The sequence below is a fragment of the Collinsella aerofaciens genome (assembly GCF_028206795.1).
GTDB classification, from domain to species: Bacteria; Actinomycetota; Coriobacteriia; order Coriobacteriales; family Coriobacteriaceae; genus Collinsella; species Collinsella aerofaciens_AX.
This window is the reverse complement of sequence record NZ_JAQLFJ010000010.1, coordinates 1-57,671: the sequence shown is the minus strand read 5'-3', so window position 1 is coordinate 57,671 and position 57,671 is coordinate 1. Positions and strand designations below refer to the sequence as shown.

The 57,671-nt window shown below is 59.5% G+C and carries 44 protein-coding genes, 5 tRNA genes and 1 pseudogene; 34 read left to right on the top strand and 16 right to left on the bottom strand.

Annotated elements, in window-relative coordinates; translation table 11 throughout:
- The first annotated feature begins 187 nt into the window (after positions 1 to 187).
- From PMX70_RS07725 to PMX70_RS07715, 3 genes are all read left to right on the top strand, one after another.
- Positions 188 to 1,756 carry a threonine/serine exporter family protein gene (locus PMX70_RS07725; RefSeq protein ID WP_271743265.1) on the top strand — a complete coding sequence of 523 codons (1,569 nt, stop codon included), beginning with the start codon at positions 188 to 190 and terminating at the stop codon, positions 1,754 to 1,756.
- Between the two features lie 299 nt (positions 1,757 to 2,055).
- Complete coding sequence (locus PMX70_RS07720; protein WP_271743264.1) at positions 2,056 to 4,698, top strand: ATP-dependent Clp protease ATP-binding subunit; 2,643 nt, start codon at positions 2,056 to 2,058, stop codon at positions 4,696 to 4,698.
- A gap of 325 nt (positions 4,699 to 5,023) precedes the next feature.
- Positions 5,024 to 6,481: an aminoacyl-histidine dipeptidase gene (locus tag PMX70_RS07715; RefSeq protein WP_271743263.1), complete on the top strand. Its 1,458-nt coding sequence runs from the start codon at positions 5,024 to 5,026 to the stop codon at positions 6,479 to 6,481.
- Positions 6,482 to 6,605: 124 nt separating this feature from the next.
- Here the strand turns inward: PMX70_RS07715 and PMX70_RS07710 are convergent, their stop codons facing one another.
- From PMX70_RS07710 to PMX70_RS07700, 3 genes are all read right to left on the bottom strand, one after another.
- Positions 6,606 to 7,910: a type II toxin-antitoxin system HipA family toxin gene (locus PMX70_RS07710; RefSeq protein ID WP_117639517.1), complete on the bottom strand. Its 1,305-nt coding sequence runs from the start codon at positions 7,908 to 7,910 to the stop codon at positions 6,606 to 6,608.
- Positions 7,911 to 8,342 (bottom strand): helix-turn-helix domain-containing protein, encoded by a 432-nt coding sequence (locus PMX70_RS07705; protein ID WP_158549257.1) that lies wholly within the window; start codon positions 8,340 to 8,342, stop codon positions 7,911 to 7,913. It abuts the gene before it with no gap.
- Between the two features lie 127 nt (positions 8,343 to 8,469).
- Positions 8,470 to 9,048, bottom strand: a complete 579-nt coding sequence (locus PMX70_RS07700) for a manganese efflux pump MntP (RefSeq protein WP_117756900.1) — start codon at positions 9,046 to 9,048, stop codon at positions 8,470 to 8,472.
- Between the two features lie 374 nt (positions 9,049 to 9,422).
- Between PMX70_RS07700 and disA the strand changes: the two genes are divergently transcribed.
- The 7 genes from disA to PMX70_RS07665 all read left to right on the top strand — a co-directional run bounded on the left by disA (position 9,423) and on the right by PMX70_RS07665 (position 15,191).
- Positions 9,423 to 10,463, top strand: a complete 1,041-nt coding sequence (disA, locus tag PMX70_RS07695; protein ID WP_369831362.1) for a DNA integrity scanning diadenylate cyclase DisA — start codon at positions 9,423 to 9,425, stop codon at positions 10,461 to 10,463.
- Positions 10,463 to 11,191, top strand: a complete 729-nt coding sequence (gene ispD / locus PMX70_RS07690; RefSeq protein ID WP_117655051.1) for a 2-C-methyl-D-erythritol 4-phosphate cytidylyltransferase — start codon at positions 10,463 to 10,465, stop codon at positions 11,189 to 11,191. Before disA ends, ispD begins: the two co-directional genes overlap by 1 nt.
- Positions 11,181 to 11,675, top strand: coding sequence for a 2-C-methyl-D-erythritol 2,4-cyclodiphosphate synthase (gene ispF / locus PMX70_RS07685; protein ID WP_006234975.1), 495 nt, complete (start codon positions 11,181 to 11,183; stop codon positions 11,673 to 11,675). The genes ispD and ispF overlap by 11 nt, the downstream gene beginning before the upstream one ends.
- Positions 11,676 to 11,678: 3 nt before the next feature.
- Entirely contained in the window at positions 11,679 to 13,145 is a 1,467-nt protein-coding gene (gene cysS, locus PMX70_RS07680; protein WP_117773481.1) for a cysteine--tRNA ligase, read from the top strand.
- Positions 13,146 to 13,288: 143 nt separating this feature from the next.
- Positions 13,289 to 14,209: a 23S rRNA (guanosine(2251)-2'-O)-methyltransferase RlmB gene (gene rlmB, locus PMX70_RS07675; RefSeq protein ID WP_124785977.1), complete on the top strand. Its 921-nt coding sequence runs from the start codon at positions 13,289 to 13,291 to the stop codon at positions 14,207 to 14,209.
- A gap of 3 nt (positions 14,210 to 14,212) precedes the next feature.
- Positions 14,213 to 14,890, top strand: a complete 678-nt coding sequence (locus tag PMX70_RS07670; RefSeq protein ID WP_055309418.1) for an NYN domain-containing protein — start codon at positions 14,213 to 14,215, stop codon at positions 14,888 to 14,890.
- Positions 14,891 to 15,116: 226 nt separating this feature from the next.
- Positions 15,117 to 15,191, top strand: a tRNA-Thr gene (locus tag PMX70_RS07665).
- 533 nt (positions 15,192 to 15,724) lie between these two features.
- Here the strand turns inward: PMX70_RS07665 and PMX70_RS07660 are convergent.
- Entirely contained in the window at positions 15,725 to 17,125 is a 1,401-nt protein-coding gene (locus PMX70_RS07660; RefSeq protein WP_117646058.1) for a PTS transporter subunit EIIC, read from the bottom strand.
- Between the two features lie 9 nt (positions 17,126 to 17,134).
- Positions 17,135 to 18,553 (bottom strand): glycoside hydrolase family 1 protein, encoded by a 1,419-nt coding sequence (locus PMX70_RS07655; protein ID WP_117646059.1) that lies wholly within the window; start codon positions 18,551 to 18,553, stop codon positions 17,135 to 17,137.
- Between the two features lie 151 nt (positions 18,554 to 18,704).
- Here PMX70_RS07655 and PMX70_RS07650 point away from each other — a divergent pair, with 151 nt between their 5' ends.
- The 11 genes from PMX70_RS07650 (at position 18,705) to rplA (ending at position 24,348) form a co-directional block, all read left to right on the top strand.
- Complete coding sequence (locus tag PMX70_RS07650) at positions 18,705 to 19,538, top strand: MurR/RpiR family transcriptional regulator (protein ID WP_158550121.1); 834 nt, start codon at positions 18,705 to 18,707, stop codon at positions 19,536 to 19,538.
- Between the two features lie 430 nt (positions 19,539 to 19,968).
- Positions 19,969 to 20,050 (top strand) — tRNA-Tyr (locus PMX70_RS07645).
- Between the two features lie 10 nt (positions 20,051 to 20,060).
- A tRNA-Thr gene (locus PMX70_RS07640) sits at positions 20,061 to 20,136 on the top strand.
- Positions 20,137 to 20,139: 3 nt separating this feature from the next.
- Positions 20,140 to 20,216 (top strand) — tRNA-Met (locus PMX70_RS07635).
- A gap of 96 nt (positions 20,217 to 20,312) precedes the next feature.
- Entirely contained in the window at positions 20,313 to 21,503 is a 1,191-nt protein-coding gene (tuf, locus tag PMX70_RS07630) for an elongation factor Tu (protein WP_117563790.1), read from the top strand.
- 277 nt (positions 21,504 to 21,780) lie between these two features.
- Complete coding sequence (gene rpmG / locus PMX70_RS07625) at positions 21,781 to 21,930, top strand: 50S ribosomal protein L33 (protein ID WP_117655047.1); 150 nt, start codon at positions 21,781 to 21,783, stop codon at positions 21,928 to 21,930.
- 13 nt (positions 21,931 to 21,943) lie between these two features.
- A tRNA-Trp gene (locus PMX70_RS07620) sits at positions 21,944 to 22,019 on the top strand.
- 76 nt (positions 22,020 to 22,095) lie between these two features.
- Complete coding sequence (gene secE, locus PMX70_RS07615) at positions 22,096 to 22,434, top strand: preprotein translocase subunit SecE (RefSeq protein ID WP_271743262.1); 339 nt, start codon at positions 22,096 to 22,098, stop codon at positions 22,432 to 22,434.
- Between the two features lie 3 nt (positions 22,435 to 22,437).
- Entirely contained in the window at positions 22,438 to 22,974 is a 537-nt protein-coding gene (gene nusG, locus PMX70_RS07610) for a transcription termination/antitermination protein NusG (protein ID WP_006234984.1), read from the top strand.
- A 120-nt stretch (positions 22,975 to 23,094) separates the two neighbouring features.
- Positions 23,095 to 23,523, top strand: coding sequence for a 50S ribosomal protein L11 (gene rplK, locus PMX70_RS07605; RefSeq protein ID WP_022093893.1), 429 nt, complete (start codon positions 23,095 to 23,097; stop codon positions 23,521 to 23,523).
- Positions 23,524 to 23,640: 117 nt separating this feature from the next.
- Positions 23,641 to 24,348 carry a 50S ribosomal protein L1 gene (rplA, locus tag PMX70_RS07600; RefSeq protein WP_022093892.1) on the top strand — a complete coding sequence of 236 codons (708 nt, stop codon included), beginning with the start codon at positions 23,641 to 23,643 and terminating at the stop codon, positions 24,346 to 24,348.
- Positions 24,349 to 24,473: 125 nt separating this feature from the next.
- Here rplA and PMX70_RS07595 read toward each other — a convergent pair whose 3' ends face one another.
- From PMX70_RS07595 to PMX70_RS07550, 10 genes are all read right to left on the bottom strand, one after another.
- Positions 24,474 to 25,184 (bottom strand): metallophosphoesterase family protein, encoded by a 711-nt coding sequence (locus PMX70_RS07595; RefSeq protein ID WP_271743261.1) that lies wholly within the window; start codon positions 25,182 to 25,184, stop codon positions 24,474 to 24,476.
- The gene (locus PMX70_RS07590; RefSeq protein WP_271743260.1) at positions 25,181 to 27,097 is read right to left on the bottom strand and encodes a BMP family ABC transporter substrate-binding protein; all 1,917 of its coding nucleotides are present in this window, start codon (positions 27,095 to 27,097) and stop codon (positions 25,181 to 25,183) included. The genes PMX70_RS07595 and PMX70_RS07590 overlap by 4 nt, the downstream gene beginning before the upstream one ends.
- 93 nt (positions 27,098 to 27,190) lie before the next feature.
- A complete protein-coding gene (locus PMX70_RS07585) occupies positions 27,191 to 27,958 on the bottom strand; it encodes a mechanosensitive ion channel family protein (protein ID WP_271743259.1) in 768 nt (255 codons plus the stop codon).
- A 128-nt stretch (positions 27,959 to 28,086) separates the two neighbouring features.
- Entirely contained in the window at positions 28,087 to 30,102 is a 2,016-nt protein-coding gene (locus PMX70_RS07580) for a bifunctional metallophosphatase/5'-nucleotidase (protein ID WP_271743257.1), read from the bottom strand.
- Between the two features lie 156 nt (positions 30,103 to 30,258).
- The gene (locus tag PMX70_RS07575) at positions 30,259 to 31,053 is read right to left on the bottom strand and encodes an ABC transporter ATP-binding protein (RefSeq protein WP_271743256.1); all 795 of its coding nucleotides are present in this window, start codon (positions 31,051 to 31,053) and stop codon (positions 30,259 to 30,261) included.
- Positions 31,046 to 31,969 (bottom strand): ABC transporter permease, encoded by a 924-nt coding sequence (locus tag PMX70_RS07570; protein ID WP_006234992.1) that lies wholly within the window; start codon positions 31,967 to 31,969, stop codon positions 31,046 to 31,048. The genes PMX70_RS07575 and PMX70_RS07570 overlap by 8 nt, the downstream gene beginning before the upstream one ends.
- 189 nt (positions 31,970 to 32,158) lie before the next feature.
- Complete coding sequence (locus PMX70_RS07565; RefSeq protein WP_117583095.1) at positions 32,159 to 33,139, bottom strand: ABC transporter substrate-binding protein; 981 nt, start codon at positions 33,137 to 33,139, stop codon at positions 32,159 to 32,161.
- A gap of 160 nt (positions 33,140 to 33,299) precedes the next feature.
- Positions 33,300 to 34,085, bottom strand: coding sequence for a hypothetical protein (locus PMX70_RS07560; protein ID WP_117799699.1), 786 nt, complete (start codon positions 34,083 to 34,085; stop codon positions 33,300 to 33,302).
- Positions 34,086 to 34,334: 249 nt separating this feature from the next.
- The gene (gene asnS, locus PMX70_RS07555; RefSeq protein ID WP_118377407.1) at positions 34,335 to 35,738 is read right to left on the bottom strand and encodes an asparagine--tRNA ligase; all 1,404 of its coding nucleotides are present in this window, start codon (positions 35,736 to 35,738) and stop codon (positions 34,335 to 34,337) included.
- A 181-nt stretch (positions 35,739 to 35,919) separates the two neighbouring features.
- Entirely contained in the window at positions 35,920 to 36,483 is a 564-nt protein-coding gene (locus PMX70_RS07550; protein WP_271743253.1) for a PTS sugar transporter subunit IIA, read from the bottom strand.
- A gap of 246 nt (positions 36,484 to 36,729) precedes the next feature.
- On the opposite strand from PMX70_RS07550, the gene PMX70_RS07545 reads away from it, so the two are divergent.
- The 7 genes and pseudogenes from PMX70_RS07545 to PMX70_RS07515 all read left to right on the top strand — a co-directional run bounded on the left by PMX70_RS07545 (position 36,730) and on the right by PMX70_RS07515 (position 44,344).
- Complete coding sequence (locus PMX70_RS07545) at positions 36,730 to 37,629, top strand: alpha/beta hydrolase (protein ID WP_124785980.1); 900 nt, start codon at positions 36,730 to 36,732, stop codon at positions 37,627 to 37,629.
- Between the two features lie 47 nt (positions 37,630 to 37,676).
- On the top strand, positions 37,677 to 37,997 hold the full coding sequence (locus PMX70_RS07540) for a hypothetical protein (RefSeq protein WP_117786142.1): 321 nt from the start codon (positions 37,677 to 37,679) through the stop codon (positions 37,995 to 37,997).
- Between the two features lie 121 nt (positions 37,998 to 38,118).
- Complete coding sequence (gene feoB / locus PMX70_RS07535) at positions 38,119 to 40,479, top strand: ferrous iron transport protein B (protein ID WP_271743252.1); 2,361 nt, start codon at positions 38,119 to 38,121, stop codon at positions 40,477 to 40,479.
- A gap of 121 nt (positions 40,480 to 40,600) precedes the next feature.
- Complete coding sequence (locus PMX70_RS07530) at positions 40,601 to 41,797, top strand: MFS transporter (protein ID WP_271743251.1); 1,197 nt, start codon at positions 40,601 to 40,603, stop codon at positions 41,795 to 41,797.
- A gap of 153 nt (positions 41,798 to 41,950) precedes the next feature.
- Entirely contained in the window at positions 41,951 to 43,327 is a 1,377-nt protein-coding gene (locus PMX70_RS07525; RefSeq protein ID WP_271743250.1) for an alpha-amylase family glycosyl hydrolase, read from the top strand.
- A 3-nt stretch (positions 43,328 to 43,330) separates the two neighbouring features.
- A pseudogene (locus PMX70_RS07520) lies at positions 43,331 to 43,534 on the top strand (uracil-DNA glycosylase family protein); the annotation flags it as partial.
- 120 nt (positions 43,535 to 43,654) lie between these two features.
- A complete protein-coding gene (locus tag PMX70_RS07515; RefSeq protein WP_271743249.1) occupies positions 43,655 to 44,344 on the top strand; it encodes a CPBP family intramembrane glutamic endopeptidase in 690 nt (229 codons plus the stop codon).
- A gap of 257 nt (positions 44,345 to 44,601) precedes the next feature.
- Here PMX70_RS07515 and PMX70_RS07510 read toward each other — a convergent pair whose 3' ends face one another.
- A complete protein-coding gene (locus PMX70_RS07510) occupies positions 44,602 to 45,261 on the bottom strand; it encodes a hypothetical protein (protein WP_271743248.1) in 660 nt (219 codons plus the stop codon).
- 93 nt (positions 45,262 to 45,354) lie between these two features.
- Between PMX70_RS07510 and PMX70_RS07505 the strand changes: the two genes are divergently transcribed.
- The 6 genes from PMX70_RS07505 to PMX70_RS07480 all read left to right on the top strand — a co-directional run bounded on the left by PMX70_RS07505 (position 45,355) and on the right by PMX70_RS07480 (position 57,483).
- Positions 45,355 to 46,491: a pyridoxal phosphate-dependent aminotransferase gene (locus PMX70_RS07505; protein ID WP_271743247.1), complete on the top strand. Its 1,137-nt coding sequence runs from the start codon at positions 45,355 to 45,357 to the stop codon at positions 46,489 to 46,491.
- Between the two features lie 506 nt (positions 46,492 to 46,997).
- Positions 46,998 to 47,519, top strand: coding sequence for a 50S ribosomal protein L10 (gene rplJ, locus PMX70_RS07500; RefSeq protein WP_006235004.1), 522 nt, complete (start codon positions 46,998 to 47,000; stop codon positions 47,517 to 47,519).
- Positions 47,520 to 47,621: 102 nt separating this feature from the next.
- Positions 47,622 to 47,999, top strand: a complete 378-nt coding sequence (rplL, locus tag PMX70_RS07495; protein WP_006235005.1) for a 50S ribosomal protein L7/L12 — start codon at positions 47,622 to 47,624, stop codon at positions 47,997 to 47,999.
- A gap of 314 nt (positions 48,000 to 48,313) precedes the next feature.
- A complete protein-coding gene (locus PMX70_RS07490; RefSeq protein WP_271743246.1) occupies positions 48,314 to 49,222 on the top strand; it encodes a UTP--glucose-1-phosphate uridylyltransferase in 909 nt (302 codons plus the stop codon).
- Between the two features lie 287 nt (positions 49,223 to 49,509).
- Positions 49,510 to 53,001 carry a DNA-directed RNA polymerase subunit beta gene (gene rpoB / locus PMX70_RS07485; RefSeq protein WP_199409405.1) on the top strand — a complete coding sequence of 1,164 codons (3,492 nt, stop codon included), beginning with the start codon at positions 49,510 to 49,512 and terminating at the stop codon, positions 52,999 to 53,001.
- Between the two features lie 6 nt (positions 53,002 to 53,007).
- Positions 53,008 to 57,483, top strand: a complete 4,476-nt coding sequence (locus PMX70_RS07480; protein ID WP_271743244.1) for a DNA-directed RNA polymerase subunit beta' — start codon at positions 53,008 to 53,010, stop codon at positions 57,481 to 57,483.
- Positions 57,484 to 57,671: the final 188 nt, after the last annotated feature.

Sequence of the window (57,671 nt, the reverse complement as noted above, 5' to 3'; positions counted from 1 at the left end):
GCGGCCCGCTCGCTGACGTTGCCAATACATCGGCGTTGCCTTGGCCGTCAATAGTCATTGGGGACGTTCTTAAACGACTACCCAACGGCTATTGAGCACATGGCTCGCATGGCAGCCGTCTCTTTTATGTTTCCTTTAGCCGTTGCTGCCTAGGATGGGGGTTAGTCGGTAGGAAGGGAGCGTCTATATGGACGACGCGAGCGAGCGCGCAATCGAAGAGGACATGCTCGATCAGTTCAATTACTTTGACGATGAGGATGAGGAGCTAATCGATCGTCGCGAGCCGGCATCGCTTGACTCATTTGATCTGGTCGATGAAGAGACTGATGAGGTTGAGGACGAATCAACGGAGTCCCCACAGTCTTCGCGCCTTGACTCGCTGCTTTCGAGAGCCCCCATGCACCACGGTGTTCGTGCCGGCGCACTCCATATGAAAACTGACTGGCACCAGATCGTGACGGCAGGCGATGAGCTTGCCGTCGATGCGCCGCTCACCGATAAGTCATCCATCATCTGCCGCACCGGTATGCTTATGCTCGCGAGCGGAACGGGTGCCTGGCGTGTACGCGATACCATGAATCGCGTCGCCGCCGTACTCAGTGTCACCGTCCACGTTGACTTAAGTCTTCTGTCGTTTGAGTGCACCTGCATCGAAGATGGCCACTGCTTTAACGAGGTTGTCAGCCTGCCCACAACGGGAGTCAATACCCATCGCATTTGGATGATGGAGAGCTTCCTAAAGGAAATCGAGACGTATGGGCGCCGGTTTACCGTGCACGAATACCACGAGATGCTCAAGACCGTTGAGAGTTCAAAACCCGATTACTCTCCCTGGCAACAGGGCCTTACGGCAGCTTGTGCTTGCGGCGCCTTCGTCTTTTTGCTCGGCGGCGGCCCTATCGAGATGGCCTGCGCATTCGTAGGCGCTGGTGTTGGCAACTTTGCTCGCTCTCATATTCTCAAGCAGGGTCTTGGCCAGTTTAGCGCGCTGACGATTGGCGTTGCGCTCGCTTGCGTTTCGTATCTGCTGGCATTGCTCGGCCTTGGCCAGGTCGTACCGGGGGCAATGTCGCACCAAGAAGGCTATATCGGCGCCATGCTCTTTGTGATTCCCGGCTTTCCCCTCATTACGGCAGGCCTCGACATCGCTAAGCTCGATATGCGAAGCGGCATTGAGCGTCTTTCGTATGCCGTGTCGATTATTGTGATGGCGACCCTTGTGGGCTGGATGGTTGCCGAGTGTGTGGGGCTGGCACCGGATGATTTTGCCCCGCTCGGCCTTTCGCCGCTTGCCCTTACGCTCTTGCGCATGCTGATGAGCTTCGTTGGCGTATTCGGCTTCTCGGTGATGTTCAACAGCCCGGTAAAGATGGCCGCGGCAGCTGGGCTGATCGGCGCCGTGTCCAATACCTTGCGTCTGACCCTTGTCGATGCGCCGGCGCTGTTTCCCTTCCTGGGCCTGAGCTTAGGTATGCCTCCCGAGGCAGCAGCGTTTATCGGTGCGCTGGTATCGGGCCTGCTCGCGAGCTTAGCCGAAATCAAGCTCACCTACCCACGTATCGCCCTCACGGTGCCATCGATTGTCATTATGGTGCCGGGCTTGTATCTGTATCGCTCGATGTATTACATGTGCACCTTCGACACGGTCAATATGCTCGGCTGGTTTGTGCGTGCAGTGCTCATTGTGGCGTTTCTGCCCGTTGGCCTGGGTGTGGCGAGAACCCTCACCGACCCCCGCTGGCGCCACACCAGCTAATTGGTGCAAATGAAACTGATCCGCAAAACATGAACGTGGATAATCTCCCGTTTTTGGCCTGTTTACGGGCTCAAAACGGGAGATTATCCACGCTCGTGGGATGGGTGTCCGAAAATCCACGCTCGTTGGGCCGATGCAGAGGCACCTGGCAATTCCTTTTTTGTAGACGTTGTCGCGCGGCTACGGGCAGGAAAGGTCCCAACGGTTAACATATACTCCATATGGGTAAAGAGACCAAAGCGCTGCCGCGGGCGGCGCTTTGCGTTTGAAAAAAACTAGCTCGTCTAAGAGGAACTAGCATGTTAGACCGTTTTACCGATCGCGCGCGCAAGGTCATGTCCATGGCCAAACAAGAAGCGCTCGATCTTCACTCAAATAAGGTGGGTACCGAGCACCTGCTGCTCGCACTCGCCAAGGAGGACGAGGGCATTGCCGCCGAGGCACTGCGTTCGCTCGATATCTCCTACGACGACATCATGGATACTCTTAAAGAGGTCCAGACCACGGTTCCCGAGCCCAGTGAGGAGACCGAGGCGGCCAAGCTCGCCTTTACGCCGCTCGTCATTAGCGTGATGGAGCGTTCATTCCGCGTGGCGCGTGAAAACAACCAGACCTACGTGTCGACCGAGCACTTGCTGATCGGCATCGTCGAAGAGGGCAACGGCATGGCCATGGACATCCTCATGCGCCTGGGTGTGTCGTCCGCCTCCATCAAAAAGGCTATCGAGAAACTCACCGCCAAGGACCAGGATAAGAAGCGCCCGCTCGCTGGCGCCGGTGCTGGTCGTCCCGGTACGGGCCTGCCGTTCTTTAGCGGCTCGGATGCCTCCCAGCAAAAGGGGAGCGGCGCCGATACACTTAAGCAGTTCGCGACCAACCTTACGCAGAAGGCGCGCGACGGCGAACTCGATCCGGTGATCGGCCGCGAAAAGGAAGTCCAGCGTATGATGGAGATCCTTTCGCGCCGCACCAAGAACAACCCACTCATTCTGGGCGACCCCGGCGTGGGCAAGACGGCCATCGTCGAGGGTCTGGCTCAGCAGATTGCAGCCGGCAACGTGCCCGAGAACCTTATGAACCAGAACATCTGGACGCTCGACTTGCCGGGCCTCGTGGCGGGCGCCAAGTATCGCGGTGAGTTTGAGGAGCGCCTCAAGAACGTAATCCAGGAGGCAACCGAAGCCGACGACGTCATCCTGTTTATCGACGAGATGCACACCATCATCGGTGCCGGTTCTGCCGAGGGCTCCATCGACGCGAGCTCCATGCTCAAGCCTGTGCTCGCGCGCGGTGCCTTCCAGATTATCGGCGCCACCACGGCCGAGGAATTCCGCAAGTACCTCACCAAGGACCCGGCCTTCGAGCGTCGCTTCCAGACCATCGATGTCGAGGAGCCGAGTGTCGAGGACACCGTCAAGATTCTGACTGCGCTCAAGCCACGCTACGAGGAGCACCACCACGTGCGTTACACGCAGGGTGCCATCGAGGCCGCCGCGAACCTCTCCAACCGCTACATCCAGGATCGCTTCCTGCCCGATAAGGCAATCGACCTCATCGACGAGGCCGGTGCCCGCGTTCGCATCGCCGCGAATCGCGCGCCCGAGCCGGTGCGCGAGGCCGAGCATCGTATCGAGGAGCTCAAGGCCGCCGCGCAGGAGGCCACCGAGAGCGACGACATGAACAAGGCCGCCGAGATCACCGAGCAGCAGAAGGCTGCCGAGATTGAACTCGCCGAGGCCAAGGCTGCCTGGACGGCCGAGCTCGACGCCAGCCCGCTCACCATCGATGTCTCCCAGATCGCCGATATCGTGTCCGTGACCTCGGGCGTGCCGGTGTCCTCGCTTACCGAGAGCGAGAGCCGGCGCCTGCTGCAGGCCGAAAGCGTGCTCAAGACACGTATCATCGGTCAGGATGAGGCTGTCGAGGCAGTTGCCAAGGCCGTGCGCCGCAGCCGCTCGCCGCTCAAGGATCCGCGTCGCCCCGGCGGCAGCTTTATCTTCCTGGGTCCCACCGGCACGGGCAAGACCGAGCTCGCCAAGACGCTCGCCGAGTACCTCTTTGGCAGCAAGGACGCACTCATCAGCTTCGACATGTCCGAGTTCGGTAGCGAGTTCGAGGTCTCCAAGCTCATCGGTAGCCCTCCGGGTTACGTCGGTCACGACGAGGGCGGCCAGCTCACCAAGGCCGTTCGTCGCCACCCGTACTCGGTCGTGCTGTTCGACGAGATCGAGAAGGCGCACCCCGATATCTTCAACATCCTGCTGCAGGTGCTGGAGGAGGGTCGTCTGACCGATAGCCAGGGCAAGACGGTCGACTTCCGCAACACCGTGATCATCATGACATCCAACGTGGGCGCCCGCGAGATTGCGCAGGATGCAAGCGTTGGCTTTGGCACCACCGGCGAGCAGGGCCTCACCTCGAGTGAGATCCGCGGCCGCGCCATGGGCGAGCTCAAGCGCCTGTTCCGCCCCGAGCTGCTCAACCGCATCGACGACATCGTGGTGTTCCAGAAGCTTTCGGGCGAGAATCTGACCAAGATCGCGCACCTGCTGGTGGACGACTTGCGTCAACGCCTGATTGCCAACGGCATGAACATCAAGCTCACCGATGCGGCCTACGACAAGATTGTGGCCGAGGGCACCGACCTCACCAATGGCGCGCGTCCGCTGCGCCGCGCCATCCAAAAGCTCATTGAGGACCCGCTGTCCGAGGAGCTGCTGGCCGGCGAGTGGGGCGAGGGCGATACCGTCCTGTGCGACGTGGCCGATGGCAAGTTCGTCTTTAGCCACGGCACGGGCGAGATTCCGGCGCCGCGTCCGGCAGGTACGCTCGGTGGCGATACCGCCCCGGCGGCACCGCACACCGGCAACGCCGCGCCCGTGAGCGGCGGCGTGACCTCGGGCCCCGGCGGCATGATGCAAGCCGGTTCCGGCGCGCTGTAGGGCGTAACAAAACCTTGTGTCCACGAGGGCGTTCCAAAGGAGCGCCCTTTTTCTGTTGGAAAGCCCCCTTCGTTCAAAGTAGGGCTCATTAAACATATCAATGGCGTATGCATAAACGTTGATCAAGCGTTGAGGTTGGTTGAAGGGTCCAACGTCCCTTCGGCGCGGCCCGTCTAACCTGCTTTATCTTAATAAAGTGGCGTCTTCCCGCCGTTAGCCGATGATGCAAGGGCGCTCGGCGTTTTCGACTGGTTTATGCACGCAAAGTCTGGGAATATACAAGGCGCATGTCTTACTGTCTAACCAGTTGCGCCAAGGAGGCACCATGGATTACAAGATCACCGGCTACGAGCCCGCCCAGCTGTTCCATTTCTTTGAGGAGGTCAGCGCGATCCCCCGTGGGTCTGGCAACGAGAAGGGCATCAGCGATTTCCTGGTTGCGTTTGCCAAGGAGCGCGGCCTCGATGTGTACCAGGACGAGGTCTACAACGTCATCATTCGCAAGCCCGCTTCTGCCGGCGCCGAGAATGCCCCGACCGTGATGCTGCAGGGCCACATCGATATGGTGTGCGACAAGTTGGGCTCTGTTGAGCACGACTTTACGACCGACGGTATCGACCTGGTCGTCAAGGACGGCGTCCTCACCGCTAACGGCACTACCCTGGGCGCCGACAACGGTATCGCCGTCGCTCTGATGCTCACTGTTCTCGATGACGATTCGATCGTTCACCCCGCCCTCGAGTGCGTATTCACCACCGACGAGGAGACTGGCCTGGTCGGCGCCGAGACGCTCGACAAGTCCCAGATTAGCGCCCGCACCATGATTAACCTTGACTCCGAGGAAGAGGGCGTTGCCACCGTCAGCTGCGCCGGCGGCGTCGTTGTTACCTACACCTGCCCCATCGTGCGCGAGCACAAGACCGGCAGCACCCTCACGCTCGACATCTCCGGCCTACTGGGTGGTCATTCCGGCAACGATATCAACCTGGAGCGCGGCAACGGCAACCTCATCATGGCCCGCATCATCGACCGCCTGATGGTCGCCGGCGAGCCCGCCATCGTCAGCTTTAACGGCGGCACTAAGGACAACGCCATCAACCGTGAGTGCAAGGCCGAGCTGGTTTACGCCGACCACGCTGCCGCCGAGGCCGCGGCCCAGATCGCAAAGGACATCATCGCCGACGTCACTGCCGAGCTCGAGGTCTTCGACCCCGGCTTTACCTGCACCGTCGAGATTGCCGACGACGCCGAGGTCGAGGCCATGGATCAGAAGTCCGCGCTTGCCCTCATCCGCGCCCTGCGTCTTGCCCCTAATGGCGTGATTCGCCGCAACGTCGCCACCGACGGCTCCGTCGAGGTTTCCTCCAACATCGGCGTGGTCGCCACTTCCGACGACCAGGTCAAGATCATGCTGTCCCCGCGCTCCTCGATCACCTCGCTGCAGAACGAGTTCAAGGACCGCCTGCAGACGCTGGCCGATGTCTTGGGCTTCGACGCCAAGTTCGAGTTCGAGTATCCCGGCTGGAGCTATGCCGAGCATTCGCCGGTCCGCGACGTTTTTGTCGAGAGCTATCGCGAGCTCTTTGGCTCCGAGCTGCGCATCGAGTCCATTCACGCCGGCCTTGAGTGCGGCCTGTTTGCTGAGGCCCTGCACGGCCTGGACGCCATCGCCGTGGGCCCGACGCTCTCCGATGTCCACACCCCGGACGAGAGCATGGAGCTCGCTTCTGCCGAGCGCTTCTACGAGCTGCTCATCGACGTCCTCAAGCGCCTTGCCGCGTAAGGGTCGCGCTAGCAGCAGTTCGAGCCACGTGCTAGCGGATTGCAAATGACATTACGAGAGGGGGCATCCGAACTTTTGCGACGGGTGCCCCCTCTTCTTTTAAGAAATGTGGATTGATTGGCGCCTAGCCCATATCCGCCTTGATGAGGTCGAGGGTGCGCTGGCAGTTTTCGCGGACGGGGCCGAGCATGTGCTCGCGCAGGTCCGCCATGCCGGGCAGGTCGGCGTATTCGTCCATGATCTCTTCCATGCAAATGGGCACCTCGTAGGCGAGGTCCATCATGGTCGCAAAGCAAAACTTCTCGGATAGCCCGGCATCGGTGAGCGCCGCCTCCAGCGCGGGGTCGCCCATACCGTGGTATCGGCGGATAGCGCCTGGACCGATGCGCCCCACTCGATTTTCGCCGCCAACGCTCATGGCAAGGCGCGCCCGGCGGCGCATACGCTCGTACGCCAAGCCCGATGCGACATCGTACATGGGTGCGAGCGCTGCGTTTGTGCCTTTACCTAGGATGAGCGAGTAGTTTTTAGCGTGTGCGTCAGGCGCTCCGATAATGGCGTTATAGAACAACATATAGGTAAAAAGCACAAGATTCATGTGGTGGGGGACTGTGTTAATCAGTCGTTCTTGGATGTCTCGTGTGGTTGGTCCTCCGTCGGCGGTGTATTTCTGGCTTGGCAATACACCGAGCGCCTGGCAAAAGTCCTCCTGATGCAGCCTTTCGATATTTCCGCTGCTATTGACCATTCTGTCGTACCGTTCAACGACGAGCGCGGCTTCGTCTTCAAATGTGCAATAGGAGACGTTGGCAGTTGGAATGCCAACACGCCGAGCCGTTTTCATGCAGACGAATTCGTTTAAGGCCTGATGTTTGAACCCAACGACACCATTTTTGAAGATATGGGTAGTGGGGGATGACCCTAGACATTCGCACCATTGGCCATCATGCCAAGCTAGTGCAAATTTGCCTTGGTTGCCGCCCAGGGACCAGCTTTCGTTGGAGCCCATCCATGTCTCTCTTTCGTCATCGCGAATTGCTTTGAGCTTGTGAGCGATTTGAGAATTGGTAAGCGGGCGGTATGCCGAGACCCTGCCGCGGGCGGCGCCTAATTGATCGGTTCGACAAAACTGAACGGCCCCTGCGCAGTCAAGACCGATATGGCACAAGAGGGCGACGGGGTTGTTGGATGCAACGTCATGCTCGGCGGCAATAGCGCGGCGCTGCTCTTGGCTGTCGGGCAAAAGGCCAAATAGGAACGGGCGGACGATGTTATGGCCATACGTGCGATTGGAAAGCGGCATTGTAAGCGATAGTGGTGCTCCGCGATAGGTTGGGGCGTATACAAAGCTGCAGAGTCCATGCTCGTCTTGCCGGAGAGTGCCTGCGATTTCGCCACAAATGAGGGTCGCAAGCTCCATCTCTGCCATTTATTTCACAACCTTACAGCCAAAGGAGAGGTCTGAAGTGTCGGAAAGGCCTTGCTCGGCTGCGATTTGGGCCAGCAAGGCACCATAGGAAGATGGCGTTCCCTGTCGAGCGGGTCGTCTGCCTACGCTTGGCTTTGGCAGGGCATTCGAGTTCGCGATAGGGAGGTCCGCTTTCGTCGTCGGATGTTCGGAGGGCGATGCGATGGAGTCGTTATCGCTTTGCGCAAAGAGACCTATGCCGAGTGCGTTAAAGACGGACAGCAACTTGTCGAGTCGAATGCCGGTGGCGTCTCCTAGCTCGAGCGATGCGAGCAGGCGCTCCGAAACACTGGCCGTTTTGGCGAGGGCGGCACGGGTGAGACCCTGAGCCTCGCGTGCCTGGCGCACGTAGATGCCAGCTTGGCGTGGTGTGGTGATGGGAAGGGTATCCATGGCGATCTCCAACATGCAGACTTTTGCATATCAGTATGACATGCAAAAGTCTGCACGAAAAGGCCTCATGCAAAACTTTGCATGAGGCCTTGTACTGGCGTTGAGTTTTGAGCGATTGCGTTTGGCGTTACAGCGCCAAAATCCCCAGATGCTCAAGCAAGATCTTAAGCCCGATGAGGATGAGCACGACGCCACCCACGATGGTGGCGGGCTTTTCGTAGCGCGCGCCAAAGGTGTGGCCGATCGCTACGCCGGCGACGGAGAAGATAAAGGTCGTGATGCCGATGAGCGACACGGCGGGCATGATGTCGACTGAGAGCGCCGCAAATGAGATGCCTACGGCTAGGGCGTCGATTGAGGTGGCGATGGCGAGGATCAGGTACTCGCCCAGGTCAATCTTTTCGGCATCCTTGCCGTCGCCTTCATCCTCGTCATCGGTAAAGGCTTCCCACAGCATTTTGCCGCCGATGAAGGCCAAAAGGATAAAGGCGATCCAATGGTCGATGGGTCCGATGATGCCCATGAATTGACTGCCGAGCGCCCATCCGATTACGGGCATGCCGGCCTGAAAGCCGCCAAAGAACAGGCCGAGCACCACGGCGACTTTAAGGTTGATCTTCTTCATGCCAAGGCCCTTGCAGATGGATACGGCAAAGGCATCCATCGAAAGGCCAACGGCGAGCAGTACGAGCTCTGCGAGTCCCATAGTCTGGCTCCCTCTCTGCGGGCGGGCCCGCGTGTACCTCTTGGGGGAGTAACAAAAAAGACCCGTGGCGTACGCGTTGCGCGCACAGCCACGAGTCTCGTTCATTAAGGCAAGCCAGGCCGCATCGGCCAGTGTGTTGACTTGCCGCGCCACCGGAGGCGAACCCGATCACGCGACTACTCCCTCATTTATGCGAATCCCGATGCTACCACATAAGCAGCTCATTTGGATTGGGGCTCTCAGCTGTGTTCGCTCATTCTGTAAGCATCGGATTTTGCGGGCGTCACAGAGGCAAACCGTGAGAAACTTATTGACGTTTATGGAGCGTATACGATGGGAGCGATGCCTTGGATAAGAACGAGCTGCAAAAGCGTATGGAACAGGCCATCCGCCTGACGGCACCTGGCCAGCCGATCCGCACCGCCCTCGACATGATCATCGCTGGTCACCTGGGCGCTCTTATTTGCGTCGGCGACACCGAAAACGTGCTCGCTGCTGGTAACGACGGCTTCCCGCTCAACATTTCGTTTACCTCGAACCGCCTGTTCGAGCTTTCCAAGATGGACGGCGCCATCGTCATCGACGGCGACCTCACCCAGATCCTGCGCGCCAACTTCCACCTCAATCCCGATCCCTCACTCGCCACGAGTGAGACGGGCATGCGTCACCGCACCGCCGCCCGCATGTCGGTGCTCACGGATGCCATCGTGATCTCGGTCTCGGCCCGTCGTGCCGTCGTCAACGTGTACGTTCACGGCAAGAGCTACGAGATCCAGCCCGTCACCACCATCATGAGCTCGGTCAACCAGCTCGTCGCCACGCTCCAGACTACCCGTCAGTCGCTCGACCGCTCCCTGCTGCGTCTGACGGCCCTCGAGCTCGACGACTACGTTACGCTCGCCGACATCACCGGCATTTTCTCGAGTTTCGAGATCATGCAGCAGGCAAAGACTGAGCTTAAGGATTGCATTGTCAAGTTGGGCAACCAGGGCAAGCTCGTGCAGATGCAGCTCGAGCAGCTCGCCGGCTCCAGCATGGATACCGAGTACGACCTGATGATTCGCGACTACGCGAGCGATTCTTCCGAGGCCAATGCCGAAAAGATCCGCGCCAACCTGAGCCGTATGACGCCCAAGGACTTGTCCGACCCGCAGCATGTGGCGGCGGTTCTGGGTTACGACGACCTGGACGAGGACTCCGTCATGACACCGCTGGGCCTGCGCACGCTTTCGCGCGTGTCCGTCGTGCGCGACGGCGTGGCCGAGAAAATCGTCGACGAGTATGGATCGCTGCAGGAGCTCATGGACGACATCAGCGAGGATCCGGAGCGCCTGGGCGACTTTGGCGTTAACAACCCTGCCATTCTTGCGGACTCCCTGTACCGCATGAAGGGCACCAAACAGGGGAACGCATAATGGCGCCCGTATGCGCCGTGGTCGTTGCCGGTGGCAGCGGCCAGCGCTTTGGTAACCCCGGTGGCAAGCAGCTCGTCAATGTAGCGGGTCGTCCGCTTATGAGCTGGTCCATCCGCGCATTTGACCGTAGCAATAAGGTCGGCCACATCGTCGTGGTTTGCCCTGCCGAGCGTCGTGCCGAGATGCGCCGCCTGGCCATCAGCCCGTATTCGTATAGCACGCCCATCAGCTTTGCCGATGCCGGCGAGACCCGCCAGGATTCCACCCGCGCCGGCGTGCACGCGGTGCCGGCGGGCTTTGAATATGTCGCCATCCACGATGGCGCCCGTCCGCTCATTACGACCGAGGCTATCGACCACGCTATCGACGTGCTCGTGAGCGACCGTGCCCTCGACGGTGTCGTGTGCGGTCAGCCCGCGATCGATACGCTCAAGATCGTCGATGGCGACAACATCGTCGAGACGCCGCCGCGCGAGCTCTATTGGGCCGCGCAGACGCCGCAGATCTTTAGCGTCGACGCCATGAAGCGCGCTCACGCCGCGGCGATTGCCGAGGGCTTTATCGGTACCGACGATTCATCGCTGGTCGAGCGCATGGGTGGGCGCGTCCGCTGCGTCCAGAGCCCACGCGACAACCTAAAGGTGACGGTGCCCGAGGACCTTCGTCCCGTAACCGCGATTCTGCTTGGCCGTATGGCCGAGGGAGAGGACCTTCCCCATGTTCAGTAACCTGCGCATTGGCCATGGCTACGACGTCCACCGTCTGGTGGAGGGGCGTCGATGTATCATCGGCGGTGTTGACATTCCCTACGAGCGCGGCCTGCTGGGCCACTCGGATGCCGATGTGCTCGCGCACGCCTTGGCCGACGCCATTCTGGGCGCCTGCCGCGGGGGAGACATCGGCAAGCTATTCCCCGATACCGACCCCGCCTATGAGGGTGCCGATTCGATGGTGCTGCTCGCTCGCGTGATGGACTACGCGCGCGAACTGGGCTTCGAGTTTGTCGATGCCGATTGCACCATTGCCTGTCAGCAACCCAAGATCACCCCGCACCGCGATGCCATGCGCGCCAACCTTGCCCATGCCCTGGGCGTCGACGTCGAAAACGTGGGCGTCGCCGCCACTACGACCGAAAAGCTCGGTTGGGAAGGCCAGGGCGAGGGAATCGGTGCCTGGGCCGTCTGCCTGCTACAGAAAACCGTTAAGGAGTAACGAATGCGTATCTACAACAGCGCTACCCATAAAAAGGAAGAGTTCCAGCCCATCGAGTCCGGCAAGGTCCGCATGTACGTGTGCGGCCCCACGGTCTACGACAACATCCACATCGGCAATGCCCGCACGTTCATCAGCTTTGACGTGATTCGTCGCTGGCTCATCGCGAGCGGCTACGAGGTCACGTTCGCCCAGAACCTCACCGATGTCGATGACAAGATCATCAAGCGCGCCAACGAGCAGGGCCGAACGGCCGCCGAGGTCGCGACGGAGTTCTCCGACAAGTTTATCGGCGTCATGCGCGCCGCCAACGTGCTCGATCCCGATGTGCGCCCCCGCGCCACCAAGGAGATCGGCCCCATGATCGCCATGATCAAGACGCTTATCGAGCAGGGCCACGCTTACGCAGCCGATAACGGCGATGTGTACTTTGCCGTGCGCAGCGATCCCAACTATGGTCAGGTCTCGGGCCGCAACATCGACGACCTTATGGTTGGCGCGCGCATCGAGGAGAACGAGGACAAGAACGATCCGCTCGACTTTGCCCTGTGGAAGGCCGCTAAGCCCGGCGAACCCAGCTGGCCGAGCCCCTGGGGCGAAGGCCGTCCCGGTTGGCACACCGAGTGCGCCGCCATGGTGCATCGCTACCTGGGCACTCCGATCGACATCCACGGCGGCGGCTCCGACCTTGCCTTCCCGCATCACGAGAACGAGTGCGCTCAGGCCACCTGCGCCTGGCACCAGGGCTTCTCCAACACCTGGATGCACACGGGCATGCTGCTGGTCGACGGCGAGAAGATGTCCAAGTCGCTCGGAAACTTCTTTACGCTGGCCGAGGTGCTCGAACAGCACTCTGCCGCGGCCCTGCGCCTGCTGATGCTGCAGACGAGTTATCGCTCGCCGCTTGACTTCTCCTGGGAGCGTCTGGATGGTGCCGAGAACTCGCTCACACGCATTGCCGGTACGGTCGAGAACCTGCGCTGGGCCGCGAACCATGCGACGGCCGATGCCGATGAGGCAGCATCCGAGGCGTTTGCCGCTAAGGCCGCCGAGGCCCGTGCCGCCTTTAAGGAGTGCATGGACGACGACTTTAACACTGCCGGTGCCATGGGTGCTGTCTTTGGCTTTGTGACCGAGTGCAACCAGTACCTGGAGCAGGCGGGCGACGCTGCCGACAAGGCCGCTGCGCTTGCTGCTGCCGATACGCTGGTCGAGCTGCTCGATACGTTTGGCGTCGAGCTCCCCGAGCCCAAGGTCGAGTTGCCGCTGGGCCTGCTGGGCGTTGCCGCCGGCCTGGTCGCCTACACGGGTGACGACGTGGACGAGGCCGCTGCCAAGATTCTCGAGGCCCGTGCCGAGGCCCGTGCCGCCAAGAACTGGGATCTGGCCGACGCCATCCGCGACCAGCTCAAGGACCTGGGCCTGACGATTGAAGATACGGCCGCGGGTACTCGTATTAAGAGTCTCTAGTATTTGTCGACCGTTCGAGGTGCGGCAGATTGCCTTGAAAGAGGAGGGCATAGACCTGGTGGTCATGCCCAACGATTGAAAGGCAAGGTGCCGTGGCTCGGACGGTCGATTCTTGTTCGTTATCTATTTAAGGAGGCCGTTTTATGGCCGACAATCGCAAACGTGCACCGCGTGGAGGCAAGCAGGCTGCTTCTGGCTCGCGTCCGATTCGCCGCAACGACCGCGCTGCCACTCCCAAGGGCCAGCGCGAGCGCTCCCAAGCCCAGGCTGCGCGTTCGCAGCGAGATCGCAACCGCGACAACGTTCAGGTTCCCAAGGGCGAGTTTATCGAAGGTCGTCGTGCTGCCGCCGAGGCACTGCGTACCGGCTTTCCCGTCAAGTGCGCGCTCATCGCCGAGGGCGGGGAGCGCGATGCCGCCTTGTCGCGCCTGGTCGACGACCTCAACGCCGCGGACGTCCGCATTAAGTATGTGCCGCGCACGCAGCTCGATGCGCTGTCGAGCCATGGCGCTCACCAGGGCATTGCGCTCGAGGTGGGCAATTTCCCCTATGCCGATGTCGCCGATATTCTCGATCGCGCGGGTGAAGGACCGGCGCTCGTCGTCGTGCTCGACCATGTGACCGACGATGGCAATTTTGGTGCGATCGTGCGCTCTGCCGAGGTCGTGGGCGCAGCGGGCGTCATCATTGCCAACAAGCGCGCCGCCGGTGTGACCGTGGGCAGCTACAAAACCTCCGCTGGTGCCGTCATGCACCTGCCCATCGCGCAGGTTCCCAATATCGCCCGAGCGCTTGACGACCTCAAGGCCGCCGGCTTTTGGGTGGGCGGTGCTTCCGAGCACGCCGAGGGCAGCTGCTGGGATGCTCCCTTCGAGGGCCGCGTTGCGCTCGTCATGGGCTCCGAGGGCGACGGCATCTCGCGCCTGGTGCTCGAGAAATGCGACTTTTTGACCAAGCTTCCCCAGCGCGGCATGACCGAGAGTCTCAACGTGGCCCAGGCGACCACCGCGCTGTGCTTTGAGTGGCTGCGCCGCAATGCCGGCGAGCTCATGGGGGAGGAGTAGCGCATGTCCAAGAAGAACCGCGCCAAGTCCAAGGCCAAGCGCTTTGGCGAGGGCTCGGCCAAGCCGATTGTTTCGGCCGCGACCTATGGCGTGGGCGGCAATGCGTTTGCGCAGGCCATCGCCGACCCGGTCTCGACGGTGCACTCCAATAAGCCCGAGCTGCTGGTGGTCGACGGCTACAACGTGATTCACTGCACGCCGCGCTACGAAAAGCTCGTCTACGACCATTCCGACGATCCATATTCCAGCGACGTCCACGATATGGCTCGTACTGCGCTTATCAACGATGTCGCGGCGTTTGCCCAGGGCCGTTACGAGGCCGTGATCGTGTTCGACGGCGCGGGCAACATCTCCAACGAGCGCCCCAACCTACCGGCCCGCGGCGTGCGCATCGAGTTCTCGCCGACGGGCGTCTCTGCCGATACCGTGGTGCAGAAGCTCTGCATCGAGGCGCGTGAGGAAGGCCGCGCGTGCTCCGTGGTATCGAGTGACGGCACAATACAGGCCGTCGTCATGGGCAAGGGCGTCACGCGCATCTCGAGCCGTATGCTGGTGGACGAGATCAAACAGATCGACAACGACGTTCACGAGGCCGAGGAAGCCCCGCAGATCAAGATGACCCTGGGCAGTCGCCTGAGCCCCGATGCCCTGGCCAAGCTCAAGGCCCTGCGCGGACGGTAGGGGAGTTGCGGCAGAGAGCCGTTTCCTAGATTGGTCTACCCGCTGATTTGTAATCAGTGGGTTGCGGGTTTGCAGCTGTCAAAACGAATAGGTTTATGTTTTGACGAACAGATAAAACTGTTCGTTCTGACGAACGGTTTTTGAGATGTGGTCGGTCGAAGGGCCTGTTGCGCCCCGTCCTCAATTCCTTTATCCTAAACAGGCTTCGCGCGAAAGCGCCAAGTGTGCCAGTGTGGCGCAACGGTAGCGCAACTGATTTGTAATCAGTGGGTTGCGGGTTCGATTCCTGTCACTGGCTCCATGAGAGTTTCGGGCTCTGTCTCTATATGGGACAGAGCCCGTTTCTATTTAGGTGGTGCGCCATCGGGTTAGCGCCCATCCCGTTTTTGGTTTGTCTCGTCCTCCAGTTTGTCTAAATCTGTAACACCAAGACCGATATTCGGCATCTAACTGTTACAGATTGAGATGAAACTTAGGGTGTTTTAGGAATATCTTGATCTGTAACATGTAGAAGCGGAATAGGCCTCTTGCTGTTACAGATCGAGACAAGGGCGGGCGCGGATCTGGATGTCCTGCTCGAGCGTGGATTTCTGGATACGCGAGCGAAGAAAATCTCCCGACCGGAGAACGAGCGTGGATAATTAACTTGGATAGGGAGCTAAGGTAAACACCGATTGTCTATCGACGGCTTTAGAAACAACGGCCCCGATTTCATTGTGGAATCGGGGCCGTTTGTGCCTCAGGAATCCGAATGGATTAATCGAGCTCCTAAGGAACTTCTTGGGTTCTTGCTAATGGTCTGCCGAGGATGTCCCCAATGCAAACAGCGGGCATCTACTCAATATAGCTGGGGTTCTTCTTGATGATCACGCGTGCAGCGATGAAGGAGACGACGATGGCGATGATGGCGACAACGCATGCCAGCACGAAGTTACCCATGGACCCATCGGGAGCGATAAAGATGAGTGCCGAAAGAAGGCCGGGGCATGCTCCCGCAACATACTCTTTCAGAACAAAGATGCCTGCAGGGAGTCCAGCGCAGAGCGCGCCGATTGCCGTGCCGACAAGCAGGCGGGGACGCTCGATGAGGCAACCGTAGAACGCGGGCTCGGTTACGCCACAGAGTGCGGTGACGGCAACCGTGGTGACCATACCCCTCTTCTCTTTGTTTCCCTTCATGGCAGTTGCCAGGGCGAGGCTCGTGCCGCCAATGCAGAGGTTCGAGATGAATCCAAAGATAATGGGTGCCCAACCGAGCTGCGCCAGGCTCGTAACTTCGATTGCGATGTAAGCCTTATCGAGACCGAGCATGACGAAATAGGGGTTAAGGGCTGCCAGGATCGGAGTAGCGATAAATGCCACGTTGTCCATAAGCCACGTGACGGCATCGCTCAGCGCGTAGCCCATCATGCTGCCGGCGGGGCCAAGGATAATAAGCTCGACGGGCACGACGATGATCATGGTGAGCAGCGGCTTCAAGAACAGTTTGGTAACGTCGGGAATAATCTTCTGAAGGCCGCGGTCGACAAAGTACATGAATACAACGCCCAGTACGATGGGCACTACCGTACTCGAATAGTCGTTCGTCGGGATGGGAATACCAAGAAAGTCGAGACCCTCGGCACCGCTAATGGACGAGCTGATCATGATCGCGCCCAGCAATGCGCCCATGATGGGCTGCATCTTCATGACGGCCGCGAGCTGATAACCAAGATAAACGGGTAAGAAGCTAAACGAAGCGCTAAAGATCGCCAACAGGACCTGGGCGGTTCCGCTATCGGTGCTCAATCCGCAATAATTGACCAGGAGATTCTTGATCGAAAGAATGAGTCCGCCAACGATGAGCGCCGGGACGATGGGCATGAATACCTGTGCAGAGACGTTCCCGAATTTCTCAATCAAGCCCATGGCGGTGTTACCGCTTTTAATGCCTTCTGCAAGGTCTTTGGCGGTTTGGGCATCGTCGGCAACCGTGCCACCGCCGACTTCGATTCCCGCGAAGTCGAGGAAGTCGTTGTAAGCCTCGGTGACGTTGGGGCCGATGATCACCTGAAGCTGGCCACCGCTGACTACTGCCCCGAGCGCCTGATCGGCCGATTTGGCGAGCTGGAGATCGATGATCGAGGTGTCTCGTGCGTCGATGCGAAGGCGCGTCGCACAATGAGTTACCGATGTAATGTTCTCTTTGCCGCCAACAGCCTTTAGGACTGTTTCGGACATTGCCTGATATTTCATCTCTTTCTCCTAACCTTCCTGCTCCTGATACTTCGAGATAAGGTCTCGGTACCAATACCAGCTCTTTTTGGGGGTGCGCTCCAGATTGTTCTCGAAGTCGATATGGACAAGTCCGTATCGTTTTTCGTAGCCGTTGATCCAGCTATACAGATCCATCGTCGACCAGAGGTAGTAGCCCTCAACGCGCGCGCCGTCGCGCTTAGCCCTCATCATGTGCTCGATGAACTGGCCCAGAAGCTCGATGCGGTCATCATCGTGGATCATTCCGTCTGCGTCTGGTTGCTCATAGGCGCCATGTCCGTTTTCCGTAATAAAGATGCGGGGCGCGTCATAGCGCTCGTGGACATCCATGATGGTTGAATACATGCAACCTGGGAGTATTTCGCGGCCCCATTTATTGCGGGGAACATTGCTGTCGCGGGCGCTTTCAAACAAGGGCGCAATGCATTTTCCTTCGACCTTTTTGCTCGAACCGCCCTTATTGTTCGCCGAAACGGCAAGCTCTCCACCGTGCCAGTCGGTTACATACTCTCGGCAATACACGTTGAGTCCAATAAAATCGACTTTACCGTCTCTGAATTCTTCTACGTCATTTGGGGATCGATAGAGCGAGACGCCAAGTTTTTCAAGGATTTCGTCCATTTCTGGCGGCAGTTGACCCTGAAGCGCTGGTGCCAGAATCATGCGATTGGCGAAAAAGTCTGCGTATCGAAATACGTCATCAGGGTGCTCGGTTGCCGGGTCGAGTTCGACAACGCCGCCATCGTGGACGGCGCCGATGATGCCGTCGTAGCCCATTTGACGATATGTTCGGACTGCGAGTGCGCTCGCGCGCATCAGGTTGTACTGAAACTGCATGTACGACTGAACGTCGAGCGATCGATTGGGGGGATAGTTGCCCAACATGTTTACGCAGTAGCTGTAGAAATGCGGCTCGTTAACGGTAGCCCAGATTTTGACGCGGTCTCCAAAGCGCTCAAAGCAAATCTTGGCGTATTTGCAGAACCACTCTGCCATGTCGTTGTTCAGCCATCCGCCTTTGCAAGCAAGCGTGAATGGTAGATCGTAATGGAACAGCGTAACGTTGGGCTCTATGCCATTTTCGAGGCAACAATCAATGACCCGATTATAAAAATCGATACCCTCTTCATTCACTTCGCCGATACCCGTGGGGATGATTCGACTCCATGAAAGAGAGAAGCGATAAGTGTTTTGTCCGCCTTCTTTCATCATGCGGATATCTTCTTCATAGCGATGGTAGAAGTCGCAAGATACATCACCGTCAACATGGTTGATGTTCTTATTGCTTGTGTGGCTAAAGAAATCCCACTCACCAAGGCCTTTGCCGTCTTCGTTCCAGGCACCCTCGCACTGATAAGACGCCGTGGCGGAACCCCAGAGAAACGGCATGTTGTTCACGTTGTCCATGAATCCCCTTTCCATCATTCAACACGGTGGATACGTGTGGCGGAATTACGATTAAGATGACGTCAACTGATTTGAATCATAGGAGAACGACCAAAGCTGTTTGATTCAATAAATGAACCATGATTTCGAGGAGAGCGGAAAGAGGGATCACGTGAATATCAATGACTTCGATGTGCTCAATCGCATTAGCTCAATCATCAACAGCGAGTTTGGGTCAAACGATGCCGCCATCGCTCGATATCTCATCGCTCACATTAGGCGTTCGAGCGAAATCAATGTTGCCGCAATAACCCGCGATGCATTCGTGACCCGTTCCGCTGTTCGTCGTTTCTGCAATCGATTGGGCTACCAGTCTCTTAGCGATTTGAAAGAATCATTTACTCAATCAGTCTTTCCAAGCGACTTAAGCCATCGAGAGGAGGAATTTGGCTACGAGGAGTACAGGGCAGAGCTCGACGTTCGCATGATCGAGATGTTCGCTGAGGTTGAAAGCGGCGTGTCCGATATCGCTATTAAGCACCTTGCCGACGAAATTGATGGCCATAAAAACGTTGAAATCTGGTGCACCAATAATGTGAGCGCCAATCTCGTACGATTTCAGCAGGAAATGTTTTATGCGGGCAAGATAGTTCGCATAGTTGCTGGGGCTAACGTCGCGGAATTGAAAAACATGGGAGACGTTTCGCAGTCATTGATAATTCTCGTATCGGTCTCCGGGCTATTTGCGTCACAGGCACGTGAGTATCTTGATTGCCGTTCGGGCAGGAAGATTCTAATTACTGCGTTTAGCAACGATGACAAATCGAGGTCTTTTGACCGTGTATATCGTCTTGGTAATGCGGGAAACGGAATTGACCGACTCGGCGTTTATTCGAAATATGCCATGACTTATTTCTTCGACTTGCTATCGTCGTGTTACTTGAGTCGCTACCCCTGCACCAAGGGGGAGCCGCTCTATGGGTCTACTTTGGCCTGGCCCGAGTAGTTCGGCTCTATAGTTCTCCCGCCTAGAGAATGAGCGTGGATAATCTGCCACTTTGGCCTCAGAAACACGCCAAAAGTGGGAGATTATCCACGCTCGATGTCAACCGGGAGAAAATCCACGCTCGATTGTGCCGTGGAAGCCCGATTGCAACTTATGTAATAGTGCAAGAGGGTCGTTATCGAAGTTCGTTCCAGCCAGCGTACTCCACTACGACAAAGTGTTCCCTCGGGAAATGTTACCGCTACATGCAAATCCAGCGTCCTTCATATCCAAACTCAACAAAACCGCAGGTCAAAGGTATATAGATACGCCCGGAACCGTGTATCTAGAGGTTTTCGTTGACAGCCCCCAAGGTTGCATCGTATTATCTTTTTCGTTCGCGGGGGCGGCGGTCCAAAAGACCAAAGGACCTGCGGATACTTGAACGATTGGGAGTTTGCCCGAGTGGTTAATGGGGACGGGCTGTAAACCCGTTGGCTCTGCCTACATAGGTTCGAATCCTATAGCTCCCACCCGTCAAGTGCCTGTATAGCTCAGTCGGTAGAGCACTTCGTTGGTAACGAAGAGGTCACCAGTTCAAGTCTGGTTGCAGGCTCCATCCGGCGGTGTAGCTCAGTTGGTTAGAGCACACGGTTCATACCCGTGGCGTCACTGGTTCGAATCCAGTCACCGCTACCATAGGTAACACGGTGGCTTCTCAATAGTATGTTGAGAGGCCACTATGGTATAAAGGCAAAGTCCCGTCCGGGGACGACCTGTTTAGAGGAGGGCTTTATGGCCAAAGAGAAGTTTGAGCGCACTAAGCCGCATGTTAACATCGGCACCATTGGTCACGTCGACCACGGCAAGACCACGCTGACCGCTGCCATCACCAAGGTTCTCTCCGAGACCGAGGGCTGCAAGGCTGACTTCACTGCGTTCGAGAACATCGACAAGGCTCCCGAGGAGCGCGAGCGCGGCATTACGATCTCCGTCTCCCACGTCGAGTACGAGACTGCTGCCCGTCACTACGCTCACGTTGACTGCCCGGGCCACGCTGACTACGTCAAGAACATGATCTCCGGCGCTGCTCAGATGGACGGCGCTATCCTGGTCATCGCTGCTACCGACGGCCCCATGGCTCAGACCCGCGAGCACATCCTGCTCGCCCGTCAGGTCGGCGTTCCTTACATCGTCGTCTTCCTGAACAAGTGCGATATGGTCGACGATGACGAGCTCATCGACCTCGTCGAGATGGAGACCCGTGAGCTCCTCTCCGAGTACGATTTCCCCGGCGACGACATCCCCGTCATCCGTGGTTCCGCTCTGGGCGCTCTCGAGGGCGACGCCAAGTGGATGGACGCTATCCGCGAGCTCATGAACGCCGTCGACGAGTACATCCCGACGCCTGCTCGTAACAACGACCTCCCGTTCCTGATGGCCGTTGAGGACGTTATGACCATCTCCGGCCGTGGTACCGTTGCTACCGGCCGTGTCGAGCGCGGTGAGCTCAAGCTCAACGAGCCCGTCGAGATCGTCGGCATCAAGGATACCCAGAACACCGTCGTTACCGGTATCGAGATGTTCCGTAAGTCCATGGACTTCTGCGAGGCTGGCGACAACGTCGGTCTGCTGCTCCGCGGCATCAAGCGCGAGGACATCGAGCGCGGCCAGGTTCTCTGCAAGCCCGGTTCGGTTACCCCGCACACCAAGTTCACCGGTGAGATCTACGTTCTGACCAAGGAGGAGGGCGGCCGTCATACCCCGTTCTTCGATGGTTATCGTCCTCAGTTCTACTTCCGTACCACCGACGTTACCGGTACGGTCAAGCTCCCCGAGGGCACCGAGATGGCTATGCCTGGTGACCACATCACCATCGAGGGCGACCTCATCCACCCGATCGCCATGGAGGAGGGCCTGCGCTTCGCTATCCGCGAGGGTGGCCACACCGTCGGTTCGGGCATCGTCTCCACGATCATTGAGTAAATTTGCTCTTTGATATAGCTGACTTAGAGAACCCGGCACTTATATGGGTGCTGGGTTCTTTTTACGCGGGACTTTTTGCCTGACGAATACGCTTGGCTTGCTTTTAAGCTGAACGTGACGGATCGATTAGATCTCGATGGCTTCATTGATGTGTTTCAAATATGAATGGATCCACCGAGAACCAATTGACTCGAGGTTTTCGTTGACAGCACTTACGTAGAGCTGATAAAGTATCAACTTGTGCCCGTACGGGGTGGAAATGAAAGGTTCAGGATAAATGCGTACTCTAGTTACTCTTGCGTGCACTGAGTGCAAGCGCCGCAACTATACGACGACCAAGAACAAGTCGAACATGCCTGATCGTATGGAGATCAAGAAGTATTGCCCCTGGTGCCGTCACCACACGCTGCACAAAGAGACTCGCTAGTCTCTAGTCACATACGCCAGTAGTTCAATTGGTAGAGCATCGGTCTCCAAAACCGAGTGTTGAGGGTTCGAGTCCTTCCTGGCGTGCCAGTCATTATTCCGTAAGCTCCCATTTGGGGGCTTACGGTTTACTCATGTATAAGCGCATTGCGCGGAGGTAACCCAAATGGCCAACAAGAAGAACAAGAAGAAGGCACAGCAGCAGGCGCCTGCCAACAACGCTGCCGCCAACTCCAAGGTTGAGGCCAAGAAGGCCGTTGCCAAGAAGAACGAGAAGGCTGCGAAGTCCAAGAAGAACGAGAAGCCTGGTTTCTTCGCCCGCACCAAGAAGTATTTCGCTTCGGTCAAGTCCGAGATGAAGCGTGTCACGTGGCCTGATAAGAAGGAGCTCGTAAACTACTCGGTCGTCGTTTGCGCTTCTCTGGTCGTCGTCGGCGTCGTCATCGCTCTGCTCGATGCTGGCTTTGGCGAGGCTCTTGCTCTGTTCTCTGGATTGAGGGGCTAAACCATGTCTAAGCGTTGGTACGTCGTTCACACTTACTCCGGATACGAGAACCGCGTAAAGTCCGATCTCGAGCATCGTATCGAGACCATGGGCATGCAGGACCGTATCTTTGATATCGAGATTCCTATGGAGCGCGTCACCGAGATCAAAGAGGGTGGCAAGCGCGAGACCAAGGATTCTAAGATCTTTCCGGGTTATGTCCTGGTTCGCATGGAGATGGATGACGATGCGTGGACGTGTGTTCGCAACACGCCCGGCGTCACCGGTTTCCTAGGCGGCAACGGCAAGCCCGCTCCGCTTTCCCGCGACGAGTACAACAAGATGACTCGTCGTCCCGGTAAGGGCGATTCGCCCAAGCGCACCTCGGTTGATATTCAGGTCGGCACGTCCGTCCGCGTCACCGATGGCCCGCTTACCGACTTTGATGGCAAGGTCTCCGAGGTTAACACCGAGGCTGGCAAGCTCAAGGTCACGCTGATGATCTTTGGCCGCGAGACGCCGGTCGAGCTCGACTTTAACCAGGTCGCTGTCATCGCTTAAGTTTTCGTCCGTTCGCGCGAGCGTGCTTCTTCTGTGACTGCTCATCTCAGGAGTGCTTCTAACACGTGCGTGCTTACGATATAGCAAGTACTTCACACTCGTGATTCGAAAGGAATGACCATGGCTGAGAAGAAGGTTGCCAACGTCATTAAGCTCCAGATTCCTGCTGGTGCAGCTAACCCCGCTCCTCCCGTCGGCCCCGCTCTGGGCGCTGCTGGCGTGAACATCATGCAGTTCTGCCAGGCCTTTAACGCCGAGACGCAGGACAAGAAGGGCGACATCATCCCCGTTGAGATCTCTGTCTACGAGGATAAGTCCTTCTCCTTCATCACCAAGACCCCGCCGGCGGCTCACCTCATCAAGAAGGAGCTGAACCTCAAGTCTGGTTCCGCTAAGCCCCAGGCCGACAAGGTTGGTCAGCTCTCCCAGGAGCAGCTCACCAAGATCGCCGAGATCAAGATGCCGGACCTCAATGCCAACGACATTGACGCCGCCAAGAAGATCATCGCCGGTACCGCCCGTTCCATGGGCGTCACCATCGCTGAGTAGCGATTTCTTATGGTAACGACGGGTGCTCCGACCTGGGCGCCCGTTAAATGTGTGCAATAGGGCACACGATACGATGTGGGAGGGCTCACGCCCGTTTAACCACAGGAGGTAATGCACATGGCTAAGCATGGTAAGAGCTATAACGCCGCTGCCGAGAAGATCGATCGCGCCACGCTCTACACCCCCCTTCAGGCTGCCAAGCTCATTAAGGAGCTCGACACCGCCAAGTTCGACGAGACCGTCGAGGCCCACTTCCGTCTGGGCATCGATACTCGTAAGGCTGACCAGAACATCCGTGGTTCCATCTCCCTGCCCCACGGCACCGGCAAGACCGTTCGTGTTGCCGTCTTCGCCGAGGGCGAGAAGGCCCGCGAGGCTGAGGCTGCCGGCGCCGACATCATCGGTTCCGACGAGCTTGTCGCCCAGATTCAGAAGGGCGAGATCAACTTCGACGCCGCTATCGCTACGCCGAACATGATGGCCAAGGTTGGCCGCATCGGTAAGATCCTTGGTCCCCGTGGCCTCATGCCGAACCCCAAGCTCGGCACCGTGACCATGGACGTCGCCAAGATGGTCTCCGAGCTCAAGGCTGGCCGCGTTGAGTACCGCGCCGACCGCTACGGCATCTGCCACGTGCCCCTGGGCAAGAAGTCCTTCTCTGAGCAGCAGCTCGTCGAGAACTACGCTGCCCTGTACACCGAGATCCTGCGCGTCAAGCCCTCTTCTGCTAAGGGCAAGTACGTCAAGTCCATCTCCGTGTCTTCCACCATGGGCCCTGGCGTCAAGGTCGATCCCGCTGTCCAGCGTGACTTCCTGGCTGAGTAACTGCTAGTTACTGCCTGAGCAAAGCAAGCATTGCTAAAGAAACCCGGTTCTGCCTTGTGCAGGACCGGGTTTCTTGTTGTCTCGTGGCAAAACCAACACGAAGGGGACAGGCACCTTTGAGGTGGTTACCAGGGTGTTCTGGCTGTTGAGGACTCGATGGCATCGTGGCGTTTGAGCTCGCGGCGCATGGTTTGCGAATTGAGCCAGGCCGCCTGCCAGCCACGGATGGGGTAGCGCGTCTGGTCGAGCTCAAACTGCGTATAGCCGCAGGCGTTGATGATCGTCGTTCCACACACATGCTGCCGCTCGCGCTGAAAATCGTAACCGTAGCTTTGGTGTATATGCCCATGCACCATGTAGTCGGCCCCCCAGGACTCAAGCGCCGTGTTAAAGCACTCAAACCCTCGATGCGGCAGATCGTCCAGATCACCCATACCGGCCGCGGGTGCATGGGTAAGCAGAATGTCGCACCCGCCGACCATCCTAACCTTACGCGACAGCTTACGCATGCGCTTGGACATCTCGCGTTCGGTGTACATGTTGGCGCCGTCGCGATAACGCATGGACCCGCCAAGGCCCGCAATGCGAATCCCTCGGTATGTGTACACGCTGTCTTCCACGCAGATACATCCACCCGGTGCATGACGTGCGTAGCGGTCATCGTGATTGCCGCGTACGTAGATGAGCGGTTTGTTGATGACTGTGACCAAGAACTCAAGATAGTCCGGGTCCAGATCGCCGGCGGACAAAATCAGGTCGACACCCTCAAAGCGTTCCTTGCGAAAGCACTCCCAAAGGCATCGTTCTTCGGTATCGGCTATGGCAAGGATCTTCATAGGGCGGTAACTCCCGGCTCATCGTCGAGCTGTGGAATGGTGCCCACCACGTTGTCCGCCAGCCAATTCATCTCGACAATCTGCGTGCTCGGCAGCGGAGGGAAGCCTTCGATCTGTACCACGCCGCTCTGGCTGTGGAGCTCGCCGCCAAAGGGGTTGATGGATCCCTCGACAATGCCATTGCGGAGCAACTGCACGAGTTTGCGCGTCTGGTAGGGTAGGCCCGGAGCGTAACGGATGTCGATAACGCCGGAGCTCATGCCGTACCAGTAGTTGACGGCGCGCACTTGGTTGTCATCGCTGGTCTCGTCCCACGTGCCGTGCAGAAGGCTGCGAACGATGAGCTCGTAGTAACGGCCCCAGTTCCATACCGGCATGGCGATGCCGGAAACCTTGCCATCGACCAGGCGGTGGAGTCCGTAGGCCGTAGGGTCTTCGAGCGACTTTGACATGTCAGCGCCGGTCATGACGCTCACGCCTTCGCGGCACATGGCCTCGGCAAGACCGCCGGCGGGCACATCGCCCCAGGTGAGGATAATTTGCGCGCGGGGGTCGAGCAGCGAGGCGCCGATGGCAAAGGCATTGATCTCGCTGAGCGCGCCGGATGCGAAGACCGACGCGTGGTAGCCGATGCGATGGTTGTCCGCCATGCTGGCGGCAAGGGCGCCCAGGAGGAACTTGGCCTCGTACATCTTGCCAAAGTACGAACGGACGCTTTGGTGGGGAAGGCCGATAGAGCAGTTAAGGAACCGAACCTGGGGATACTCAACGGCAGCTCTGAGCGTGTATTCCATCAGGCGGTGCGAGGTCGAGAAGATGACGTTGTCTCCATGTTTGACAGCCGTTTCCACGGCGGCGTAGAACACGTCCGGATCGTGACAGTCCTCGAACGCCTCGGTGCGCACGATACCGTCAAAGTGCTCATCGAGATACTGACGTCCTTGGTCGTGCAGACTGTCCCAGCTCGACGTCGCACAGGGGAACTCATGGATAAAGGCGATACGCAGGGGGTTGGCCGCCGAATAGACAGTCTTGCCCATAAAGAAGTTGAGTACGCCGGAGGTGGACTTGGCGGGCGACTCCTCCTCATCGACGCTCGGCGCTTCGACAAGATCGACCTTGTCCTCGTCATTTTTGCCGGCAATGACCAGCTCGCGCCAAATCTTGCACAGGCGGTTTACGACGATATCCGTTGGCGTATCCAGCAGACGGTCCTGGTTGTACACATTGAGGTACACGAGCATGGCGTCGGCAGGCGTAATGTCCAGGTGGTCGCCGCCTGCGCGAAGGTAGGCGCGCTTAAAGAGCAGGAAGGTATGGCGCAGGTAGTCGACCTTTTTCTGCGGCCATTTTTCGATAAGGTTCTGACCGAGCATCTTGGCGAGCGTTTCGTAGCTTCCCTCACGCGAGAACTCGATCTCGTATAGGGGGCAGACGCGCCAAAACGCGCAGAACTCACCGTACAGGCGGCTTTCGACGGAATCCCATGTGCCGGGGTAGAGACGGGTGACCTTGGCCGAAACCGTCGGGGCGTCTAGGAATTTGAGGACACTGACGCGTTTGTTGCCTTCCTGGACATAGAACCGATGCATGAACTCGGTGACGATGATGGGGTCGCGATAGCCCTCGGTCACCTGGATGTCGTAGAGGTTGGACCACTTGCGGGCGAACTCGGTGCTAAACGGAAGCAGGGGCATAAAGTTACACGAAAAGGCGGACTGACGGCCCTTGGTGACCGTGCCGACGACCATTTCGAGCGGAATATCCCTTAGGCCGACATTCTCACGCTGACCTAAGGGGAGCTGAGCAACCAAGCTATCGAGGTCCGTAAGGTATGGATGCTCGCTTTGGCTGATGGCGCGACGGCGTCCCTGCTCGCCGCGCTTGCGTGCTTGACGATAGGCCTCTTCCATGGTGTCTACTCCCTTAGTCGTTTAAACAACGATATGAACCATGGTACCACGAATGAAAACCACCACAAAGATGCCTGTCCCCTTTGCGGTGGTTTAGGCGATGATGGGGGCGATGGCGCGGATGCAGGCGTCGGCTGCCGTGAAAGTAGTGCTGTCGTCGTTGACGATAAAGATGATCTTTCCTTTGATGCCAAAGTCGCCGATTTCGCTAAAGAGTACGTAGGGCTCCTTGTCAAAGCCCGAGATGGGCGAGACGGCCGTTTTGGTTGCGCTCGTGAGCTCGTCTGCCAGCACGTCAAGGGAGGCCCACTTAGACGTGTCCTTTACGGCAACGGGCACGGCCACGCGCCCAAAGGGCATCAAATGCACGAGCGTGTTCTTGGAGATATTTGAGTTGGGGACGATGATGGTTTGCCCGCAGGCGTCCTCGATGGTCGTATGGCGCCAAGTGATGTCTTGGACCACGCCGGATACGCCGCCGACCTCGATATTGTCGCCGGGTTTGATGATGCCCATAAAGGTCACTTGCATACCGCCGATAAGGTTTGACAGCGTGTCCTGAAAGCCAAGCGAGATAGCGATGCCGCCGACGCCAAGAGCGGCGACGAGCGCGTTTGCGTTAATGCCAAAGCAGTTGTCGAGGATAAAGCTGCCGCCAATCATCCAGATGACGGCGCGCGCGATGTTGATGAAGATGCTCGATGCTGGGAGCGGGTTATCATCGCGGTTAAGCAGGTGGTGCAGGGTCTTGGACGCGATTTTGGCGGCAACGGCGGTGCCGATGGCCAAGATACCGGCCCAGATGATGTTGTGGACCCATCGTTGTGCAAAGAAATGAAGAATTGGCTCAAACAATTCCATGTAGGGAAACCTCCTCATGATCATCCAACCATGATACCCACCAAGAAGCCCGTCCGATCAAATTCGGACGGGCTTCTGTGCTCGATATAAGGTTTACGCGGCGGGGCTGTAAGGCCCGGCGGTGTAGCTTAGCGTCGACGCTTCCAGATAATGCCGAGCATGATGACGATGATGCCGCCGATAAGGCACGCGCCAACTACTGCCAGCGTGCGGTCTCCCGTTGCGGCGAGCTTACCGGTCGTCTTCTTGGTGATGACCTTCGTGGTCGTCTTAGGCGAGGGCTTAGGCGTCGGGGCCGGTGTGGGCGTGGGGTCCACGGCTGCGGAGCCGAAGCTGATGGTGCCCGCGAGCGAGGCCATCTTGCTCTCCCAACTGTTCTGCCCGATCAGCGCCCTCAGCGCCGCCTCGCACGTGCCCCACTCGGTGTACTTGGTGGCGTGTGCAAAGGTGGGAAAGTCGGTTGTGTTGGTAATGATGTAGTTGTTGGTGGCGACGGTATAGGTCTTGGCGGGGTCGAGCGTACTGCCGTCCTTGGTGAGTGTGGCACTCACAATGCGCTTGCCTTCGGGCTGCGTCCAATCAATCGTCACGTTGATGCCGCCAAAGGAGAGAACGCTGCCAGAGTCATCGCGCCACTTGTACTTGTCTTGCGCCTCCTGCTCGGTATGGCCGGCTGCCACGTAGGCTTGCTGAAGCTCGTAGCTGTGATTACACTCGTCGCTGATTTGCAGCGAGTGCTCGAGTGCCGCGAGGAAGTCCGCGCCGGTCATGGTCCAGGTTTCCACGGTGTTGCCGTAGGGCGAGATGGCGATGACGTTGCCGGCGGTCACGTTGCCCGCCGCGATGCCGCCGCGGATGCCGCCAGCGTTTTCGATAGCGAGGTCCGCGCCCGTCAGGGCAAGATAGGAGCCGCAAATCACGTGGCCGATGGTCTGGGCCTTGGTGGTGTCGCCCTCCTTGCTGGGGCGGAAATCGGTGGTGCGCACCATTTCCCAACCATGCGTGCCTGCGGCGTCCTCGCCGTAGAAATAGTTGGTGGCGGATGTGCCGAGCACCTTGTTCGATTCGTTTTCAAAGGCCTCGTCGAGCGGTTTGATCTTGTTGCGGACGTCTTCAAGGCGGCTTTGGTAGTCGGAGCCCTTGTCGGGGTCTGCCAAAAGGTCGTTGACGTTCTTGGCGGTGTAGAGCCTCTCGTCGCTGCCGTCTGCAGGGACCGTGACCGTGTCATCGTTGGTCGTCTCGGTGCCATTCGTGTCGTACCTGTACGGAATGGAAAGCAGCCCCACCTCGGCAAAGGCGCTGCCTGCCTCGACAACGTGGATCGTCTTGCCGTCGGCTCCCGTCACCTTTTCGTTAAGGTTGATGTGCTCGTGGCCTGCGATAAGGGCATCGACGCCGGCGAGTTGTGTGGCAAAGGTCTTGGCGTCGAGCGTGTGCGCGATACACACAACAACATCGCAGCCCTCCTTGCGCAGCTGCTCTGCCTCGGTATTGATGGCGTTCGCGGCACTCGAGAAGCTGGTGCCCGCGACCAGGTCCGCGCGCAGCGAGGAACCTAGCGACTCATCCATGGCTCCGATAACGCCGACCTTAATCTTGTAGTTAAACGTGGAACTGTCCTCGCCGTCCTTCCAAGTGCGGTTGAGCGTCTTCGTGATGCTCGAGCTCCATACGCCGCTCGTAGACTTCGCGTTCGCGCAGAGCATGGCGAAGGGCGTGCCGGTGGTGCTGTAGCCGGTCATGGTGCGGAGTTTGTCCGCGCCGTAGCTCCAGTCGTGGTTGCCTGGCGTGGTCGCGTCGTAGCCATCGGCGTAGAAGGTGTCCATGAGCTCGGCGATGCTCTTGCCCTCGCTCATGGTGGCGAAGGACTGTCCGTGGAAGGTGTCGCCCGCATCGAGCAAAAGATCGGGGGCGTTGCCCTGGGCGCTATAGAGAACTGCCAGTCCGTCGAAGCCGACGGTGCCGGTGCCCTTGCTTGCGTTGTAGCTGTACTTGTAGCTGCCGTGGATGTCGTTGGTATGCATGACGGCCACGGAGCCGTCAATAGCGGCGGGCAGGTTCCCCGCGAAAGCGAGGCTTGGGATGCCTGCGAGCGAGCCGGCAAACAACGCGGCGGCTAACGCAAGGCGGGGGAGTCTTTTCATGGCAGTTTCCTTAGTCCTTAGCCAGAATGTCTGGTCGAATATCGGATTATCGACATAATATGCGAAAACCGCCGCAAGGGCGTCTGTCCCTTTGCGGCGGTTTTGACGTTTGCGCAGATAAAACCTGCCAAAATTAACATCCCTTTTTGGCAGGTTTTAGCTCAGCAGCATGCGGTCGTTGGCGAGCTCGCCGCCCGAGACCTCCTCGAACTTCTGCAGCAGGTCGGCTACGGTGAGCGACTTCTTCTCATCGCCTGCCACGTCGTAGATCACGTGGCCTTCGTGCATCATGATCAGACGGTTGCCCAGACGGATGGCGTCGTTCATGTTGTGCGTGACCATGAGCGTGGTCAGGTGGTTCTCGTCGACGATCTCCTCGGTCAGGTTGAGCACCTTAGAGGCCGTCTTGGGGTCGAGGGCCGCGGTGTGCTCGTCGAGCAGCAGCAGGTGCGGCCTGGTGAGCGTGGCCATCAGCAGGGTGAGTGCCTGGCGCTGGCCGCCCGAGAGCAGGCCGACCTTGGCGTTGAGACGCGTGTCAAGACCAAGGTCCAGGCGCTTGAGCAACTCAACGTACTCATCTTTCTCGGCCTTGGTGACGCCCCACGAAAGGCCGCGACGCTGGCCACGGCGCTTGGCGAGGGCCAGGTTCTCGGCGATCTGCATGTCGGCAGCGGTACCGCGCATGGGATCCTGAAACACGCGGCCCAGGTACTTGGCGCGCTGCGACTCGCTCAGGCGCGAGATGTCGGTGCCGTCGAGCTCAATAACGCCCGAATCGAGCGGGTACACGCCGGCGATCATGTTGAGCAGCGTGGACTTGCCGGCGCCATTGCCGCCGATCACGGTTACAAAGTCGCCGTCATTCAGGGTGAGGTCGACGCCGGTGAGCGCGCGCTTCTCGGTGACGGTGCCCTTGTTAAAGGTCTTCTTGACGTGCGAGAGCTTAAGCATCTGCCTCATCCCCCTTCGTGTAGGAGCTGCGGAGCTTATAGCGCTCCCAAACCACGGGCACGCACAGGGCCACGGCAACGATCACGGCGGAGAGCAGCTTCATGTCGTTGGCGTCCATGCCCAACTGCAGCACGATGGCGCGGATAAGGAAGTACACCACGGAGCCAAAGACGGCGGAGGCAAGACGGACGCTAAACTGCGTGAGGCCGCCGGGCAGCAGACGGCCGAGCACCTCACCGATAACAATGGCGGCAAGACCGATAACGATGGCACCGGTGCCCATACCAATGTCGGCATACTTCTGGCTCTGGCAGATGAGCGCGCCCGAAAGGCCGATGAGGGCGTTGGAGAGCACGAGGGCGATCATCTTGGTGGAGTTGGTGTTGACGCCCAGAGCGCGGATCATGTACTCGTTGTTGCCGGTGGCGCGCAGCGCCGAGCCGATCTCGGTGCCAAAGAACCAATACAGGATGGCAACGATAGCCACGGCGAGCAGGATGCCCAAGATGATGGCAACGGTGGACTGCGGCAGACCGGTCATATTGCTGACGGCCGAAAACACGGTGCCCTTGGCAAGAATGGGCGTGTTGGACTTGCCCATGATGCGCAGGTTGATGGACCACAGACTGATCTGCGTAAGGATTCCGGCGAGGATTGCGGGAATCTCAAAGACGGTGGTCAAGATGCCCGTGACGGCGCCCGCGATGGCGCCGGCGCACATGCCGGCCAGCACGGCGAGCAAGGGGTCGACGTTATTGTTGACGATGAGCACGGCGCAGACACAGCCGCCGAGGGCAAAGCTGCCGTCGCAGGTCATATCGGGGATGTCGAGCAGGCGGAACGTGATAAACACGCCAAGCACCATAATGCCCCAGAGGACGCCCTGCGAAACGGCGCCCTGCAATGCAATGAGCATGCTTCATACCTCCTAGGATAGGGTGGACACGTGATTTTCCATAATAGCGGTACCAATGCATAAAAGAGCGGCGGACAGACGTTTTGTTTTACCTGAAACAAGCAGGGCGAACGCCGGCCTTTAGCGTTCGCCCCAATGACTCAGATATTGAATAACGCAGCCGTGGCGCGCGTGCGGGCCCTAGACGCGTTATTCGTCCAGAGCGGAAAGGTCGATACCCAGAGCCTCGGCCATCTCGTCGTTCTTGACGACGACCAGGTCCTTGCTCGAGAGGTGCTTGATCGGCATATCCTCGGGCTTGGCCTCGCCCTTCAGGATCTTAACGGCCATCTCGCCCGCGGCGTAGCCCAGGTCCTTATAGTTGATGGAGAGGGTGAACAGGCCGCCGGCCATGCACATACCCTCCTCGCCAGTCACGAAGGGGAGCTTGTTCTCCTTGCAGATCTGGCCGACCTGCGAAGCACCCGCGGCGATGGTGTTGTCAGTGGGGGAGTACAGCGCGTCGACCTTGCCCACGGCAGACTCGACGACGGACTGAATCTCGTTGGAGCTCGAGACGGTGAAATCGGTGTACTCGAGGCCCAGCTTGTTGAGCTCCTTCTTGGCGGCTTTGATCTGGACGTCGGAGTTGGACTCGGCGGTGCAGTAGAGCAGGCCGACCTTTTTAACGTCGGGCAGGACCTTCTGCATCATCTCGAGCTGCTCGGCGACTGGGGTGAGGTCGGAAGCGCCCGTGACGTTGGTGCCGGGCTTGTCGTTGTCCTGGACCAGGCCGGAGGCGGCGTAGTCGGTGATGGCACAGCCCACGATGGGGATATCGGCCGTGGCGCCGGCGGCAGCCTGCGCGGCGGGCGTGGCGATGGCATAAATCAGGTTGACGTTGTCGCCCACAAACTTGTCGGCAATGGACTTACACGTGGATTGGTCGTTCTGGGCGTTCTTCTGGTCGATCTTGACCTTAAGGCCGCTCTCCTTGATGGCCTTGACAAAGCCGTCGTTGGCGGCATCGAGTGCGGAGTGCTCGGTGAGTTGCAGAACGCCGATGGTGTAGTCGGAACCGGCGGCAGCAGAGCCGGAACCAGAGTTGCCGCCGCATCCGGCGAGCGGGGCGAGCGCGAGCAGACCGGCGGAGACCAGAAGGCTCCTGCGGCTGATGGTGATGTCCTTCATATCATTACCCCCAGTATAAAAATGGCTGGAAACACTGCACTGGGACAAAGTGCAAGTGGAACTATAGTAGCGCTGATGTCCATTTTTACAACAGCCTGGCGGGTTTTTTAATACAGAATCGGATGGGCGGTACGGGTAGTCGAATGGGCGGCGGAGGGTCTTATGCGGCGGAGGAGGCATCGTCCTCGTCCAGGACGGCGAAGAGCTTCTTGCCGTCAAGGAGACGTGTGGTGACGTTTCTCATGCGGCCGATCTCAACGGTACGCAGCGTGTCGTCGGCGCCTCGCGCGTCATAGACCGTTCCCAGCAAATACGAGATGCCGTCTCGTTGCTTGATGGCAAAGGGCCGGAGTGTCATCCGCGCCACTTCGACCTCTCCGCGTGCCGTGACACTCGAAATATCAAAACTCACCGTGGTTCCGTGGTCGATGGCCTGCTCGATGAGCTCGCAGGCATCAATGCGCTTGACGGGCGTGCGTATGGCCTTGGTGGATTTGTCGCCTGCGCTTGGAGCAGGCTCGGGTGCATCGAGGTAGCCGCGAACGTCGGCACTCGCCATGGCGACCAGGTGCTGCGCCATGCTTTTTCGAATGGCGATGGGCGTAGAGCGGTTGCGCATGACCATGCCGTGGAGCCGGATGATCTCTTCGTCGGTGAGCGGACGGGTCAAGAGCCGATACCCCACGCCGCGCTTGTATTCAATTTCGTATCCGGCATGGCGAAGTGCGGAGATGGCGGTGTAGATGCTGCGCCGCGCCGCCGAGATGGGCATGCGGGCGGGGTCGTCGGGATGGGCGAGGCGCCGGATCAACTCATCGGAAAGCATGGCCTTGTCCTCGCCGGTGTTTTCGCTTAATAGTTGCAGGATGCGAACGGCGCGATAGGCTGCCATCGAGGCGGCGCCTCTCGTCGTGGTCTCGTAAGTTTCAACAGCGGTTTCGGTCATGGCGTCCACGTCCTTTCCGTTTTGGGTGGCGACGGTATGGAGCCTAGGGCGCGGGGCTTTCCCAGGGGTGCAGGACACTCCGGGCGGTCGGTAGTCGTCGGCAAGCGGCGGGTCGAGTTTTCAACAGCCCTGCTCAACTGACCAAAATCTTGCCAAAAGCTTGACGGATACTGTTGAAAAAAGCGCCCCTCGGCTTGCCGAGAGGCGCTGGCGTGATGCGCTGGAACGCGTTCGGTGGCGCTGTGGCGATTAGAAGTCGGCGTTGCCCACGGTGCGCGGGTGCGGCAGGACGTCGCGGATGTTGCCCACGCCGGTGAGGTACATCACCAAGCGCTCGAAGCCCAAGCCGTAGCCGGCGTGCTTGCAGGAACCGTAGCGGCGCAGGTCAAGGTAGTACTTGTACTGCTCGGGATTCATGCCCAGGTCCTTGATGCGGGCCTCGAGCAGATCCAGGCGCTCCTCGCGCTGGGAGCCGCCGATAATCTCGCCGATACCGGGAACCAGGCAGTCGGCGGCGGCGACGGTCTTGCCGTCCTCGTTCATGCGCATGTAGAACGCCTTGATCTCGGCCGGGTAGTCGGTTACGAAGGTCGGTCGCTTAAAGTGCTCCTCGGTCAGGAAACGCTCGTGCTCGGTCTGCAGGTCGATGCCCCAGCTGACGGGGTAATCAAACTGGTGGCCAGCAGCGACTGCCTGCTCCAGGATTTCGACAGCCTCGGTGTAGGTAACGCGGGCAAAGTCGGAGTTTGCCACATGGTCCAGGCGCTCGATCAGGCCCTTGTCCACAAACTTGTTGAGCATATTGAGCTCGTCGGGGCAGGTGGCCATAACGTCCTTAAGGACGTACTTGAGCATGGCCTCGGCGTTATCCATGTAGTCGTTCAGGTCAGCAAAGGCCATCTCGGGCTCGATCATCCAAAACTCGGCGGCGTGGCGCGTGGTGTTGGAGTTTTCGGCGCGGAAGGTGGGGCCAAAGGTGTACACGTCGCCAAAGGCCATGGCAAAGTTCTCGGCATTGAGCTGGCCGGACACGGTAAGGCTCGCGTGCTTGCCAAAGAAGTCCTGGCTCCAGTCGACCTCGCCGGACTCGGTGAGGGGCGGGTTTTTGGGGTCAAGCGTGGTCACGCGGAACATCTCGCCGGCACCCTCGCAGTCACTCGTGGTGATGATGGGGGTGTTGACGTAGACAAAGCCTTGCTCCTGGAAGAAGCGGTGGATGGCGGCAGCCGCGACAGAGCGGATGCGGAACACGGCGCGGAACAGGTTAGTGCGCGGGCGCAGGTGCTGCTGGGTGCGCAGAAACTCGACGGTTGCGCGCTTCTTCTGCAGCGGGTAATCCGGGGCGCTGACGCCCTCGACCTCGATGGAGGTGGCAGAAAGCTCGAAAGGTTGGGGCGCATCGGGGGTCAGCTTGACGGTGCCGGTGCAAATGAGTGCGGCCGAGACGTTTTGATGGGCGATCTCGTCGTAGTTGTCGAGTGCCTCGCGGTTCATGACGACTTGCAGGTCGCGGAAGCAGCTGCCGTCGTTGAGCGTGACAAAGCCAAAGTTCTTCATGTCGCGGACGGACTTGACCCAGCCGGCGACGGTGACGGTCTGGCCGCCGAGCGACTCGGCATCGGCATAGAGCTGCGCGATTTTGGTGCGGTTCACGTATCCTCCCATAACGGTTGAATGATAGTTATCCATACAGTTCGATATTCTAGCAGCTCGGCTCATTTGGGCTATACAGATAAGGCATTGGCGGGATGGTTTTTCAAACGAAAAGCGCCCGCGGCCAAATGGTCGCGGGCGCTTGACGAGGCGCCTTTTGGCTGTGTGGCGCGGGGCCTGGCTACTTGGTCTTGGCAACCAGCAGCGGATCGCCAAGCTTGACGAGCGGATTGCCGCCGATAAGCGTGCCAGACTCGCCGACGTGGTCGATGCTCTTGAGGCGGTCGAGCTCAGAGATGATGACGGTCACGATGTCCTCGTGACCGGCGGCCTTGATAGCGTCGCGGTCGAAGCTGATGAGCGGCTGGCCGGCCTTGACCGTGTCGCCCATCTCGACAAAGCGGGCAAAACCCTTGCCGTTCATTTCCACGGTGCCCAGGCCAACATGGATGAACACGCGAAGACCGTCTTCGGTGATTATGCCGATGGAGTGGTTGGTGACGGTGGTGGCGCCGATACGGCCGTTAGCGGGGGCGTAAATGGTGCCGGTAATGGGCTCGATCCCGTAGCCCTGGCCGAGCATGCCCGAGGCGATGGTCTCGTCGGGAACCTCACTCAGATTGACGAGCACGCCGTTGACAGGAGCGTAGATGACGCCTTCGCGGGTGGCGAAGCTTGCTGCGGGCGGAACGGACGCCTCGCCCGACGAAGTGAACGTGGACTTGAGCGAATCGAGCAGACCCATAGATGCCTCCAACGTATCAGGCGCGCATGTTGCACGCGTGTGGTTTGCCGGAAACGTTTCGTACGTGTTTCCCAGCACGGTCAGCGCTCCTATTTTACGCTGTCCAACGATACCTCTGAACAGCGATTTTGTGATATATCAGTTGAAGGCCAACTTATTGCGGGGGTGTTTCTGCGCCGCGGGCTCAAGTGGGGTACGCTAAGGTGCGAAAAACGAGTGCGCACGAATCGCACGGAGGGAGCACCTATGATTATTGAGAACCATGCGCTGTGGGGCGAGGAGCCGACCGAGGATTATCCGGCGACGTTTACGTATCTGGGTGCCGAGCCGCTGCCCGACAAGCCCAATGGCCGCCGCCCCGCGGTGATCATCTGCGGCGGAGGCGGGTTTACGCATATCGCTCCGCACGAGCAGGACCCGGTGGCGTTTGCGTTTTTGGACCGCGGCTACCAGGCCTTTGTGCTCAACTATGTGACGAGCGCCACGGGCGACGTGAGCTTTCCGCACCCGCAGGCGGACCTCGCCAAGATGGTCGCTACCGTGCGCGCCAACGCCGACGAGTGGCATGTCGATCCCAAGCGCGTGTGCATCGTGGGTTTCTCGGCGGGCGGCATGATCTGCGCCTCGTTGGCAACGCAGTGGAAGACCGGACCTTTCGCGGGCCTTGCCGGGGCTCGTCCGGAGGATATTCGTCCCGACGCCGTGGTGCTGGGCTATCCGTTGCTCGACCTTGCCTATGTGCGCGATATGCAGACGCGTGACCCGCGCATCGACCTGCGCGTGCCCAAGACGGGTGGCAAGACAGGGCGCGATTTGCTCAACGACTATCTGTCGATGGTGACGGGCGGCGAGGCGACCGATGAGCACCTGGCCGACATTTGCCCTACCACGCACGTTTCGCGCCAGATGCCCCCGACCTTTGTGTGGGGCGTTTCGGACGACAAGACGGCGCCGGTCGCGCAGGTCTACCCGTTTGCGCAGCGCATGGCCGAGGAGGGTGTTGCATGCGAGATGCACGTCTTTGACCAGGGTGGCCACGGCCTTTCGCTCGGCAACGCCAATACCGCGGTCGACAACGAGGACAAGCAGGTTTCCGTCCGTCCCTGGATCCGCCTGGCCTTCCGCTTCCTGGAACGCCATATGTAAAAGTAGACTACTTGCCCGTTTCAAAAAGTCTGCTTAGAGGAGGAGCCATGCTTGAGGGTACGTATGTAGTTTTGGCCCAGACGCCGGTGGGGAGCAAGCGCGGCGAGGTGACGTTTTCACATGGGGTGAACGGCGCGCTCAGGGCAGTACTAAACGTCAGGGGTCTCAATATCGCTCTCTCGGGTGCCCGCGCTGAGTGCGATTTCTTTGAGCTCTCGGGCACTATCTCCCACGTCTTGATGGGCAAGGCGCCCTTTACATGCACGGGGTCGGTTGAGGGTGATCGACTCACTGCTACCGCGCGGTCGGGTTCCATTTCGATCTCGCTGAGCGGTATGCGCAAAGAGCTTTCGGGGCGCACCGCATAAAGTTTGCGCAGGTAAACATCGGTATTTGACTTTATATAATAGTTCAGAGCGCTATCATTTGTCGTTACGAGTTGGTTAGCCCCGGTAAACGGTTAACCGCGTCTAACGAAAGGATGAACGCGTGAAGCTCGATACACTCGAGATTGGAAAGGACGCCGTTGTCGCATCGGTGGCATCGGACGATCAGGCACTCCGACAGCATATTTTGGACATGGGTCTAACGCCGGGCACCGAAGTCACCATGATGAAGTATGCCCCCATGGGCGATCCGCTCGAGATCCGCCTGCGTGGCTACGAGTTGACACTGCGCAAGGACGATGCCGCTCGCATCGAGCTCGTGGGTATTCACGACACCGATACGGGTCCGCGCGCTAACGCCGCAATCGGCACGACGGAGCATCCGGCCCTGGGCGAGGGGACGTATTCGCCCCGTGCGGCAAAAACGGTCGTGCCTGAGGGCGCGCCGCTGCATTTCGCCCTCGCCGGCAACCAAAACTGCGGTAAGACCACGCTGTTCAACCAGCTTACGGGCTCCAACCAACATGTCGGTAACTTTCCCGGCGTGACGGTCGACCGCAAGGACGGCACCGTCCGTAACCATCCCGAGGCAAGCGTTACCGACCTGCCCGGCATCTATTCGCTGTCTCCGTACACGGGCGAAGAGATCGTCAGTCGCCAATTTATCCTGGACGAAAACCCCGACGCCATCATCGACATCATCGACGCTACTAATATCGAACGCAACCTGTACCTGACGCTGCAGCTTATGGAGCTCGACCGCCCCATGGTCATCGCGCTCAACATGATGGACGAGGTGACGGCCAACGGCGGCGCCGTGGACGTCAACCTGCTCGAGAGCCTGTTGGGCGTGCCTGTTGTCCCCATTAGCGCTGCCCGCAACGAGGGTATCGGCGAGCTGGTGGATCATGCCTTGCACGTGGCACGGTTCCGCGAGCGCCCCGGTCGCCTGGACTTCTGTGCGCCCGATGGCTCGGACGGCGGTGCACTGCATCGCTGCATCCACGGTATTGCCAACCTGATCGAGGACCATGCCGTGACGGCGCACATTCCGGTGCGTTTTGCGGCGACCAAGCTGGTTGAAGGCGACGAGCTGGTGACCGAGGCGCTTCACTTGGATCGCAATGAGCTCGACGCTATCGAGCACATCATTACCCAGATGGAGGGCGAAGCCGGCACCGACCGTCTGTCCGCGCTGGCCGATATGCGCTTTAGCTTTATCGGCGACGTGTGCGGGCGTTGCGTCGTCAAGCCGCACGAGAGCCGCGAGCACGTGCGCTCCGTCAAGATCGACCGCATCCTGACGGGTCGCTACACAGCCATTCCGGCGTTTCTGGTGATCATGGGCCTCGTCTTTTGGCTGACGTTTGGCGTGATCGGCGCGGCGTTGCAGGGACTCATGGAGGACGGCATCGCTGCCATCATCGCCTCGGCCGATGCGGGCCTCAAGGCGTTCGGCACCAACGACGTAGTGCGCTCGCTGGCTGTCGACGGCGTGCTTACGGGCGTGGGCAGCGTGCTGACCTTCCTGCCGATTATCGTCGTGCTCTTTTTGTTCCTTTCCATTCTGGAAGACTCCGGATACATGGCACGCGTGGCCTTTGTCATGGATAAGGTACTGCGTCGCTTTGGCCTTTCGGGCCGCAGCTTCGTCCCCATGCTCGTCGGTTTTGGCTGCACCGTGCCGGCTATCATGTCGACCCGTACGCTCCCATCCGAGCACGACCGCAAGATGACGGTCATGCTCACGCCGTTCATGAGCTGCTCGGCCAAGTTGCCGGTCTACGGTCTGCTGTGCGGGGCGTTTTTCCCACAGGCGACGGTTCCCGTCATGGTCTCGCTCTATCTGATTGGCATTGCGATCGGTTGCATCGCGGCTTTGGTGCTCAACCGCACGGCATTTAAGGGGGACCCGGTGCCGTTTATCATGGAGCTCCCCAACTACCGCCTGCCGAGCGTCAAGACGACGGTGATGCTGGCATGGGATAAGGCCAAGGGCTTCATCACCAAGGCCTTTACCATCATCTTTGCCGCTACGGTGGTCATTTGGTTCCTGCAGACGTTCGATATCCGCTTTAATGTGGTCGCCGATCAGTCGCAGAGTCTGCTTGCGGGCCTCGGCAGCATCATCGCGCCGGCGCTGGCGCCGCTTGGGTTTGGCGACTGGCGTGCGTCCACGGCGCTCGTCACTGGACTTATCGCCAAGGAGAGCGTCATATCGACGCTCACGGTGCTTTTGGGCGCGACCTCGCCCGCGGCACTGTCGACCATGTTTTCGCCGTTTACTGCCTATGTGTTTCTGGTCTTTACGCTGCTGTATCCGCCCTGCGTGGCTGCCATCGGCGCCGTCAAGAGCGAGCTGGGCGCGCGCTACGCCGTTGCCGTGTTCGCGTTTCAGGTGGCAGTCGCCTGGATCGTGGCGTTTGTCGTGCATTCGGCGGGCATATTGCTGGGGTTGGCTTAGTTATGTATTGACGGCGCAACCTCTGTGTATCGAATTGTTTTCGGCCCTGCATCTGTTGCTGACGGATGCGGGGCCGTTGCTATATAATCGCCTCCACTCAAAATGATTGGAGACGTTATATATGAGTCAGGCAAGGCAAGACGGCATCACGCTCAGGCAGTGGCTCCCGCTCGTCGGGCTCACCTGCTGTGCGTTCGTGTTCAACACGTCGGAGTTTATGCCCATCGGCCTTTTGACTGATATCGCCGCGTCGTTCTCGCTCACCGAGGCCCAGGCGGGCATCATGATCTCGGTCTATGCCTGGGGCGTCATGCTGCTGTCGTTGCCGCTCATGGTGTTCGCTTCGCGTTTCGAGTTCAAGCGGATGCTGCTGGGCGTGCTCGCCGTGTTCTCGCTCGGCCAGTTTCTGTCCGCTGTGGCGCCGACTTATCCCATCCTGGTCTGCGCGCGCCTGGTGGTCGCTTGCGCACATGCCGTGTTCTGGTCGGTCGCCTCGATTATGGCGTCGCGCCTGGTTGACACACGCCACGGGGCACTCGCTATCAGCATGATCGCCACGGGCTCTTCCATCGCACAGATCTTTGGCCTGCCGCTCGGCCGCGCCATTGGCCTGGCCGTGGGCTGGCGTATGACGTTTGCCGTGGTCGGAGCACTGTCTGCTGTCGCGGTCGTCTACCAGGCGACCGTGTTTCCAACCATGCCGGCGGGCGAGCGCTTTACCGTCAAGCAACTGCCCGAGCTGCTCAGGAACCCGTTACTGATCGCGCTCTATGCGGTCACGGTGTTCATGGCAACTGGCTATTACGCGAGCTATAGCTATATCGAGCCTTTCCTGGCTCAGGTCGCGCATGTCGACGCAAGCGCCATCACTATGACGCTGACGGCGTTCGGCTGCTCTGGTCTGCTCGGAAGCTGGCTGTTCGGCCGGCTGTTCGATGGGCACCGGTTCCCGTTCCTTGCGATCACGCTCTCCGGCGTGCCGGTGGCCCTGCTGCTCATGGGCCCGGCCGCATCGTCGCTCGTGGCAGTGCTTGCCGTCTGCGCGCTGTGGGGCTGCTGCGCCACGGCCTTTAACGTGGCGTTCCAAGCCGAGCTCATCAAGCACACGCCGGCAGATTCGTCGGCCGTCGCCATGTCGATCTTCTCGGGCCTGTTCAATCTGGGCATTGGCACGGGTACCGCGATCGGCGGAGCCGTGGTTTCGGGCCCCGGTATCGCCTGGATCGGCTTCGCGGGCGGGGTGATTGCCGTCGTGGGCGTTATCCTCGCCATTACGGTGATGTTCCCGGCCATACGCCGCGCAAAGCCTGTTGCCTAATCATGTTCCCTCATCAGTTGCGGTGGAATAGTTCCTGTTTAAGGCCTCTGAAGGCCCAAGCAGGAACTATTCCACCGCAACTTATTTTGGGGAAGAGGATACAAGCCGGGCATACAATGGATGTCGTTGTGTTGAGCTTACCGGGAGGTTGCTATGTGGGCATACGAGACGACGTTCTATCAGATCTATCCGCTGGGCTTTTGCGGAGCTCCGCGCGAAAACGCCGCGCCCGTTGCTGAGGATGAACTCTCCCAAGCTGCCGGCACTGCACCCAACCCCGATGCCCCCATCATGAAAATCGCCCAATGGGCCGACTACCTGCAGGGACTCGGTATTGGCGCCGTGCTGATCAATCCTCCACTCGAGTCTGATAGCCACGGTTACGACACGCGCAGCCTGCGCCATATCGACCGTCGCCTGGGTGGGGATGCCGACTTTGCCGCCGTATGCGACACGCTGCATGCCCGCGGCATCCGCGTGGTGCTCGATGCCGTCTTCAACCACGTCGGTCGCGGCTTTTGGGCTTTCCGCGATGTGCAGGAGCGCAAGTGGGACTCGCCCTACAAGGACTGGTTCCACATCAGCTTTGACGGCGACTCCTGCTATGGCGACGGCTTTTGGTACGAGGGCTGGGAAGGTCATTTTGAGCTTGTGAAGCTCAACCTGCAAAATCCCGCCGTGGTCGATTACCTGCTTGAGTCCGTGCGTCGCTGGGCCGAGGTCTTTGGCGTCGACGGCCTGCGCTTGGACGTTGCCTATATGCTCGACCGAGACTTCATGCGCCGCCTGCACGCCTTTACCCGTGAGCTCAAGCCCGACTTTGTGCTGATCGGCGAGACGCTCCACGGCGACTACAACCAGATCGTCAACGACGAGATGCTCGACTCCTGCACCAACTACGAGTGCTACAAGGGCCTGTACTCCAGCTTTAACTCGGTCAACATGTTCGAGATTGCCCACTCGCTGCATCGCCAGTTTGGCGGTGACCCGTGGTGCATTTATCGCGGCAAGCATCTGCTGTCGTTTGTCGACAACCACGATGTGCCGCGCCTGGCGAGCATCCTGACGGACAAGTCCTGCCTACGCCCCGCCTACGGCATGCTCTTTGGTATGCCGGGCATTCCGTGCGTCTACTACGGCAGCGAGTGGGGGATTGCCGGCGAAAAGGGCGGCCCCGATGGCGATTGGGCGCTGCGTCCTGCGCTCGATGAGCCTGCGCCCAACGAGCTGACGGCCTTCATCAAGCAGCTCGCGCACCTGCGCTCGGCAAACGATGCGGCGGCCCGTGCCCTCAACTACGGTGTCTATCGCAACGTGGTGATTCAGAACAAGCAGCTGCTGTTCGAGCGCGCCTGCGACGACGCGACGGTGCTCGTGGCGGTCAATGCCGTGAACGGGCCCTATACCTTTGGAGCCGGCGAACTCAGCGGCTCCTTCGTCGACCTGCTTGCCGACGATGCGCCCACGGTCGAGCTGTCGGGCTCCCTTGAACTTGCGCCCTATGAGGTGCGTTATCTGCTGAGGGCCTAATTCATGACTGCGCCGGACGAGGGCTATCAGCATATTGAGCATGGGTTTGAGCCCGTGTTCGACCAGCACTCGCGCGTTTTGGTGCTGGGGTCGTTTCCCTCGGTGCTCTCGCGTGCCAATGCCTTCTACTATGGCAATCCGCAGAACCGCTTTTGGCGCGTGATGGCCGCGTGTCTCGGTGCGCCCGTGCCGCCCAACGAGGGCGACCCTTAAAACGGAGTATTTGAGCATGAAAAAGAAAGCTTGGTCAGTCCAGATAGTGAGAAGTTAAAGCTGAAAACCATCGTAGAATTGACAAATCGAAATTTGTGGAGAGGAGAAATATCGATGGAGTGGACAAGTGAAAAGTATAAAAACAACCTAATGGAGTATGAAAAAAAAGATGGTATAAAAGCAATTATCATATATTGCCTCATAATGGGCAGTGCATTCTTTCATGGCTGGCTTTATACAACAAATACAAGCGTGCTCATATTAAATCTGTCACAAGTTTGGATTCCTCTTGTCTTGATTTTACTTTTCGCATGCTTTTTCCATTGCAACAAACAGAAAATAGACAGTGTTGGAATTAACACCGATAAGCTAAAAAACAGCATTATTCTAGGCGTTATTGGTGGAATTTTTCTGCTTGTTATACAAACGGTGCTGTTTAAGGCACAAGGGAAATCCATATCGTTTACGGAACCCTTATTGATAAACTGGATTATTTTCTTCTTCGCTGCTCTCGAAGAAGAAATTATATTTAGGGGATACATTCAAACAAGATTGTCAGGATTGATAAGAAACCAGTGGATAGTTGGTATTATCAATTCGGTCCTTTTTCTCTCGATACATTACCCGGTAAGATGGGTAATTATTGGAAAGCTATATTTTGATGTGTTGCCGGTAGAGTATGTGATCTCCCTTCTGGCTTTGCACTTTTTTTGTGATGCAGTGTATAAAAGAACAAATTGTTTATGGGGCTCAGTGGTGCTCCATATTATCTATAACGCAGTAGGGGCGATGATTGCTGTTTAATAACTTCCTGCTTGTAGCGATGACATGAACAAGTGAAGTTTAAGGAACAGAGCTTTACCCTCTTTACCTATACAAATATATAGGGCAATTCAAGGTTTCACATGATCGAAACCCTAGGTTTTAAGGGAAAAGGTGCGCCCCACTATTGCCTTGTGCAATAGGGATTGAGTATGTTGTTCCTTGAACAATCGAGTCATGGCACCTGGAGCGCCTTATTGAGCGCTGGCGCGAGGCCGTTGACTGGGAAGCTCTGTAATTTAGATATTTGATTGAGCATGGGCGCCGAGGCGTTTGATGATGGCGCGCCAGATTAGTGCGGGCACAGCAGGCCTAGCGCGCACCATGCCGTCGGTGTCGACGCTACTGGCATTTCCGCCGCCGAGCAGCTGCGCATGTTCAACCGAGCACCCCATGCGCACGGCGCCCACCAGCTTATCCGTCGCTTCGGAAAAAGGCCGACGCAGGAGTCCCATGCGCGGGGAATGGCGAAGCGCCGCGATGCCGCTGCCGGTGCAGGCGATAACGCCGCCGCACCACGTTAGCCTACGGAGTTCGCAAGCTTGGCGCAAGCGCTCGATGAGCATGCACGCCCCCTCGGTTCGCTCGCAGGCGGCTTGAACGACGACATAGACGCGCGTTCCCGTATCGCCAAAGCGATCGAGCGCTTTGGCGATGTCTGCCACTGCCTCGTCAACGGGCGTATCCTCAACGGCGAGCACGATGCCGTCGGCAGTATCGGCGCTATTCGCCTTCAAGTCGACTGGATGGGGGAGTGCGGTGCCGGAAAGCTGAGCATAGGCGGCGATGGCATCCTGCAGGTCCCAGAGCAAAAACTCAAGATCGGAGCTATTGGGAATGCTGATATACGCAATGGTTTGCAGCGTTTTTGGTACATCGCCGCGTGCGGTCGTCTCCATGCTGCCTCCTTTCCGGTTGGTTTCCGTTTAGGTTACACCGTCTGGCGGTGCCTCGCCGCGCTATCCTAGTGCAACCCTTACGAAAGGAACGCCATGCGTCTGCCAATGAATACCTCGCTTGCCACGCTCAAGCCCTCCGGTATCCGCCGGATCAACGCGCTCGCCGCCCAGCACCCGGGGTGCATCGCGCTTGCGCTTGGCGAGCCCGATTTTCCCACGCCCGATGTGATTAGTGCCGAGGTGACCGCCGCACTGGACCGCGGTGACACGCACTATCCGCCCAACAACGGTCGCCCCGCCCTGCGTGAGGCGTTATCTGCCTACATGGGGGACGCGGGCCTTACGTTTTCGGCCGACGAGGTCATCCTAACCGACGGCGCGACCGAGGCCCTGTCGGCAACATTCATGGCTATGCTCAACCCCGGCGACGAGGTCATCATCCCCACGCCGGCCTTTGGCCTGTACGAGAGCATCGTCGTGGCCAATCACGCCAAAGCGGTCTTTTTGGATACGGAGCCTGCGCAATTCCAGATTGATGAGGAGGCGCTTCGTGCCTGCGTGACGCCGGCGACCAAGGCCATCGTCATCTGCTCGCCCAACAACCCCACGGGCTGCATCCTCAGCGCGGCGTCACTCGACGCCGTGGCGCGCGTGGCAGAGCAGACGGGCATCTACGTGGTCTGCGACGACGTATACAACCGTCTAGTCTATGTGGATGGCTACGAGCGCTTTGCCCAGCGCCACCCGGCGCTTCGCGATCAGACGGTAGTTATCGAAAGCTTCTCCAAGCCCTGGGCCATGACCGGCTGGCGCTTGGGCTGGCTTGCAGCGGCAGGGCCCGTCATCGCCGAGATCGCCAAGGCTCACCAATACCTAGTATCGAGCGCCGTCTCCTTCGAGATGGACGCCGCAGCCCGAGCCCTGACCGTCGACCCAACCCCCATGCTCGAAGTCTACCGAGCCCGCCGCGAACGCGTACTCGCAGCCTTAAACGCCATGGACCTCGACGTCGTAGAACCCGCAGGAGCCTTCTACGCTTTCCCGAACATCAAACAGTACGGCTTAACCAGCGAGGACTTCTGCATCAAAGCCATCAACGAAGCCAACGTAGCTCTAGTCCCCGGAGACTGCTTCGGCACCGAAGGCCACATCCGCCTAAGCTACTGCGTCTCCGACCAAGATTTGGACGAAGGCCTCCACCGCCTGTCCAACTTCGTGTCAACCCTATAGCCCAACGGGACCCAAAACCATCAGCCCACCGACCCAAGCATTATGAGTGGGGCGCGCCGGTCAACGGTAACCCTGGCTGCCCCATAGTTGACGCAGGCCGCGCCGCCAAAGGCCAGGCGCAAGGTTTTCGTAGATTCCGCACGAGCCGAAGAGCACTTAATGTGCTCTTCGTGCGAGCCAGGACTTGACCGAGCGAAAACCTTGCGCCTGGCCTTTGGCGGCACGGCCGGATGGTGGAATTGTGTGCAGCCCGGTTTTCCGTTGACCGACGCCGGGGTCCCCGCCATAATACTTTCGGTTCACGCACGAATCCGCTGCCAGAGACAGCCGGTGCAAACGGGCATCGCCCGCGAGCTTAATGGGATATCCCGCCAGCCGAGGTGGTCGAGTAGATATGTCTTCTCGCCCCCGTCGCTCATGCAGCGCGGGGGCTTTCTTTTTGGACATGCCCCCGTCACGTCCTTGTGGCGGACCGTGCCCGGAAAGAATTCGAGGAGGTGTAATTCATGCCCCAGCAGTACAAAATCGACAAGGTTGCAGAGATCGAGTCCCGTATCGCCGAGAACGCCGGTCTGTTCGTCGTCAACTACAACGGTCTGACGGTTAAGCAGGCCCAGGAGCTGCGTCATCAGCTTCGCGAGTGCGGCGCCGAGATGAAGGTCTACAAGAACAACCTGGTCAAGATCGCTCTCAAGAACCAGGAGCAGCCCGAGCTCGACGAGATTCTCGCCGGCCCCGTCGCTTATGTGTTCTACGAGTCCGAGCCGGTCGAGGCCGCTAAGGCCCTTAAGGACTTCTCCGCTAAGTCCAAGGGCGTCCTTGAGATCAAGGGCGGTATCTCCGACGGCAAGGCCGTTTCCGCTGATGATGTTAAGGCTATCGCCGAGCTGCCCACCAAGGATCAGCTTCTCGGCCAGATTGCCGGTCTCATCTCCGGTTTCGCTCGCGACATCGCTGTCTGCGTCAACGGCGTTTCCTCTGGTCTCGCTCGTTCGATCCAGCAGGTCTCCGAGCAGAAGGCAGCCTAGTAGCTGTTTTCACCCGCGGCGGCAACGCCGCACCCCTGGCGCATTCGCGCCGTGTTTTAACTGATCTCCGTGCATTCGCACGGAAACCGAAAGGACTTAGAAATGGCTAAGCTTACCACCGATGAGATCATCGATGCTCTTAAGGAAATGACCCTTCTCGAGGCTTCCGAGCTCGTCAAGGCTATCGAGGACACCTTCGGCGTTTCCGCCGCTGCTCCTGCCGCCGTTGTCGCCGCTCCCGCTGCTGGCGCTGCTGAGGCCGAGGAGAAGACCGAGTTTGACGTCGTGCTCGAGGGCTTCGGCGACAACAAGATCCAGGTCATCAAGGCCGTCCGTGAGCTCACCAACCTTGGCCTGAAGGAGGCCAAGGAGGTCGTCGAGGGCGCTCCTAAGGCTGTTCTCGAGGGTGCCAAGAAGGAGGACGCCGAGGCTGCCAAGGAGAAGCTCGAGGCTGCTGGCGCTGCTGTCACCCTCAAGTAATCAGGCTTTCTCGCCAGATTTCTTTGCAGACGGGGTTCGCATTGCGAGCCCCGTCTTTTTTGTTATGACCCCTCCATTTTGCTGGCTCGGCATGCAAATTGCTGTCGTTTGCGGTGCTTTGGGATCGCTACCGTTGGTCGATAAAATTGCACCATTCGAGCAATAATTTGCGTTGACCTGCTGAAGAATGGCGCTTGCCTTACGGCGACGTATGTCTCCGGCGGTAAGATACTTCGGTATCGCAATTTGGTCTGCGGCCGCCGTGCCGCACGCATAGGGCGCATTCTGCGCCTGCGAAAGGATCCTTGAATAACATGAAGGCAATCATCCCCGCCGCCGGCCTTGGCACGCGTTTTCTGCCTGGCACTAAGTGTACGCCCAAAGAGATGCTGCCGGTGCTCGACAAGCCGGTCATTCAGTATGTCGTTGAGGAGGCGCTCGACCCCGAGGAGGTCGACGACGCCATCATCGTTACCTCTCCCGGTAAGCCCGAGCTGCTGAGCTACTTCCAGCCCGATCGCTCGCTCGAGAATCTGCTGCGCGAGCGCGGCAAGAACGCCTATGCCGATGCCGTCGCCCACGCTGGCGGTATGCCGGTCGACTTCCGCTATCAGTACGAGCCCAAGGGCCTCGGCCATGCTATCCGCTCTGCTGCCGACGCCGTGGCAGGGGAGAACTTCCTGGTTCTTCTGGGCGACTACGTTGTGCCCAACCGCGACATCTGCGACAAGATGCTCGCCGTTTCCAAGGAGCACGGTGGCGCTTCGGTTATCGCCGTCGCTGCTTGCTCACCCGAGGAAGTCAGCCGCTACGGCGTTATCGCCGGCGAGCGCGTCGGTTCGCTCGAGGGCGCCGAGGGCGTTGCCGATGCCGAGCCGGGCGCTGTCTGGCGCATTGGCGGTCTGGTCGAGAAGCCTGCTCCCGAGGCGGCTCCGTCCAACCTGTACATCGTCGGTCGCTACCTGCTGAGCCCGCTGGTCATGGACCTGCTCGCCGATCAGCAGGCCGGCAAGGGCGGCGAGATTCAGCTTACCGACGCCATGGCCCGCTCGCTCGACCGCGAGGCCATGTACGCCGTCGTCATCGACCCGCTCTCGGGCTACGATACCGGCACCCCGTCTGGCTGGATGGCCACCAACGCCCTCATGGCCGCAAGCGATCCTCGCTTTGCCGGCGCCTTCTGGGACGCCATCGACGAGCGCGGCGGCTTGATGCGCAAATAAGCCTTCGGGCATCGACATTTACGGGCGTGGACCTCGGTTCGCGCCCGTTTTTTATAAGAGCTGCGATTGCTGGCTCTCTGTTCACAGAAAATATATGAACAGATGTTCGATACACATACATCTACCTGCGTGTTTTCTGTCGAAAAACTTTGCTACTCCAAAAACTCAATCGCGTCAAGGCTTTTCTTGCCCAACGGTCGGTACCTGATAAACTATTAGGTTGCGATAACTGGCGAAGCTATGCCTCGCCAACCCACCGAGCATTTCCGTGAAGGAGGAAAAACCTGGTGACCTACGCATACACTGCCACTGAGCGCAAGCGCGTCAGCTTCGGGAAAATCCCGGAGGCCATGGAGCTCCCCAACCTTATCTCTGTTCAAAGGGAATCCTTTGAGCGTTTTAAGGACGAGGGCCTTCGTGAGGCGTTCAAGGAATCCAGCCCCATCCAGAGCCAGAACCATGTTCTCGAGGTTACCTTCGGCGAGCATCAGTTCGGCGACCCCGCGCACACCGTCGAGGAGTGCCGCGAGAAGGACATGACCTATCAGGCCCCGCTTCTGACCGACGTCCGTCTCACCAACAAGGAGACCGGCGAGATCAAGGAGCAGCTCGTCTTCATGGGCGACTTCCCCATGATGACCGATCAGGGCACCTTCATCATCAACGGTACCGAGCGTATCGTCGTCTCGCAGCTCGTCCGCTCCCCGGGCGTGTACTACAGCTCCGAGATGGATTCGGGCAAGCAGATCTACAAGGCCCAGATCATCCCGTCCCGCGGTGCCTGGCTTGAGTTTGAGGTCGACAAGCGCGACCAGCTCATGGTCTCCATCGACCGTAAGCGCAAGCAGAGCGCCACGATGTTCCTGCGCGCCCTTGGCATCGCCGTCACCAACGACGATATCATCGAGCTGCTCGGCAACTCCGACGTGATCAAGCGCACCCTCGAGCGCGATACCGCCCTCACCCGCGAGGACGCCCTCATCGAGATCTACCGTCGCCTGCGCCCGGGCGAGCCCCCCACCGTGGATGCTTCCCGCAGCCTGCTCGAGGGCCTGCTCTTCAACCCGCAGCGCTACGATCTGGCCCGCGTCGGTCGTTACAAGGTCAACAAGAAGCTCAACCTCACCACCGAGGAAGAGGTCACGGTGCTCACCGACGAGGATATCGTCGCTACGCTGCGCTACCTGCTGTCCCTCGCCGCCGGCGAGCAGGGCTTCAAGGTCGACGACATCGACCACTTCGGCAACCGCCGCATCCGCACCGTCGGCGAGCTCGTCGCCAACCAGTTCCGTATCGGCATGAGCCGTATGGAGCGCGTCGTCCGTGAGCGCATGAGCTCCCAGGACATCGACGAGATCACCCCGCAGTCGCTCATCAACATCCGTCCGATCGTGGCCTCCATCAAGGAGTTCTTCGGTTCCTCGCAGCTCTCGCAGTTCATGGACCAGGCGAACCCCCTGACCGGTCTGACCCACAAGCGCCGTCTGTCCGCACTCGGCCCTGGTGGTCTTGCCGGCCACAAGTCCGGCTCCAGCCGCCGCACCAACGTGCCGACGGCCGTCCGCGACGTTCACAACTCGCACTACAGCCGCATGTGCCCGATCGAGACCCCCGAAGGTCCCAACATCGGCCTGATCGGCTCGCTCGCCCTCTACGCCCGTGTGAACGAGTACGGCTTCATCGAGGCCCCGTTCCGTCGCGTCGAGAACGGCGTTGCCACCGACCAGATCGACTGGATGACCGCTGACGAGGAAGAGAAGCACGTCATCGCGCCGGCCAACACGCCGCTCGATCCCAAGACCAACGAGTTCATCACGACCGATGCCGAGGGCAAGATCGTCCGTCCGCACACTGTGATCGCCCGTACCCGCGACTTCGACGGCTCCTTCGGCGCTCCCGCCGACGTGCCTGTCGAGGACGTCGACTACATGGACGTCTCGCCGCGTCAGATGCTCTCCGTCGCAGCCACGCTGATCCCGTTCCTCGAGCACGACGACGCTAAGCGTACGCTCATGGGCGCCAACATGCAGCGTCAGGCCGTGCCGCTGGTTCACCCTGCCGCTCCCTATGTCGGTACCGGCATGGAGCGTCGCGCCGCCCTGGACTCTGGCGAGGTTACCCTGGCCAAGAACGCCGGCGAGGTCATCTTTGCCGACGCTTCCAAGATTATCGTCAAGCATGCCGGTGGCATGGACGAGTATCACCTGGCCAAGTACCAGCGCTCCAACCAGTCCACCTGCATCAACCACCGTCCGCTCGTGCGCGTCGGTGACACCGTTGAGCAGGGCGAGCCTCTGGCCGACGGTCCTTCGACCGATCATGGCGAGCTCGCACTGGGCCAGAACCTCACCGTGGCATACATGCCGTGGGAAGGCTTCAACTACGAGGACGGTATCGTCGTGTCCGAGCGCCTGGTGGCCGAGGACCTGCTGACGACCATCAATATCACCCGTCACGAGATCGACGCCCGCGACACCAAGCTCGGCCCCGAGGAGATCACTCGCGAGATCCCGAACCTCTCCGAGGACATGCTTGCCAACCTCGACGAGGACGGCATCATCCGCATCGGCGCCGAGGTCGGCCCTGGCGACATCCTGGTCGGCAAGGTCACGCCTAAGGGCGAGAGCGCTCTGACCGCCGAGGAGCGCCTGCTGCGCGCCATCTTCGGTGCCAAGGCTCACGACGTTCGCGACACCTCCCTTAAGATGCCTCACGGCGCTTACGGCCGCGTCATCGACGTCGTCCGCTTTAGCCGCGAGAACGGCGACGACCTGGCCCCCGGCGTCAACGAGCAGGTGCGCGTCTACGTCGCCCAGCGTCGTAAGATCCAGCAGGGCGATAAGATCGCCGGCCGCCACGGCAACAAGGGTGTTATCTGTAACGTTCTGCCGGTCGAGGACATGCCCTACATGGCTGACGGTACCCCGATCGACGTTATTCTCAACCCGCTGGGCGTTCCTTCGCGTATGAACGTCGGCCAGCTGCTCGAGTGCCACCTTGGCTGGGCTGCCGCCTGCGGTTGGGATACCGAGCAGGCCGACTCCGACAAGTACGTCCCCGGTCCGTTCTTCACCGCGACGCCCGTCTTCGACGGCGCCAAGGAGGACGAGATCGCCGAGGTCATCCGTCGCGCCAACAAGAACATGCTCAACAAGGCCACCGCTGCCTTTGGCGATCACATGCGTCCCGAGTTCGTCACCCAGCTTGACGAGCGCGGCAAGACCCGTCTGTTCGACGGCCGCACCGGCGAGGAGTTCCGCGAGCCCATTACCGTGGGTACGTCCTACATCCTCAAGCTCGGCCACATGGTCGACGACAAGATCCACGCGCGTTCGACCGGCCCTTACAGCCTGGTTACCCAGCAGCCGCTGGGCGGCAAGGCCCAGTTCGGCGGCCAGCGCTTCGGCGAGATGGAAGTTTGGGCACTGTACGCATACGGTGCTTCCAACGTCCTGCAGGAGATCCTGACCGTCAAGTCCGACGATACCGTGGGCCGCGTCAAGACCTACGAGTCCATCGTCAAGGGCGAGAACGTCCCGGTTCCGGGTATCCCCGAGTCCTTCAAGGTTCTCGTCAAGGAGATCCGTTCCCTCGCGCTGGACATCGAGCCCATGCACGATGCCGACGAGGACGCCTCCGCCCCTGTGACCGCCGAGGAGACCTCTGCCCTCGACGACCTGGCTGCGCTCGCCGGCGTTGACGCCGACGTCGAGGCCCAGGATGCCGAGACCGCCGAGGCACCCGAGGCTGTCGCCGCCACGACCACTGATAAGGAGTAGTTGACTGTGGCAGATTTCGAAGCTACTGATTTTGACTCGGTAAAGATCTCCCTTGCCTCCGCCGACCAGATCCGTTCCTGGTCGCACGGTGAGGTCAAGAAGCCGGAGACCATCAATTACCGTACCCTCAAGCCCGAGAAGGACGGCCTGTTCTGCGAGAAGATCTTCGGTCCCGCCAAGGACTGGGAGTGCTCCTGCGGCAAGTACAAGGGCATCCGCTTTAAGGGCATCGTCTGCGAGCGCTGCGGCGTCGAGGTCACCTCGGCCAAGGTGCGTCGCGACCGCATGGGCCACATCGAGCTCGCCGCTCCCGTGTCCCACATCTGGTACTTCAAGAGCCCCACGAGCTTCCCGATGAGCCGTATGCTCGACATCAAGTCCAAGGACCTCGAGAAGGTTCTGTACTTTGCCAGCTACATCATCACCGAGGTCGACTACGAGGCTCGCGAGGCCGACGCTGACGACCTGCGCGAGGAGCTCGCCGCCGATCTGGAAGAGATCGATGCCGAGTGCGCTCGCCAGATCGAGTCCCTCAAGGAGCAGGGCAACCCCGAGAACTTTGACGAGTTCTCCGACGAGGAGCCGCTGACCCCCGAGGAGATCGCCTCTGGCATCGTCGACATTGAGGAAGAGTGCAAGGACGAGAAACAGCTCCGCACGGACGCCTTCAACGCCTTCATGAAGCTCACCGAGCGCGACCTCATCTCCGATGAGCCGCTGTTCCGCGAGATGACCCGTTACTACTCCATGTACTTCAAGGGTGGTATGGGTGCCGAGGCCGTCCGCGACCTGCTCGCTGCTATCGACCTCCCCTCCGAGGCCGAGAAGCTCAAGGCCATCATCGCCGACGAGGACTCCCAGAAGCAGAAGCGCGAGAAGGCCGTCAAGCGCCTCGAGGTCGTTGACGCCTTCCTGAAGGGCGGCAACAGCCCCGCGAACATGATCCTGGATGTCATCCCGGTCATTCCGCCCGATCTGCGCCCGATGGTCCAGCTCGACGGCGGCCGCTTCGCCGCGTCCGACCTCAACGACCTGTATCGTCGCGTGATCAACCGTAACAACCGACTCAAGCGCCTGCTCGACCTGGACGCCCCTGCGATCATCGTGAACAACGAGAAGCGCATGCTCCAGGAGTCCGTGGACGCCCTGTTCGACAACGGCCGTCGTGGTCGCCCGGTTTCTGGCCGTGGCGGTCGTCCGCTCAAGTCGCTCGCCGAGGCCCTCAAGGGCAAGCAAGGTCGTTTCCGTCAGAACCTGCTGGGTAAGCGTGTCGACTACTCCGGCCGTTCGGTAATCGTTACCGACCCCAAGCTGCTGCTTCACCAGTGCGGTCTGCCCAAGACCATGGCGCTGGAGCTCTTCAAGCCCTTCGTCATGAAGCGCCTGGTCGAGCTTGGCAAGGTCGAGAACATCAAGGGCGCCAAGCGCGCTATCGACCGCGGTGCCACCTTTGTGTGGGATATCCTCGAAGAGGTTATCGACGGCCGCGTCGTGCTGCTCAACCGTGCACCGACCCTGCACCGTCTGTCCATCCAGGCCTTTGAGCCGGTGCTGGTCGAGGGCAAGGCTATCCACCTGCATCCGCTGGTCTGCTCGCCCTTCAACGCCGACTTCGACGGCGACCAGATGTCTGTCCACGTGCCGCTGTCCAGCCAGGCCCAGGCCGAGGCTCGCGTGCTCATGCTCTCTGCGAACAACCTGCGCTCGCCGGCATCCGGCAAGCCGGTTAACATCCCCTCGCAGGACATGATCATTGGTGTGTACTACCTCACCCAGGTCCGCGACGGTCTGCCGGGCGAGAACCACGTGTTCGCCAGCTTCGACGACGCGCTGCACGCCTATGACTGCCGCTCCGAGGTCGACATGCAGGCCAAGATTCGGGTCCGCGTGTCCGCTGCCGACGCCAACGTCATCAACGAGGACGGCACCCGTATCTTCCGCGTCAAGAACGGCAAGAACGAGTTTGTCGACTACGACGTCACCGGCAACAAGACCGCGCGCTTCGAGACCTCTATCGGCCGCATCATCTTCAACCGCCAGTGCCTGCCCGAAGACTATGAGTTCATGAACTACAAGATGGTCAAGGGCGACGTGGCCAAGCTGGTTGCGGATTGCTGCGATCGTTACCCCGAGGCCAAGGTCGGTCCGATCCTCGACGCCATCAAGTATTCCGGCTTCCACTACGCCACCCGCGCCGGCCTCACCATCTCAGTGTGGGACGCTCTCATCCCTGCTGAGAAGCAGGAGCTGCTCGACCGCGCCCAGGCCAACGTCGACCAGATCAACGAGTACTTCGAGGAGGGCTTCATCAACGAGACGGAGCGCCACATCGAAGTCGTTAACGAGTGGACCGCTTGTACCGACAAGGTTGCAGCGCTCATGCTCGACATGTTCGACGAGGAGAACCCGCTCTACATGATGGCCGACTCCGGCGCCCGTGGTTCTAAGACCCAGCTGCGTCAGCTCGGCGGCATGCGTGGCCTGATGGCAGACATGTCCGGCGAGACGATCGACCTTCCCATTAAGGCGAACTTCCGCGAGGGCCTGCTGCCGCTTGAGTACTTCATTTCGACCTACGGCGCCCGTAAGGGCCTGGTCGATACCGCATCCCACACCTCGGACTCCGGTTACCTGACCCGTCGTCTGGTCGACGTGGCCCAGGACGTCATCGTCCGCGAGGAGGACTGCGGTACGCACGAGGGCGTCACCTACAACCTCATCATCCCCGGCACCACCGACCTCAACACCGACCTCGTCGGCCGTTGCTTCATTGAGGACGTCGTGGCTCCCGATGGCACCGTGCTCTTTGAGCAGGACGGCTACATCGAGAAGGTCGCCGACATCCAGAAGATGGTCGATGCTGGCCTCAAGAAGGTCAAGCTCCGCGCGCTGCTCACCTGCCGCTCCAAGTACGGCGTGTGCCAGAAGTGCTACGGCTGGGATCTTTCCACCCGTCGTCCGGTCGCCATCGGTACCGCGGTCGGCATTATTGCCGCCCAGTCCATCGGCGAGCCTGGTACGCAGCTTACGATGCGTACCATTCACTCCGGCGGCGTCGCTGGCGTCGACGATATTACGCAGGGTCTGCCTACGGTCAGCCGTATGTTCGATATCGTCGGCAACGTCAACGAGAAGATTCTGGGTCGCGAGGCCGAGCTGGCTCCGTACTCCGGCCACCTCTCGATTAAGCCCGAGAAGTCCGAGTACGTGCTGACGCTCACCGACTCCGAGGATCACACCCGTGTCCTCGACGAGCGTCGCGTCCCCGCTTCGGTGCGCTTTATGCCCGAGATCGAGGACGGCTGCGAGGTTCGCGCTGGCGACCAGATCACCAAGGGCTTCGTCAACTTCCGCAACCTGCGCAAGCTGACCGACATCGAGTCGACGATGCACACCTTCGTCGAGAGCGTCAAGGACGTCTACACCAGCCAAGGCGTCGACCTGAACGACAAGCACATCGAGGTGCTCGCACGTCAGATGCTGCGTCGCGTTCAGATCACCAACCCCGGCGACTCCAAGTACCTGCTTGGTCAGTACGTCGACCGCTACGAGTTCGCTGACGAGGTCGAGCGCGTTGCCCGTCTGGGCGGTCAGGCTCCCGTGGCCGAGCCCGTCATCCTGGGTACGCTCAAGGTCGCGTCCAACATCGACTCCTGGCTGTCGAGCGCTTCGTTCATCCGTACCGCCGGCGTCCTTACCGAGGCTGCCATCGAGGGCAAGGTCGACCACCTGCTCGACCTTAAGTCCAACGTCATCGTCGGTAAGAAGATCCCTGCTGGTACCGGCCTTAAGCCGTATGCCAACGCCAAGTTGACGTATCGCACGGCCGACGGCTATGTCGACATCGACGGTCCGGCTTCGCCCAACGCCAAGTCGCTGCCCGAGTGGGCTCCGGTTGAACTCAAGGATCTGGACGAGCAGCTCCCGCAGCAGCTCGACTGGGCCGGCTACGACGAGTTCGGTGGTGCCGACGGTTCGTTTACCCGTAACGGTCACACCATCTCCGCCGAGAAGGCTCGCCTGTACCTGTTCGACGACCTGGGCGTGTCGCAGCGCTGGACCAACAAGTTCAGCGAGGTCGGCATCGAGACGGTCGGCGACCTGGTCGGCAAGTCCGAGGAGGATCTGCTGCGCATCGATGGTATCGGTGCTAAGGCGATCGAGGAGCTCCGTGACGGCCTCGAGGCCCACGACCTGCTCTACATCCTCGAGAACAACGACGACGTTGCCGACGAGGAAGACCTCTCGCAGCTGCTGCAGATGGTCTTTAGCCCCGACGGTCCGGACGACATCCTGCTGGGCACCTCCGCTCCGACGCATCATGCCGACGACGAGGAGGAGCTCCTGGGCGCTCCGATCGACGACAAGAAGGCTCCCGCCAACGGTGCCATCAACGAGGACATGGCTTCCCTCGACGAGCTGCTCAACCAGCTCGTGGACACCGACGACGCCGAAGAGGCCAAGGACAACGACGAGGAATAATTTCCTAGTACGTTAACCGCCCTTCCAAAGACCCGTTTCCCAACAGGGAAGCGGGTCTTTTTTGGTGAGGAACGTTGCCCCGACGAGCACGTCGGATTCCCGGAACGGGCCGCCCGCTGTTTAAGTTTGTCGCGAGTTCCGCACGCAAAGGAAAGCACTTAATGTGCTTTCCGTCTTGCGCAGGACTG

Bases quoted from the DNA above. Each gene is read 5' to 3' on its own strand.
- PMX70_RS07725 (WP_271743265.1), top strand. From the start codon at position 188: ATGGACGACGCGAGCGAGCGCGCAATCGAAGAGGACATGCTCGATCAG.
- PMX70_RS07720 (WP_271743264.1), top strand. From the start codon at position 2,056: ATGTTAGACCGTTTTACCGATCGCGCGCGCAAGGTCATGTCCATGGCC.
- PMX70_RS07715 (WP_271743263.1), top strand. From the start codon at position 5,024: ATGGATTACAAGATCACCGGCTACGAGCCCGCCCAGCTGTTCCATTTC.
- PMX70_RS07710 (WP_117639517.1), bottom strand. From the start codon at position 7,910: ATGGCAGAGATGGAGCTTGCGACCCTCATTTGTGGCGAAATCGCAGGC.
- PMX70_RS07705 (WP_158549257.1), bottom strand. From the start codon at position 8,342: ATGGATACCCTTCCCATCACCACACCACGCCAAGCTGGCATCTACGTG.
- PMX70_RS07700 (WP_117756900.1), bottom strand. From the start codon at position 9,048: ATGGGACTCGCAGAGCTCGTACTGCTCGCCGTTGGCCTTTCGATGGAT.
- disA (WP_369831362.1), top strand. From the start codon at position 9,423: ATGGAACAGGCCATCCGCCTGACGGCACCTGGCCAGCCGATCCGCACC.
- ispD (WP_117655051.1), top strand. From the start codon at position 10,463: ATGGCGCCCGTATGCGCCGTGGTCGTTGCCGGTGGCAGCGGCCAGCGC.
- ispF (WP_006234975.1), top strand. From the start codon at position 11,181: ATGTTCAGTAACCTGCGCATTGGCCATGGCTACGACGTCCACCGTCTG.
- cysS (WP_117773481.1), top strand. From the start codon at position 11,679: ATGCGTATCTACAACAGCGCTACCCATAAAAAGGAAGAGTTCCAGCCC.
- rlmB (WP_124785977.1), top strand. From the start codon at position 13,289: ATGGCCGACAATCGCAAACGTGCACCGCGTGGAGGCAAGCAGGCTGCT.
- PMX70_RS07670 (WP_055309418.1), top strand. From the start codon at position 14,213: ATGTCCAAGAAGAACCGCGCCAAGTCCAAGGCCAAGCGCTTTGGCGAG.
- PMX70_RS07660 (WP_117646058.1), bottom strand. From the start codon at position 17,125: ATGAAATATCAGGCAATGTCCGAAACAGTCCTAAAGGCTGTTGGCGGC.
- PMX70_RS07655 (WP_117646059.1), bottom strand. From the start codon at position 18,553: ATGGACAACGTGAACAACATGCCGTTTCTCTGGGGTTCCGCCACGGCG.
- tuf (WP_117563790.1), top strand. From the start codon at position 20,313: ATGGCCAAAGAGAAGTTTGAGCGCACTAAGCCGCATGTTAACATCGGC.
- rpmG (WP_117655047.1), top strand. From the start codon at position 21,781: ATGCGTACTCTAGTTACTCTTGCGTGCACTGAGTGCAAGCGCCGCAAC.
- secE (WP_271743262.1), top strand. From the start codon at position 22,096: ATGGCCAACAAGAAGAACAAGAAGAAGGCACAGCAGCAGGCGCCTGCC.
- nusG (WP_006234984.1), top strand. From the start codon at position 22,438: ATGTCTAAGCGTTGGTACGTCGTTCACACTTACTCCGGATACGAGAAC.
- rplK (WP_022093893.1), top strand. From the start codon at position 23,095: ATGGCTGAGAAGAAGGTTGCCAACGTCATTAAGCTCCAGATTCCTGCT.
- rplA (WP_022093892.1), top strand. From the start codon at position 23,641: ATGGCTAAGCATGGTAAGAGCTATAACGCCGCTGCCGAGAAGATCGAT.
- PMX70_RS07595 (WP_271743261.1), bottom strand. From the start codon at position 25,184: ATGAAGATCCTTGCCATAGCCGATACCGAAGAACGATGCCTTTGGGAG.
- PMX70_RS07590 (WP_271743260.1), bottom strand. From the start codon at position 27,097: ATGGAAGAGGCCTATCGTCAAGCACGCAAGCGCGGCGAGCAGGGACGC.
- PMX70_RS07585 (WP_271743259.1), bottom strand. From the start codon at position 27,958: ATGGAATTGTTTGAGCCAATTCTTCATTTCTTTGCACAACGATGGGTC.
- PMX70_RS07580 (WP_271743257.1), bottom strand. From the start codon at position 30,102: ATGAAAAGACTCCCCCGCCTTGCGTTAGCCGCCGCGTTGTTTGCCGGC.
- PMX70_RS07575 (WP_271743256.1), bottom strand. From the start codon at position 31,053: ATGCTTAAGCTCTCGCACGTCAAGAAGACCTTTAACAAGGGCACCGTC.
- PMX70_RS07570 (WP_006234992.1), bottom strand. From the start codon at position 31,969: ATGCTCATTGCATTGCAGGGCGCCGTTTCGCAGGGCGTCCTCTGGGGC.
- PMX70_RS07565 (WP_117583095.1), bottom strand. From the start codon at position 33,139: ATGAAGGACATCACCATCAGCCGCAGGAGCCTTCTGGTCTCCGCCGGT.
- PMX70_RS07560 (WP_117799699.1), bottom strand. From the start codon at position 34,085: ATGACCGAAACCGCTGTTGAAACTTACGAGACCACGACGAGAGGCGCC.
- PMX70_RS07550 (WP_271743253.1), bottom strand. From the start codon at position 36,483: ATGGGTCTGCTCGATTCGCTCAAGTCCACGTTCACTTCGTCGGGCGAG.
- PMX70_RS07545 (WP_124785980.1), top strand. From the start codon at position 36,730: ATGATTATTGAGAACCATGCGCTGTGGGGCGAGGAGCCGACCGAGGAT.
- PMX70_RS07540 (WP_117786142.1), top strand. From the start codon at position 37,677: ATGCTTGAGGGTACGTATGTAGTTTTGGCCCAGACGCCGGTGGGGAGC.
- PMX70_RS07530 (WP_271743251.1), top strand. From the start codon at position 40,601: ATGAGTCAGGCAAGGCAAGACGGCATCACGCTCAGGCAGTGGCTCCCG.
- PMX70_RS07525 (WP_271743250.1), top strand. From the start codon at position 41,951: ATGTGGGCATACGAGACGACGTTCTATCAGATCTATCCGCTGGGCTTT.
- PMX70_RS07515 (WP_271743249.1), top strand. From the start codon at position 43,655: ATGGAGTGGACAAGTGAAAAGTATAAAAACAACCTAATGGAGTATGAA.
- PMX70_RS07510 (WP_271743248.1), bottom strand. From the start codon at position 45,261: ATGGAGACGACCGCACGCGGCGATGTACCAAAAACGCTGCAAACCATT.
- PMX70_RS07505 (WP_271743247.1), top strand. From the start codon at position 45,355: ATGCGTCTGCCAATGAATACCTCGCTTGCCACGCTCAAGCCCTCCGGT.
- rplJ (WP_006235004.1), top strand. From the start codon at position 46,998: ATGCCCCAGCAGTACAAAATCGACAAGGTTGCAGAGATCGAGTCCCGT.
- rplL (WP_006235005.1), top strand. From the start codon at position 47,622: ATGGCTAAGCTTACCACCGATGAGATCATCGATGCTCTTAAGGAAATG.
- PMX70_RS07490 (WP_271743246.1), top strand. From the start codon at position 48,314: ATGAAGGCAATCATCCCCGCCGCCGGCCTTGGCACGCGTTTTCTGCCT.